Source organism: Mycolicibacter nonchromogenicus, from assembly GCF_002101775.1.
Lineage (GTDB): Bacteria > Actinomycetota > Actinomycetes > Mycobacteriales > Mycobacteriaceae > Mycobacterium > Mycobacterium nonchromogenicum.
The window spans coordinates 1-40930 of the sequence record NZ_LQPI01000001.1 but is presented as its reverse complement, the minus strand read 5'-3'; the positions used below and the strand labels follow the sequence as shown (position 1 = coordinate 40930).

37 protein-coding genes, 1 pseudogene and 3 riboswitches are annotated in these 40930 nt (G+C 69.3%); of the genes and pseudogenes, 24 read left to right on the top strand and 14 right to left on the bottom strand.

From position 1 onward, the window contains the following. Positions 1–153: 153 nt before the first annotated feature. Positions 154–762 (top strand): annotated as a pseudogene (locus tag AWC18_RS00190) (carboxymuconolactone decarboxylase family protein); the annotation flags it as partial. Here the strand turns inward: AWC18_RS00190 and AWC18_RS00185 are convergent. The 3 genes from AWC18_RS00185 to AWC18_RS00175 are packed head-to-tail and all read right to left on the bottom strand — an operon-like array spanning position 737 to position 2757. Continuing rightward, positions 737–1192, bottom strand: a complete 456-nt coding sequence (locus AWC18_RS00185; protein ID WP_085136929.1) for a PPOX class F420-dependent oxidoreductase — start codon at positions 1190–1192, stop codon at positions 737–739. The pseudogene AWC18_RS00190 and the gene AWC18_RS00185 overlap by 26 nt on opposite strands. 25 nt (positions 1193–1217) lie before the next feature. Then, positions 1218–2141, bottom strand: coding sequence for a sigma-70 family RNA polymerase sigma factor (sigJ, locus tag AWC18_RS00180; protein ID WP_085136927.1), 924 nt, complete (start codon positions 2139–2141; stop codon positions 1218–1220). Positions 2142–2151: 10 nt separating this feature from the next. Then, complete coding sequence (locus AWC18_RS00175; protein ID WP_085136913.1) at positions 2152–2757, bottom strand: TetR/AcrR family transcriptional regulator; 606 nt, start codon at positions 2755–2757, stop codon at positions 2152–2154. Between the two features lie 96 nt (positions 2758–2853). Between AWC18_RS00175 and AWC18_RS00170 the strand changes: the two genes are divergently transcribed. The 7 genes from AWC18_RS00170 to AWC18_RS00140 all read left to right on the top strand — a co-directional run bounded on the left by AWC18_RS00170 (position 2854) and on the right by AWC18_RS00140 (position 9928). Next, complete coding sequence (locus AWC18_RS00170) at positions 2854–4233, top strand: ABC1 kinase family protein (protein ID WP_109559951.1); 1380 nt, start codon at positions 2854–2856, stop codon at positions 4231–4233. 109 nt (positions 4234–4342) lie between these two features. Next, positions 4343–5335: an SMP-30/gluconolactonase/LRE family protein gene (locus AWC18_RS00165; RefSeq protein WP_085136911.1), complete on the top strand. Its 993-nt coding sequence runs from the start codon at positions 4343–4345 to the stop codon at positions 5333–5335. Between the two features lie 81 nt (positions 5336–5416). Next, positions 5417–6640, top strand: a complete 1224-nt coding sequence (locus AWC18_RS00160) for a D-alanyl-D-alanine carboxypeptidase family protein (protein WP_085136909.1) — start codon at positions 5417–5419, stop codon at positions 6638–6640. After that, entirely contained in the window at positions 6634–7068 is a 435-nt protein-coding gene (locus AWC18_RS00155) for a DUF4345 domain-containing protein (RefSeq protein ID WP_085136907.1), read from the top strand. The genes AWC18_RS00160 and AWC18_RS00155 overlap by 7 nt, the downstream gene beginning before the upstream one ends. A 5-nt stretch (positions 7069–7073) precedes the next feature. Continuing rightward, positions 7074–8510 carry a sugar porter family MFS transporter gene (locus AWC18_RS00150; protein WP_085136906.1) on the top strand — a complete coding sequence of 479 codons (1437 nt, stop codon included), beginning with the start codon at positions 7074–7076 and terminating at the stop codon, positions 8508–8510. Then, a complete protein-coding gene (nagA, locus tag AWC18_RS00145; RefSeq protein ID WP_085136904.1) occupies positions 8507–9631 on the top strand; it encodes an N-acetylglucosamine-6-phosphate deacetylase in 1125 nt (374 codons plus the stop codon). Before AWC18_RS00150 ends, nagA begins: the two co-directional genes overlap by 4 nt. A 9-nt stretch (positions 9632–9640) precedes the next feature. Further along, positions 9641–9928 carry a GNAT family N-acetyltransferase gene (locus tag AWC18_RS00140; protein WP_085136902.1) on the top strand — a complete coding sequence of 96 codons (288 nt, stop codon included), beginning with the start codon at positions 9641–9643 and terminating at the stop codon, positions 9926–9928. A gap of 44 nt (positions 9929–9972) precedes the next feature. On the opposite strand, the gene yhjD is transcribed toward AWC18_RS00140, so the two are convergent. After that, positions 9973–10869, bottom strand: coding sequence for an inner membrane protein YhjD (gene yhjD / locus AWC18_RS00135; RefSeq protein WP_234806383.1), 897 nt, complete (start codon positions 10867–10869; stop codon positions 9973–9975). Further along, positions 10866–11885 carry a tryptophan--tRNA ligase gene (gene trpS, locus AWC18_RS00130; protein WP_076049145.1) on the bottom strand — a complete coding sequence of 340 codons (1020 nt, stop codon included), beginning with the start codon at positions 11883–11885 and terminating at the stop codon, positions 10866–10868. Before trpS ends, yhjD begins: the two co-directional genes overlap by 4 nt. Before the next feature lie 83 nt (positions 11886–11968). On the opposite strand from trpS, the gene AWC18_RS00125 reads away from it, so the two are divergent. The 6 genes from AWC18_RS00125 to cobM all read left to right on the top strand — a co-directional run bounded on the left by AWC18_RS00125 (position 11969) and on the right by cobM (position 17128). Further along, complete coding sequence (locus AWC18_RS00125; protein ID WP_076049146.1) at positions 11969–12586, top strand: TetR/AcrR family transcriptional regulator; 618 nt, start codon at positions 11969–11971, stop codon at positions 12584–12586. Then, on the top strand, positions 12583–13248 hold the full coding sequence (locus AWC18_RS00120; RefSeq protein WP_076049147.1) for an enoyl-CoA hydratase-related protein: 666 nt from the start codon (positions 12583–12585) through the stop codon (positions 13246–13248). Before AWC18_RS00125 ends, AWC18_RS00120 begins: the two co-directional genes overlap by 4 nt. Positions 13249–13322: 74 nt before the next feature. Further along, positions 13323–14165 carry a ferredoxin-like domain-containing protein gene (locus AWC18_RS00115; RefSeq protein WP_076049148.1) on the top strand — a complete coding sequence of 281 codons (843 nt, stop codon included), beginning with the start codon at positions 13323–13325 and terminating at the stop codon, positions 14163–14165. Continuing rightward, positions 14162–14827: a precorrin-8X methylmutase gene (locus AWC18_RS00110; protein WP_076049149.1), complete on the top strand. Its 666-nt coding sequence runs from the start codon at positions 14162–14164 to the stop codon at positions 14825–14827. The genes AWC18_RS00115 and AWC18_RS00110 overlap by 4 nt, the downstream gene beginning before the upstream one ends. 10 nt (positions 14828–14837) lie before the next feature. After that, on the top strand, positions 14838–16370 hold the full coding sequence (locus tag AWC18_RS00105; RefSeq protein ID WP_076049150.1) for a precorrin-2 C(20)-methyltransferase: 1533 nt from the start codon (positions 14838–14840) through the stop codon (positions 16368–16370). Next, positions 16358–17128 (top strand): precorrin-4 C(11)-methyltransferase, encoded by a 771-nt coding sequence (gene cobM, locus AWC18_RS00100; RefSeq protein WP_085136920.1) that lies wholly within the window; start codon positions 16358–16360, stop codon positions 17126–17128. Before AWC18_RS00105 ends, cobM begins: the two co-directional genes overlap by 13 nt. On the opposite strand, the gene cbiE is transcribed toward cobM, so the two are convergent. Beyond that, positions 17114–18319, bottom strand: a complete 1206-nt coding sequence (gene cbiE / locus AWC18_RS00095; RefSeq protein WP_076049151.1) for a precorrin-6y C5,15-methyltransferase (decarboxylating) subunit CbiE — start codon at positions 18317–18319, stop codon at positions 17114–17116. The two genes, cobM and cbiE, sit on opposite strands and share 15 nt — an antisense overlap. A 2-nt stretch (positions 18320–18321) precedes the next feature. Further along, complete coding sequence (locus AWC18_RS00090; protein ID WP_076049152.1) at positions 18322–19119, bottom strand: dienelactone hydrolase family protein; 798 nt, start codon at positions 19117–19119, stop codon at positions 18322–18324. Between the two features lie 44 nt (positions 19120–19163). Then, positions 19164–19290: riboswitch (cobalamin riboswitch) on the top strand. A 26-nt stretch (positions 19291–19316) separates the two neighbouring features. On the opposite strand from AWC18_RS00090, the gene AWC18_RS00085 reads away from it, so the two are divergent. The 5 genes from AWC18_RS00085 to AWC18_RS00065 all read left to right on the top strand — a co-directional run bounded on the left by AWC18_RS00085 (position 19317) and on the right by AWC18_RS00065 (position 27550). Next, positions 19317–21311, top strand: a complete 1995-nt coding sequence (locus AWC18_RS00085; protein ID WP_076049153.1) for a VWA domain-containing protein — start codon at positions 19317–19319, stop codon at positions 21309–21311. Next, on the top strand, positions 21311–21925 hold the full coding sequence (gene cobO / locus AWC18_RS00080; protein ID WP_046189901.1) for a cob(I)yrinic acid a,c-diamide adenosyltransferase: 615 nt from the start codon (positions 21311–21313) through the stop codon (positions 21923–21925). Before AWC18_RS00085 ends, cobO begins: the two co-directional genes overlap by 1 nt. Before the next feature lie 5 nt (positions 21926–21930). Then, positions 21931–24285 (top strand): bifunctional hydrogenobyrinic acid a,c-diamide synthase/histidinol phosphate aminotransferase CobBC, encoded by a 2355-nt coding sequence (gene cobBC / locus AWC18_RS00075; RefSeq protein WP_234806382.1) that lies wholly within the window; start codon positions 21931–21933, stop codon positions 24283–24285. Beyond that, positions 24282–25211 carry a cobalamin biosynthesis protein CobD/CbiB gene (locus AWC18_RS00070; RefSeq protein ID WP_085136898.1) on the top strand — a complete coding sequence of 310 codons (930 nt, stop codon included), beginning with the start codon at positions 24282–24284 and terminating at the stop codon, positions 25209–25211. The genes cobBC and AWC18_RS00070 overlap by 4 nt, the downstream gene beginning before the upstream one ends. Positions 25212–25372: 161 nt before the next feature. Beyond that, complete coding sequence (locus AWC18_RS00065; protein WP_064996610.1) at positions 25373–27550, top strand: glutamine synthetase III family protein; 2178 nt, start codon at positions 25373–25375, stop codon at positions 27548–27550. Positions 27551–27618: 68 nt separating this feature from the next. On the opposite strand, the gene AWC18_RS00060 is transcribed toward AWC18_RS00065, so the two are convergent. Next, on the bottom strand, positions 27619–28038 hold the full coding sequence (locus AWC18_RS00060; RefSeq protein WP_064996609.1) for a nitroreductase family deazaflavin-dependent oxidoreductase: 420 nt from the start codon (positions 28036–28038) through the stop codon (positions 27619–27621). Between the two features lie 14 nt (positions 28039–28052). Further along, the gene (locus tag AWC18_RS00055; protein WP_046320826.1) at positions 28053–28343 is read right to left on the bottom strand and encodes an antibiotic biosynthesis monooxygenase family protein; all 291 of its coding nucleotides are present in this window, start codon (positions 28341–28343) and stop codon (positions 28053–28055) included. A 120-nt stretch (positions 28344–28463) separates the two neighbouring features. Here AWC18_RS00055 and AWC18_RS00050 point away from each other — a divergent pair, with 120 nt between their 5' ends. Then, on the top strand, positions 28464–28910 hold the full coding sequence (locus AWC18_RS00050; protein WP_064996608.1) for a hypothetical protein: 447 nt from the start codon (positions 28464–28466) through the stop codon (positions 28908–28910). On the opposite strand, the gene AWC18_RS00045 is transcribed toward AWC18_RS00050, so the two are convergent. From AWC18_RS00045 to cobN, 4 genes are read right to left on the bottom strand one after another with little or no spacing between them, the layout of a single operon-like run. Beyond that, positions 28896–29630, bottom strand: a complete 735-nt coding sequence (locus AWC18_RS00045) for a cobalt-precorrin-6A reductase (protein ID WP_085136896.1) — start codon at positions 29628–29630, stop codon at positions 28896–28898. The two genes, AWC18_RS00050 and AWC18_RS00045, sit on opposite strands and share 15 nt — an antisense overlap. Further along, a complete protein-coding gene (locus tag AWC18_RS00040; protein ID WP_085136894.1) occupies positions 29627–31087 on the bottom strand; it encodes a cobyric acid synthase in 1461 nt (486 codons plus the stop codon). The genes AWC18_RS00045 and AWC18_RS00040 overlap by 4 nt, the downstream gene beginning before the upstream one ends. Continuing rightward, on the bottom strand, positions 31087–31824 hold the full coding sequence (cobF, locus tag AWC18_RS00035; protein WP_085136892.1) for a precorrin-6A synthase (deacetylating): 738 nt from the start codon (positions 31822–31824) through the stop codon (positions 31087–31089). Before cobF ends, AWC18_RS00040 begins: the two co-directional genes overlap by 1 nt. Continuing rightward, on the bottom strand, positions 31821–35402 hold the full coding sequence (gene cobN, locus AWC18_RS00030) for a cobaltochelatase subunit CobN (protein ID WP_085136890.1): 3582 nt from the start codon (positions 35400–35402) through the stop codon (positions 31821–31823). The genes cobF and cobN overlap by 4 nt, the downstream gene beginning before the upstream one ends. An 83-nt stretch (positions 35403–35485) precedes the next feature. Beyond that, a riboswitch (cobalamin riboswitch) is annotated at positions 35486–35618 on the bottom strand. Continuing rightward, positions 35606–35794, top strand: a riboswitch (cobalamin riboswitch). Its footprint overlaps the riboswitch before it by 13 nt. A gap of 37 nt (positions 35795–35831) precedes the next feature. Here cobN and AWC18_RS00025 point away from each other — a divergent pair. From AWC18_RS00025 to AWC18_RS00010, 4 genes are read left to right on the top strand one after another with little or no spacing between them, the layout of a single operon-like run. Next, a complete protein-coding gene (locus tag AWC18_RS00025) occupies positions 35832–37022 on the top strand; it encodes an ABC transporter substrate-binding protein (protein WP_085136888.1) in 1191 nt (396 codons plus the stop codon). Beyond that, positions 37019–38059, top strand: coding sequence for a FecCD family ABC transporter permease (locus AWC18_RS00020; RefSeq protein WP_085136886.1), 1041 nt, complete (start codon positions 37019–37021; stop codon positions 38057–38059). The genes AWC18_RS00025 and AWC18_RS00020 overlap by 4 nt, the downstream gene beginning before the upstream one ends. Next, positions 38056–39813: an ATP-binding cassette domain-containing protein gene (locus AWC18_RS00015; protein ID WP_085136884.1), complete on the top strand. Its 1758-nt coding sequence runs from the start codon at positions 38056–38058 to the stop codon at positions 39811–39813. The genes AWC18_RS00020 and AWC18_RS00015 overlap by 4 nt, the downstream gene beginning before the upstream one ends. 14 nt (positions 39814–39827) lie before the next feature. After that, the gene (locus AWC18_RS00010) at positions 39828–40418 is read left to right on the top strand and encodes a DUF7676 family protein (RefSeq protein WP_085136918.1); all 591 of its coding nucleotides are present in this window, start codon (positions 39828–39830) and stop codon (positions 40416–40418) included. Between the two features lie 75 nt (positions 40419–40493). On the opposite strand, the gene AWC18_RS00005 is transcribed toward AWC18_RS00010, so the two are convergent. Further along, on the bottom strand, positions 40494–40930 hold a 437-nt coding region (locus tag AWC18_RS00005; RefSeq protein ID WP_474627356.1), incomplete at its 5' end, for a PPW family C-terminal domain-containing PPE protein.

The window sequence follows — 40930 nt, the reverse complement described above, 5'->3', positions numbered from 1 at the left end:
CTCCACACCGACGAAGCAGCCCGAACCACCCCACCAACCAACGACCTCCACACCGCCGCTTGACATAGGAGCAATGCACGTTCGCGCGAGAAGGGGCTCGCGGGAGGAAGGGGCTCGCGGGAGGAGGGCCGGTCACAAAGGACCGGGCTGTCTCGTCTAAGGGGTATGACTACAAAACCTCGCATCGACCCATTGCCACCGAAAAAGACCAACATGCTGGTACGCGCGATGTACCGCTACGCCAAGCGGCGCTTCGGCGAAGTGCCGGAACCGTTCGCCGTCGCCGCGCATCATCCGCGGCTACTTGTTGCCAATGCGGTGCACGAGGGCCTGCTGCAGTCCGCGTCGCGCAAGCTGCCCGCCGGCCCGCGGGATCTCGCGGTGTTCTGGACCGCACGCACCGTCGGTTGCTCGTGGTGTGTGGACTTCGGCGCCATGCTGCAGCGCCTGGAGGGCATCGACACCGACCGGCTCAAGCAGATCGACGACTACGCGACCTCCCCGCTGTACAGCGACGACGAGCGGGCCGCGATCGCCTACGCCGACGCGGTGACCACCGATCCGCATTCGGTCACCGACGAACAGGTCGACGATCTGCGGCACCGCTTCGGTGACGCCGGGGTAATCGAGCTGACCTATCAGATCGGTGTGGAGAACATGCGAGCCCGGATGTACTCGGCGCTGGGAATCACCGAGCAGGGCTTCAACTCCGGGGACGCCTGCCGGGTGCCCTGGCTCAACGAGGCCGGCTCGCCGGGGTGATCTCGATGTAGGCGATCGGGATGCCGGCTACCGCACTGCCCTTGTCCAGACCGCGCTCGAAGATCCGCATCGCCGGACTCCAGTTGGCGGCGATCACCCGCTCGGCGAGTGCCTGATCGGACTCGGGCAGAATCCGCGCAATTCCGGCCACCGGTTGCCCCTGAGGCTTCCCGCGCAGACTGCACGGCACCACGACGACGTTGGGGTTGTTGCGAATGCGTTTGACCTTGCCGGTGGATGCGTCGGAGCGAACGTAGAGCTTCCCGTCATCGACACCGTGGTTGATCGGACTCGGCATCGCTTCGCCCGAGCGTTTGAACGTGACCAGCAGGATCTGCCTCGACTTGTCGAAGCCGGTGAAGTCCGTGCCGGTGGCCTCGCCGATGCCGAAGGCGTCGCGGTGGCGCATCTTGTCCATCGCGCGAAACATCAACGCGCCCAACTTCGTCGAGATGTCATTGGCCACGCTCGTCCTCCTGCGCTCTGGGCCGCAGCGGCGACCCGGTGAACTTGTCCGGGTTGGCGATATCCCAGATCGCCACCACTCGTCCGTCGCGCACCGTCATCGCGGTGACGCGCGGCAGCAGTTCGGGGAAGCCGTCGGCGCCGGGCGCACCCGGGGTGTAGGCGCCGAGCTCGCCATTGACCAGCGCCAGTTGATTCGCCGTAAGCAGGGTGGGGCCGTAGCGGCGTGCCAGGCCGAACAGGAATCGGGCCACCTTTTCCGGACCGCGAATGACCCGCGGCGCGGTCGGCGCCCGGCGATTCGCGTCGCCGGTGAACGTCACGTCGGGGTGCAGCAGCGCCACCACGGCCGCCAGGTCGCCGGCCGCCATCGCAGCCATCAGTGCCCCGACCGCCTCATCGTGGCGCGGATCAGGCTGCGGCGCCGGATCAGCCGCGACGGCCTTGCGGGCACGCGATGCCAGTTGGCGGGCCGCGGCCTCGGTGGTGTTCAGCACCCCGGCCACCTCGCCGAACGGCATCGCGAACCCGTCGTGCAGCACAAACGCCACGCGTTGGTCGGGAGTCAGCCGCTCCAGCACCACCATCGCGGCGAACCGGGCGTCTTCACCGGCCACCACCGTCGACAACGGATCGGTGTCGTCGACGCCGGTCACCACCGGCTCGGGCAGCCACTCGCCGACATAGGACTCGCGGCGCCGCGCCGCCGAACGCAGCCGGTCCAGGCCGAGCCGACTCACGACCGTGGTCAACCACGCCCGCGGGTCGACGATGTGGTCGCGCTCGGCGGCGTCGAATCGAAGCCAGGCGTCCTGCACGATGTCCTCGGCGTCGGCGAACATGCCGGTGAGCCGGTAGGCCACCGCCAGCAGGTGAGGCCGCAGCGCCTCGAAGTCCTCCACCGAAGCGGTCATCGCCACCAGCCTAGGCGCGGATGCGTGCCCCCAGAAGCGTCGTCCATTCGGCGAGGTACTCCTCGTCGTCCAGCTGCTCCCCCACGCCCGGCTCCCCCACGCCGCGATAGAGCATCCGCCCGGCCCGGTTGCCCAGCAGCGCATTGACCGCGACCACGGCGATCCGATGGGCGTCGGCGGCGTCCAGGTGCGGCGCCCACCCGGCGATCCAGTCGGCCAGCTCGGCGCAGAGGCCGTCGACGAGTGCGGCGTAGGCCGCCGCCACCCGAGCCGACTGATCGGCCGGCGTGCGGGCAGCGATCTGCAGCAGCTGCGTCTCCTCGTCGAGCACAGCGAACAGGTACCTGCCCAACAGGGTCAACTCGGTGTCGAGGTCTCCCAGCCCGGCAAACAGCCTCCGCACGTCGCGCATCGCCTCGCGGCGGTCCAACTGCCGGTCGATCCCGGCGGCCAGCAGAGATTCCTTCGATTTGAAGTGGTGGTACAGCGCGCCGGAGCCCGGCGCAAGCCCGGCCGCCGCCTCGATCTGGGCGACGCTGGTGGCGCGGTACCCCTGCTCGCTGAACAGCCTCATCGCCGCGGTGACCAGCCGGTCACGTGTCATTGTTGCCGCCATTGACCGCCCCCAAGTGGCCACTTAGTCTTGCAAAGTGTTCACTTTAGCAGCGGTCAGCCGGGAGTGACGGTGGCAGATCCGGTACCACAGGGCCGTATGCGTCGGACGATGCCGCTGGCCGGCTTCACCGCACGCGCCGCCGGAGGCCGCATGGTGGCGACACTTCGGGAGAAGGTCGGCGACACCGGCGCCGTCGAGAAATTCCACGAGCGCACCGCCGAGCGATATGCCGAACTGCTCGGACACTCCAAGGGCGTGCTGATGAAAGTCGGGCAGATGTTCTCGCTGTTCGACGCCGGCGCGGTCGGCGGTGGCGAGCTGTCGCCGTACCAGAAGGCGCTCACCAAGCTGCAGGCCGACGCCCCGCCGATGGCGCCCGAATTGGCCCGGGAGGTGTTCCGGACCGAACTGGGACGATCGGTCGACGAGGTGTTCACCGAGTTCACCGATGAACCCATGGCCGCGGCCTCCATCGGGCAGGTCCACCGGGCGGTACTACCCGACGGCCGCCAGGTCGCAGTCAAGGTGCAATACCCCGGCGTGGCCGAAGCGATCCGCGCCGATTTGGCCAACACCGAGTTGTTGACGACGGTGATCCGTTTCGCCTCGGCCGCCAGCGGGCCGGCACCCGACCTGCGGCAGAACGCACGGGAGGTCGCCGAGCGGATCACCGAGGAGATCGACTACCGCCACGAGGCCGCCAACATCACCACGTTCGCCACCTTGTATCGCGATCATCCGTTCATCCGGGTTCCCGAGCTGATACCCGAGGTGTCCAGCGACCGCGTCCTGACCATGACCTACCTCGATGGATTGGACTGGGCCACGGCACGGCAGGCGGATCAGGATCTGAAGAACACCTGGGCCGAGGTGATCTGCCGCATGGTGACCGGCTCCTATCGGCACGCGAATCTCTTTCACGCCGACCCACACCCCGGCAACTACCGGTTCGGGCCGGACGGCACAGTGGGCTTCGTCGACTTCGGCTGCGTCAAGGTGCTGTCGGAGCCGGTACGCAGGGGCCTGACCGGGACGCTGCGAGCGGCGTTGGACGACGACCGGGCGGCGCTGCTCGATTGGATGCCCGCACTCGGCTTCTCGTCCACCGATTCCACACTCAGCGGCGACGAGGCATATCGATGGTGGACGGCGATTGTCCACGAGCTGCTGCAACCTCAGCCGGTGACCTATTCCCCGGAGACTGTCAGCCGGACGCTCCGCTCGCTCGTCGACATCGTCTCCGCCGATCAACCGACGCGCCGCGTCACGCTGCCCCCGGACCTGGTGCTCTTCTCCCGCCTCACCCTCTCGATGAATGCAGTCTTCGCCGCCCTGGGTTCCACCTTCGACGTGCGATCGACCATCGATGACATGGACGGGGCAGCCGAGCCGACCACGGCACTGGGAAAGCAGCACCGCGCGTGGGTCACCGGCCGCGGCCTGCCGTCCGGTCTGGACGATCATGACGCTTCCTGAGGTGTGGCCGCGCCGCACCCGGCCGTTCGGGGACCGCTGAGGGTGCCGGTGGTCTTCGGAAAGTAGCGGTTGCCCGGCGGTCCCGGCGGCGCCGCGACACAATTGCGCAGTGCCCAAGCCGCGTATCGACCCCGTCCGCTGGCAGCCCCCGGGATCAAGGCCACTGCCTCCGCCGGATGCCACGCCGGAGCTGCGGCTGGTCGAGATTCCCGGTACCGCGCCGGAGGACGTGGTGGCCGCGGCCGACGGAAGCATCTGGACCGGGGTCGAAGACGGCCGCATCATCGCCGTCGACCCGGCCGGCGGCGCGGCCCGGGTGGTGACCAACACCGGCGGGCGTCCGCTGGGCCTGGCCTTCACCCGCGATCACCGGCTGCTGATCTGTGACAGCCACCGCGGCCTGCTGCGCTATGACCCGCAGACCGAGCAGCTGGAGACCCTGGTCGGCGAGGTCAACGGGCGGCCCCTGACGTTCTGCTCCAATGCGGTTGAATCTTCCGATGGCACAATCTATTTCACCGAATCCACCAGCCGTTTCCACTACGAGCACTACAAGGGCTCGGTGATCGAGGCCCGCGGCAGCGGGTCGCTGATGCAACGCAGTCCCGACGGCACGGTGAGCGTGCTGGCGACGGGACTGCACTTCGCCAACGGGGTGACGCTGACCGCCGACGAATCGGCCGTGGTGTTCGCCGAGAGCACCGGCCGGCGACTGTCCAAGTATTGGTTGACCGGTTCCCGCCACGGCTCGATCACCGCGCTGGTCGAGGAACTTCCCGGCCATCCCGACAACATCTCCACCGGGGCCGACGGACGGATCTGGGTCGCCATGGTCTCGGACCGCAACGCGTTGTCGGACTGGCTGAGTCCGCGCGCGCCGATACTGCGCCGCATGATGTGGCGACTGCTGCCGTATCGCTGGTTGCCCGACCCGACCCCGGTGGTGTGGGTGGTCGGCTTCGACGCCGACGATGGGCGGGTGCTGGCCCAGTACCGCACCGAACACCCCGACTTCGGCCTGGCCACCGGCGTGGTGGAGGCCGACGGCCGGTTGTGGATGGGCCGGATCGCCGGACCGGGCCTGGCGTATTTCCGGCTGTAGCCTCCCGCTGTAACTTCCGTCCCACCAGCCACAGCGTGCCTCCCCGGTTTTGCCCCGCCCCTGCCCTACCCTGCACACACGATGACTTCTCTGCGCTCGGTGTCAGCCCTGGTGGCGGCGGGTTTCCTCGCCACCGCCGCACCCCTGGCGACTGCGGATCCCACCCCCGGCCTGAATGCCGGCACCGCCAGTTGCCCGTATCAGGTCAACACGCCCCCGGCGGTGGACTCCTCCGAGGTGCCCGAAGCCGGCGACCCCCCGCTGCCGCTGCCCGTGCCGGCCACTCCGGTCGGCGGCGAGGCCCTGGGTAGCTGCGGGATCGTGACGGCACCCGGCACACCGCCGGTGCCCACCGAGGTCTCCGCGGAATCGTGGCTGGTGGCAGACCTGGACACCGGGGCGGTGATCGCCGCCCGGGATCCCCACGGCCGGCACCGGCCCGCCAGCGTGATCAAGGTGCTGACCGCCATGGCGTCGCTCAACGAGCTGGACCCGAACATGGTGGTGATCGGCACCCAGGACGACGCCAACGCCGAAGGCACCCGGGTGGGCGTCGGCCCCGGCGGCCGCTTCACCGTCGACCAGTTGCTGCACGGCCTGTTGATGGGATCCGGCAACGACGCGGCGCACGCCCTGGCCATGCAACTCGGCGGCTGGGACGTCGCACTGCACAAGATCAACACCCTGGCCGCCCGGCTCGGCGGTCGCGACACTCGCGCCGCCACCCCGTCCGGGCTGGACGGTCCGGGCATGAGCACCTCGGCCTATGACATCGGACTGTTCTACCGCTACGCCTGGAACAACCCGGCCTTCGCCAACATCGTCGCGACCCGCACCTTCGACTTCCCGGGCTACGGCGATACGCCCGGCTACGAGCTGGAGAACGACAACCAGCTGCTCTACAACTACCCGGGCGCGTTGGGCGGCAAGACCGGCTACACCGATGACGCCGGACAGACCTTCGTCGGCGCCGCAGCCCGGGACGGCCGCCGGTTGGTGGCGGTGCTGTTGCGCGGCACCCGGCAGCCGATCCCGCCCTGGCAACAGGCCGCCCAGCTACTCGACTACGGCTTCTCCGTTCCCCCAGGAACTCGAGTGGGGACATTGATCGAGCCCGACCCGTCACTGGTTGCGACCCGCGAGCCGGACAACGTCCCGAACCCGCAGGCCATGCTGCTGCCGCCCTCCGACAACACGGTGCCGGTGCGCGTCGGGGTGGGCATCTTCGGGACGATTGTGGTGTTCGCGCTGATCATGGGTGCCAAGGCGGTGAATCGCCGCCCCGGCAGGGGCTCGGCATGGTGATCCGATCCCTACGGGTCTTCGGCTGGCTCACCGGCTTGTTGTTGATCGGGATCGGGATCAGCCGGATGGCCTTCTCGCTGGACTCCATACCCGGCGGCCAGGCCGTCAACCCGACCGTGGACAGTGAGACCCGCGCGGCCGGTGCCCTGCTGATCGGTTTCGGAGTCGGCTACCTCGAAACCTTTCGGCGCTTCCCGATCCCGGCCACAGCGGTACGTCTGCTGGCCGCCGTTATGGCACTGCTCGGGTTGTCCCGGCTGATGTCCATGGCCGACGTCGGCATGCCGCATCCGGTGTTCACCGCGGCGTGCGCCGTCGAATTCGTCGCGGCCGGTCTGACGTACTGGTACGCGAGCCTGGCCAAGCACATCGAGCCTCGCGGAACAGTCACAGTGGGGACACCGCCGGGCACCCATCCCCTACCGTGAGCCACATGGGCCGATTCGAGGAACTTCGCCGCTCCTCGCCCTTGGCGCTGCTGGTGGGAGTGGCCGCCGCCAGCGTCGGCGTCATCTACGGCTATGACCTGTCCAACATCGCCGGCGCCCTGTTGTTCATCGAGCGGGATTTCGGGCTGACCGAGGCCCAGCAGGAGATGATCACAACCGCGACGGTGATCGGCGAGATCGTCGGCGCCATGGCCGGCGGGTGGCTGGCCAACGCGGTCGGACGCAAACGCGCGATGGTCTCGGTAGCGCTGGGCTACGCGGTGTTCGCCGCGCTGGCTACGGCGGCGACATCGGTGTCGACGCTGACCGTGGCACGGCTGCTGCTGGGCGTCACCATCGGGGTATCGGTGGTAGTGGTTCCGGTGTTCGTGGCCGAGTCGGCGCCGGCCCACGCCCGCGGCGCCCTGCTGGTGGCCTACGGGGTGGCGACGGTGATCGGGATCATCGCCGGTTATCTGTGCGCTTATCTGTTGGCAGGCACCGGCAACTGGCGGGCCATGCTGGGCCTGGGAGCGATCCCGGCGGTGTTCGTCGCCCTGCTGTTGGCACGGATCCCCGACACCGCCCGCTGGTATCTGCTCAAGGGCCGCACCGACGAGGCGGAGCGGACCCTGCGACGCATCGAGCCGGGTGCCGACGCACAGCGCGAACTGGTCGAGATCGGCCGCACCATGGCCGAGGAACAGGCCGGCGGGCTGGGCGTGCTGCGGGAGATGCTGCGGCCGCCCTACCTGCGGGCGACGCTGTTCGTGGTGACGCTGGGCTTCTTCATCCAGATCACCGGCATCAATGCGATCGTCTACTACAGCCCACGACTGTTCGAGAAGATGGGCTTCGAGGGCGATTTCGCGTTGCTGGTGCTGCCGGCGCTGGTACAGGTCGCCGCACTGGCCGCGATGATCGTCTCGCTGGCGATCATCGACCGGGTCGGCCGGCGGCCGATCCTGCTGTCCGGAATCGCCGCGATGGTGGTGGCCAACCTGCTGCTGGTCGCGGTGTTCGCCGCGGGCGAGACGTTCGGCGAGGCGCTGGCGGCGGTCAAGTTCTGCGGAGTGCTGCTGTTCACCGTCGGCTACACCTTCGGGTTCGGCTCCCTGGTCTGGGTGTACGCCGGTGAGAGCCTGCCGGCCCGGATGCGAGCCATGGGTTCCTCGGCGATGCTGACCTCCGACTTGGTGGCCAATGCACTGGTCGCGGCGGTGTTCTTGACCATGCTCACCTCGCTCGGTGGCGCCGGAACGTTCGCGGTCTTCGGCGTGCTGGCGGTGCTGAGCTTGGGCTTCGTGTACCGCTACGCCCCCGAGACCAAGGGCCGCCAATTGGAAGACATCCGGCACTTCTGGGAGAACGAGGGACGCTGGCCATCCGAGGACGCTCGGGACACCGGTGCCCTGCTTCCCGACAGCGAGACGTCGGCATGACCGTCATCGCCGCGGGCACCGTCGTGCTCGACGGCGCAGTGCACCGGCCCGGCTGGGTGTCGGTGACCGGCGAGCGGATCGCCGATTGCGGGACCGGGCCACCGGCGGTTCGGCCGGACGTCGAATTCGGTGACGGTGTACTGGTTCCCGGCTTCATCGACATGCACTCCCACGGCGGCGCCGGCGTCTCCTATGCCGACGATCCGGACCGCGCGGCGGCGTTGCACGCAACGCACGGCACCACCGGAGGCCTGGCCAGTTTGGTGACCGCCTCGCCGGAAACCCTGCTGGCCCAGGTGCACACGCTGGCTGCCGCGACCCGGCGCGGTGTGGTCGACGGCATCCACCTGGAGGGGCCCTGGCTGAGCCGGCTGCACTGCGGTGCACACGACAGCGGTCAACTGCGTGCCCCCTCCGACGCCGAGCTCGACGCATTGCTGAATGCCGGCGCGGGCACGATCCGCATGGTCACGCTGGCCCCCGAACTGCCCGGGGCCATCGCAACCATTCGGCGCCTGGTGGATGCGGGAATCGTTGTGGCCGTTGGGCATACCGACGCAAGCTACGAGCTGACACAGGAGGCCCTCGAGGCCGGAGCCAGCGTCGGCACCCACCTGTTCAACGCGATGCGGGCGCTGCACCACCGCGAGCCGGGACCGATTCCCGCGCTGTTGTCCGATCCTCGGGTGATCGTGGAGTTGATCGCCGACGGTGTGCATTTGCACCCGGGAACAGTCCGGCACGTGGTGGCCGCCGCCGGCCCGGACCGGGTCGCGCTGGTCACCGATGCGATGGCTGCCGCCGGAGTCGGGGACGGCGCGTTCACCCTGGGCGGGCTCGACGTCGATGTCGCCGACGGGGTGGCCCGGCTGCGCGACACCGCGACGATCGCCGGCAGCACCGCCACCATGGACCGGCTGTTCGCGACCGCGGTGCGACTTCTCGGGACGGACGACGCCGCCCTGATCGGCGCGGTACGCATGACCTCGTCCACCCCGGCGCACATCCTCGGGCTGCAGCGGACGGGCGTCCTGGCGCCCGGACGTGATGCCGACCTGGTTGTGTTGGATCGGGATTGGCGGGTCTGGCGAGTAATGCGGCGCGGCGCCTGGCTCGGCTAGGCTGCGAAGATGAGCGAACCGACGGTCACCCACGACAACCGGCAGTACCAGATCAGCGTCGACGGCGAGAAGGCCGGGTTCGCCGATTACGTCGAGAAGGGCGATCAGCGGATCTTCCACCACACCGTGATCGACAAGGCGTTCGGTGGGCGCGGACTGGCCAGCACGCTGATCGGCGCGGCCCTGGCCGATACCCGCGCCGCCGGCAAACGCGTGGTGCCGACCTGCTCCTTCGTCGAGGCCTACATCACCAAACACCCGGAGTTCGCCGACCTGGTCGACCCGGTCGACCACTGATCTCACCCGGGTGCCGGTTCCGGCGCAGAGGTGCGACGGCGGCGTCAGCCGGTGCGCAGATTGTCCGCCGACGTCGCCGCCCATGCGGTGGCAAAGAGGATGAGCCGAGTGGTGACATAGGCGAACACCAGCAGGCCTAGGACCGGCCCGAACACCGCCCCGGCCGGGCCGTTGACCACCGACTGCAGATACACCGAGCCGGCCTGCTTGAACAGTTCGTAGCCCACCGCAGCGATAGCTCCGGCCTGCATCGCGCTGCGGAAGCTCACCGATTCCCGCGGCAGCCGGGCGATCATCCAGGTGAACAACAGCCACGACACCGCGGCCGCCATCGTCAGCGACGCGACGCGCAGCAGCCCACCCAGCAGGGTGAAGTCGGGAACGCCTAACCAGCGCAGCATGTTTCGCATCAGCTTTGGGTCGGACATGGCGGTCAACGCGACGGTGACCAGCATGGCGCCGAACGCCCACACCATGGCGAGCAGGTCCGACAGCTTGGATTTGACGAAACTCTTTCGGTCCGAGCGTGTTTCCCACATCTCCGAGAGCGCCTCGCGCAGGTTGGCCATCCAGGTCAGCCCCACCCAGGCGGCGGCCGCCAGACCGATCAGCCCGACGGAGGCACGCGAGGCGATCGCGCTGTCCATCAGTGCGACGAGCTCGCTGCCGAATTCGCCGGGGATGGAATGCTTGATCCGGCGCTCGATCTCGTCGAGCACCTCGGGCCGCCGCGACAGCAGGAAGCCGCCGACGGAGAAGCCGACCATCGCCAGCGGGAACAGCGCGAAGATGGTGTAGTAGCTCATCCCGGCCGCGAAGAAATTCCCCTGGCGGGAGTCGTAGCGTTCCTGGGCGCGCACCGCGTGGTCGAACCAGCCGTACCGGGCCCGCAGCCGGTCGATGACGCCCGGCTTGGACTTGTCGGTCACGGCTTTGCTCATGCCTGTGCCGGAAGGAATCCCACCCGGTCGTACACCCGTGCCAGCGTGGCGGTGGCCACCTCGCGTGCCCGGCTCGCACCGGCGGTCAGCACCGCCTCCAGCTCGGCCGGGTCGGCGAGCAGCTCATCGACCCGGGCCTTGATCGGGGTGACGAACTCGGCGACGGCCTCGGCGGTCTCCTTCTTCAGGTCACCGTAGCCGCGCCCGGCATAGCCGTTCACCAACGACTCGATATCGGTACCGGTTACCGCGGCCTGGATTGTCAACAGGTTGGAGATTCCGGGTTTGGCCTCCGGGTCGTAGCGGATCTCCCGCTCGGAGTCGGTGACCGCCGAACGAATCTTCTTGGCGCTTTTCGCGGGGTCGTCAAGCAGGCTGATCAGACCGGCGTCGGTGGCTGCCGATTTGCTCATCTTGGCGGTCGGGTCCTGCAAGTCGTAGATCTTGGCGGTGGCCTTGGGGATCATCGGCTCGGGGACGACGAAAGTCTCCGGGAACCGCGCGTTGACGCGCTGGGCGACGTCACGCGCCAGCTCCAGGTGCTGGCGCTGGTCTTCCCCGACCGGTACCACCTCGGTGTCGTAGAGCAGGACGTCGGCGGCCATCAGCACCGGATAGGTGAACAGCCCCACGGTGGTGGAGTCGGCGCCCTGCTTCTGCGACTTGTCTTTGAACTGCGTCATCCGGGAGGCCTGCCCGAAGCCGGTGAAACACCCCAGCACCCACGCCAGTTCAGCATGGGCCGGCACGTGGCTCTGCACGAAGACGGTGCTGCGGGCCGGGTCGATACCCAGCGCCAGATATTGGGCGGCCGTCACCAGGGTGCGGCGGCGCAGCGTCGCGGGGTCCTGGGTGACGGTGATGGCGTGCAGGTCGACGACGCAGAAGAACGCCTCGTGATCGTCCTGCAGGCTGGTCCACTGAGCGACCGCACCGAGGGCGTTTCCGAGGTGAAGCGAGTCGGACGTCGGCTGGGCGCCGGAGAATACGACGGGACGGGATCCGGGAGTGCTCATGATGGCTCGATCCTGTCACGCCGCCGCCGGGATGACCGCACCTGGCCTGGTAACAGAGCGCTCGCTCCGTTACGGTGTCGACCATGCCCCGCCCGCGCGTGTATGACCCCGCGCAGGTGCTCGACGCCGTGGAATCGCTCACCGCGCGGTCTGGTCCCGCGGCGGTGACGATTCGCGCGGTCAGCGAGGCCACCGGCGCCTCCAACGGCGCGCTCTACCACGGGTTCGGTTCGCGGGCAGGGTTGATTTCCGCCGCCTGGTTGCGGGCCACCCGCCGCTTCCTGGCGGTACAGGCTGAGCTGGTGAACGCTGTCGCGGACCCCGTCGAAGCGGTGGTTGCCACCGCCGACGCCCCGGTGGTCTTCGCCGAGCGTCATCCCGGTGCCTGCCGGCTGCTCTTGGCGATCCAGCGCGACGACCTGCCCGACGACGCGGTGTCCCCGGAGGTGGCCGCGCAGCTGCGCGGCGCCGACACCGAACTGATCGGTCTGCTGATCCGACTCGCAGACGCCCTGTGGGGGCGCCGCGACACCGCCGCCGTCGACACCATCACCACCTGCGTCGTCGATCTGCCCACCGCTGTCATGCTCAGCCGCAACCGGTTGGGCAGCACGCTCGCCCGCGCCCACCTGCATGCGGCGGTTCGCGCCGTGCTGGCAGTCGGGCCACCCCGCATGAATCAGAAAGGATCCGCCCCATGAACCTGACCTATGACGACACGATCGCCGTGTTGGACCTGGGAGACGACGAAAACCGGTTCTCCCCCGGCTTTCTCGACGAGATCAACCGCGTGCTCGACGACGTGCTGGCCGCCAACGCCGCGGGCAGGGCCCAGGGCCTGGTGACCACCGCCGGCGGCAAGTTCTACACCAACGGCCTGGACCTGGACTGGCTGATGGCCAACGGCGACCGCACGCAGGAGTACGTCGGCCGGGTGCACGCACTGTTGGCGCGGGTGCTGACGTTTCCCATCCCCACCGCGGCGGCGGTGGTCGGCCACGCGTTCGGCGCGGGCGCCATGCTGGCGCTGGCCCACGACTACCGAGTGATGCGCGCAGATCGCGGCTTCTTCTGCCTGCCCGAGGTCGACATCCGGATCCCGTTCACGCCGGGCATGGCCGCCCTCATCCAGGCAAAGTTGACCCCACAGGCTCAGGTGGCGTCGATGACCACCGGTCGCCGGTTCGGCGGGGTGGACGCCGCGACCTTCGGCATTGTGGACAGCACCGCCGGCGAGGGTGCGGTGACACCGGCCGCCACCGAGTATCTGCGACCGCTGGCCGGCAAGGACCCGGGGACGTTGGGCGCGATCAAGAACACCATGTTCGGCCCCGCGGTGGCGGCACTGACCGCAATCGGCTGACTCTGCGCGCACCAGGCAAGAGTGCGAGTAACCCGCCGGGTAGACGCAGAATCAACGGCTTAACCTGGTCCACCATGAGGACCCGGACCGACCGGTGCCCGGGCGTTTTGCGGCCCTGGGTGGCCGACGACGGCCTGCTGGTGCGGCTGCGACTGGTGGGCGGTCGACTGCCGACACCAGCACTAGCCCGGTTGTTGCAGGTCAGCTCCGAGTTCGCCGACGGGTCGATCTACCTGACCAGTCGCGCCAACCTCCAGTTGCGCGGCCTGCATGGCAAAGACGGGCGGCTCGCCCCCAACCTGGTAGCCGCCCTAGAGTCGACCGGGCTGCTGCCGTCGCGCAGTCATGAACTGGTTCGCAACATCCTGGTCTCGCCGCAGAGCGGCTACGTTGGCGGCCGAGCCGACCTGCGCCCCGTGGCGGCCCGGCTGGATGCGCTGCTGTGCAACGACCCACGCCTGGCCCGGCTACCCGGGCGTTTCCTGTTCACCCTCGACGACGGCCGCGGCGACCTGCTCGACCGCTCAGCTGACGCCGGCCTGGTTGCACTCGGCGGCACCTGCGCGCAGCTGCGGATAGGCGATCACTGGGGGCCGGTGATCGAGGTCGACGATGCCGCCCGCCGGCTCACCCAGCTGGCAGTTGCGTTCCAGGATGCCCGCGGTGACGGGCCGGATGCGCCCTGGCACATCCGGGAACTCGAGCGCCCCCTGTACCCGCGAGTTGCCCCCGACACCCGCATCCCAGCCCCGTCGGATCCGTTACCGTTTGGCAGCGTGCCCGGCGGCACGCATGCGCGCGTGCCCGACGGTGTCCTCACGCCGGACCTCGGACGATCCCTGATCGAGCATGCCGAGCTTGTGGTCACGCCGTGGCAGGGCGTCTTCATCCCCCAGTCTCAGGAGGCGAATCGGTGAGCAGGCCTACGCGCCCGTCCAGGCACTACGACTACATCGACGACGGTCCCGCCATCTACGTCGAATCGTTTGCGACCATCCGCCGGGAATCCGACCTGTCGCACATCCCCGCGGGCGCCGAGCGGCTCGCGGTACGGATGATTCACGGCGCCGGCCAGACCGACGTCGCCCAGGACCTGCTGATCCACCCGGAAGCGGTACCGGCCGGGCGCGCCGCACTCGACAACGGCGCACCCATCTTCTGCGATGCCCGCATGGTGGCCGTCGGGGTGACTGCCGGCCGACTGCCGGCCGGCAATGAGGTGCGCTGCCACCTGCGTGACGAGCGTGTGCCCGGGTTGGCGAAGGAATGGGGAACCACCCGCTCGGCCGCAGCCGTCTCCCTGTGGGGACCCGAACTGGCCGGCGCCGTCGTCGCGATCGGCAACGCGCCCACCGCCCTGTTCCACCTGCTGGAGATGATCCTCGACGGCGGGCCGCGCCCGGCGGTGATCGTCGGCTGTCCAGTCGGATTCATCGGCGCCGCCGAGTCCAAGTCAGCGCTGGCCGCGCTGCATCGCGACCACGGTGTCGACATCCCGTTCGTAACCGTCCGCGGCAGGCGCGGCGGTTCGGCGATCACCTCGTCGGCGCTGAACGCACTGGCATCGGACGCCGAATGAGGGGCACCGCATGACCGGCCGTTTTTATGGGGTGGGCCTGGGGCCCGGCGACCCCGAACTGATCACCCTCAAGGCCGCCCGGATCATCGCGGACGCCGACGTGGTCGCCTATCACGCCGGGGTCAACAAAAACTCGTATGCGCGCAGCATCGCCGAAGACCTGATCCGGCCCGGCGTCCTTGAAGAGGAGCTGCGCTACCCCGTCACCACCGGTGTCACCGACCACCCCGGCGGCTACGCCGGCGCGCTCGCCGACTTCTACGAGGCCTCCGCCGCGCGGCTGGCCGCCCACCTGGACGCTGGCCGCACGGTGGCGTTGCTCACCGAGGGCGACCCACTGTTCTACGGCTCGTTCATGTACATGCATGACCGGCTCTCGACCCGGTTCGACACCGAGATCATTCCCGGAGTCCCGGCGTTCAGCGCCGCCACAGCCGCTCTCGGCATGCCGCTGGTACGCCAGACCGACGTGCTGACGGTGCTGCCGGGCACGCTGAGCGAGCACGAGCTGGCGATGCGGCTGGCCGACACCGACGGCGCCATCATCATGAAACTGGGCCGCACATTTCCGGCCGTGCGCCGGGCCCTGGCCGCGGCCGGACGGCTCGAGCACGCCTACTACGTCGAGCGCGCCAGCCATCCGCAACAACGCTGGATGCCGGTGGCCGACATCGACGAAGCGCAGGAGGCCGCCATTCCCTACCTGTCGTTGATCGTGGTCGACGGCGATTCCCGCAACGGGCAACGCTCACGCACCTCAGCCGAGCCGCAACCTACTCAGGCCGCCGCGGCGGCGCAGCCCGCCGAACTGCTGGTGATCGGGCTGGGCCCGGGTCCCGAGGGGTGGCTGACCGCCGAGGCATCCGCGGCGCTGGCCACCGTCGACCACGTGGTGGGCTATGGCCCCTACGTCGCCCGGGTGCCGCAGCGCGAAGGGCTGCAACGCCACACCTCGGGCAACACCGTGGAGCTGGAGCGGGCCCGATTCGCACTGGATCTGGCCGCCCGCGGCGAAAAGGTGGCCGTGGTGTCCGGTGGTGACGCCGGGGTGTTCGGGATGGCTGCCGCGGTGTTCGAGGCTGCCTCCGATCCCGATACGGCCGAGCACTATCGGGACGTGCCGGTGCGGGTGCTGCCGGCGGTCTCGGCGGTGCAGGCGGTGGCCGCGGCGGCGGGCGCCCCGATCGGGGCGGACTTCGCGGTGCTGAGCCTGTCCGACCGGCTCAAGCCATGGGCGGTGATCGAGTCCCGGCTGCGCGCGATCGCCGAGGCCGATCTGGTGCTCGCGATCTACAACCCTGCCTCGCGCGCCCGGCCCGATCAGATCGCGGTCGCGCGCAAGGTGCTGTTGGAGCATCGAGACGCCCAGACCGTGGTGGTGGTGGGCCGCGATGTCGGACGGGAGTCCGAGGAACTCACCGTGACCACCCTGGGCGACCTGGACACCGACACCATCGACATGAAATGCCTTGTTCTGGTGGGCTCCTCGTCGACCCGGGCGACCCCGTCGGGAAGGGTGTGGACACCGAGATGGGTGCGGTAGCGGTCCAGTTCGTCGGCGCCGGCCCGGGCGCCGCGGATCTGCTGACGGTGCGCGCCACCCGACTGCTGGCCGCCGCCGACGTGGTGCTCTACCCAGGCAGCTACCTGGACCCGAAGGTGCTGGCGCACTGTTCACCGGAGGCCGAACTGGTCGACACCGCCGATCTCGATCTGGATGACATCATCGACCGGCTGGTCGCCGCGCATCGAGCCGGGCGCGCCGTGGTGCGGTTGGTGTCCGGGGATCCGTCGCTGTACAGCGCGGTCTTCGAGCAGACCCGCCGCCTCGATGCCGCCGGGGTGGCGTGGGCGGTGACCCCCGGGGTGCCGGCCTACGCGGCGGCGGCCGCGGCCCTCGGCCGGGAGCTCACGGTGCCGCTCGTGGCGCAGTCGGTGGTGCTCACCCGCACTCAGGCTGCCTCCACCGCGATGCCACAGCGCGAAGCACTTCGGGCCTTCGCCGCGACCCAGGCGACACTGGTGTTGCACCTGGCGATCACCCGCATCCGCGAACTGATGGCGGAACTGGCGCCCGAGTACGGCCCGGACTGCCCGGTGGCGGTGGTCTACCGCGCCTCGCAGCCCGCCGAGCTGGTGTTGCGCGACACGATCGCCGGAATCGCCGACGCCGTCGAGGCTGCGGGCCTGCGGTCGGCTGCGGTCATCCTGGTCGGCCGGGCGGTCGCGGATCTGCCGGATCCGTGCGGCGGCGAAAGCCATCTCTACGACCCGGGGCGGGACCGCTCAGGACCGGGCTAAAGCCCACTGGGTGACCGCCCGACCGGGTGTCCAGCCGGTGAAAGAGCCCAGCGGCGCGGCGTGTTCGACCTGGATGCGGGTCAGCTCGCCGCCGTGCTCGCGGTAGGCGGCCAGCAGCAGCGTCTCGCTTTCCAGGGTGACGCCGTGGGCCACCAAGCGGCCGCCGGGCGCGAGGGCCGCCAGGACCGCATCCAGCACACCAGCTCGGCTCAACCCGCCGCCGATGAACACGGCGTCGGGCGCGGGCAGATCCGCCAGCGCCTGTGGGGCCGCGCCGCAGACCACCTGCAGCGCGGGCACCCCGAGGCTACGGGCGTTCTGCGAGACCCGTTGGGCCCGTGATTCATTCGCCTCGACGGCGACGGCACGACAGGTCGGGTGAGCCCGCATCCATTCGATGCTCACCGAGCCGGCACCCGCGCCGACGTCCCACAGCAGCTGCCCAGGGGCAGGGGCGAGTCGGGCCAGCGCGGCCGCCCGCTGGTCGCGTTTGGTGAGCTGACCGTCGTGGTCATAGGCGTCGTCGGGCAGCCCCGCCACCCAGCCGGCGGTGAGCGGGCCGGCCAGATCCAGTGCCACGATGTTCAGCCGCGGGACGGGGCCGGTGTACGTCGCCGCGGTGGTGTCCAGCCGGAATTCGGCCGCACCCCCGAGATCCCCCAGGACCGTCATGCGACTTGCCCCGTAGCCACGGTCGACCAGCAGATCGGCCAACTGTTGCGGCGTGCCCTCATCGGAGGAGAGCACCAGCACCCGCCGCTGGGGCGCCAGCTCACGCAGCACCGCGTGCACGTCGCGACCGACCACGCTGACCACCGCGGCGGCTTCGGCGGGCCAGCCCAGCCGAGCACGGGCCAGAGCCACCGACGAGACCGCCGGCACCACCGTCACCCGTTCGGCACCGAACAACCCGATCAGCGTGGTGCCGATGCCGCTGAGCAGGGGGTCACCCGATGCCAGCGCCACAACCCGCTGGCCCGCCAGATCGTCGAACAGGGCAGGCAGGCCGGCGTGCAGCGGAGTCGGCCATCGGAGCCGTCGCTGACCGTCGGCGTGCGGCAGCAGGTCCAACTGGCGGGGTGCGCCGAGCACGACCTCGGCCGCCAGCACGATCTCGCGTGCCGGCTGGGGCAGACCGGCCCAGCCGTCGGCACCGATCCCGACGACGGCGATACGTTCGTCGACGGGCACCGCTACGTCAGGCGTTCGGTCAGGAACTGCACCACCCGCTTACGCGCCTCGTAGGCCGGGTGACCGTCGACTTCGCGGACCTGGTCGGTGAGCACCGAATGCGCCATCCGCGACAGACCGTGCGGGTTACCCGACGACGAGTCGATCTCGATCACTTCGAAGGCGTCCCCGAGCCGGGCCTTGAGCGTCGCGAAGCGGTCACCGGGTGCCATCTTGTCCTCACTGAACCGCAGACCCAGCGCGCACAGGCCTTCTCCTGCGGCCCGGTCGGCGACGATGCCCAGTTCCACCTCCGAGAGGCCGGGGTCGCGACGCTGCTTCGGCGTGAGCGGGATCGGCACGGACGGCTGGCTGAGCACCGGAGCCAGCACGGCATCGTCGACGGCCGCGGCCAGGGCGAAGCCGCCGGTGAAGCACTGACCGATCACCCCGACTCCCTTTCCGGGGGTCTTCTCGTTGAGGTCACGCGCCAGCGCCCGCAGAAACTGAGTGACCGGCCGCTGCTTGTCGGTGGCGAATGCGGCGAACTCGCGCGTCACGCAGGCACGGGCGATGGTCGCCAATGCGTAGCCGGGGGTGATCGCCTTGCCGGGCTGGCCGAACAGTGAGGGAATGGCGACGGTGAAACCGTTGTCCACCAAGTGATTTCCCAGTGCCAGCACGCCGGGGTGCGCGCCGGGGATCTCTGGAATCAACACCACCCCGGGGCCCTGGCCCTTGCGGTATACGTCGTGGGTGAACTCGCCGCTGGTGAACGGCTCGGCGATCCATCCGGTCAAGTCTGCTTCGGGTGCACTCACTGGTCTGGTGCCCTTTCTCTCGGTCGAGGCCAAAGGCCCCGGGTGTTAGGGTATCGGCGCGAAGTACCAGGGAAGTCGGTGTGAGTCCGACACAGGCCCGCTACGGTGTTCCGCGGCGCATTCCGATGCGCCCCGGTCAGTCCGAATACCGGCTTCGCGTCGCCAACGCAGGTGTTGGCCACACGAGCGGAGCCTCAATGCAACAGCTGTACCCCTTTCCTGCCGTCCTCGGTGCGGACCCGGACGATCCGGCCGGCCTCGACGATATGGCGCTGGCGCTTGTCCTGAGCACGATCTCCCCCGGTATCGGCGGCGTGCTGATCCGTGGCGAGAAGGGCACCGCCAAGTCGACGCTGGTCCGGGCGCTGGCCCAGGTGCTGCCGCCGATCGACGTGGTGGCCGGTGACCGGTTCTCTTCGGATCCCACTGAGCCGAATCCCCTGTCGCCCGACGGCCCGTTTCCCAGCGGCACCCCGGTGCAGACCCGCCCGGTTCGCCTGGTGGAGCTGCCGGTCGGCGCCACCGAGGACCGGGTGGTGGGCTCCATCCACCTGGAGCGAGCGCTCGGCGGTGGCACCGTGGAATTTGAGCCCGGTCTGCTGGCCCGCGCCAACCGCGGAATTCTCTACGTCGACGAGGTCAACCTGCTGGCAGACCATCTGGTGGACCTGCTGCTGGATGCCGCCGCGATGGGGCGCCTGACCGTGGAGCGCGACTCGATCTCGGTGACCCACGCGGCACGTTTCGTGATCGTTGGGACCATGAACCCCGAAGAGGGCGAACTGCGTCCGCAACTGCTCGATCGCTTCGGACTGACCGTCGAGGTCTGTGCTCCGCGCGATCCGGTGCTGCGGGCCGAAGCGGTGCGCCGGCGGCTGGCCTTCGACGCCGATCCGGCCGGTTTCGCCGCGACCTATGCGGCGGCCGAAGAGCGGGTGCGGTCCCGGATCCGGCAGGCCCAACAGCTGCTGCCGCAGGTGGCACTCACCGACGCCGTATTGGTGAAGATCGGTGAGATCTGCGCGGCGCTGGACGTCGACGGTCTGCGCGGCGACATCGTCTGTGCCCGCACCGCGGTCGCGCATGCGGCGTGGCAGGGGCGTGATGCGGTGACGCTGGAGGATCTGCGGGTGGCGGCCAGGCTGGCACTGCCGCATCGGCGCAGGCGCAAGCCCTTCGATGCCCCGGGGCTGGACGAGTCCGAGCTCGACGAGTTGCTGCCGCCGGACAGCGGCCCCGAGCCGGATCCCGATCCAGATCCCGACCCCGATCCGGACGGTCCGCAGCCCGAGGGGCCACCCGAGGGCGGGCACGTCCCGCCCGGTTCGGATCAGTCCGGCACGCCCCAGCCGACACCCGGCTCTACCTCGACGGTGGGCGCCGACTCCCCTTACCGGGCAAGGCTTTTCTCGGTAGCCGGTGTGGGCCAGGGACGCTCCGGACGGCGCAGCAGGGCGCGCACCCGTTCCGGACGCCGGGTGGGTGCCACCGCGGGCGCCGGCACGGGTGGCCTGCACCTGTTCGAGACGCTGCGTGCCGCCGCACCGCATCAGGGCGCCCGGGGCCGCGACCAGGGTCCGATGATTCTGGCGGCCGGCGACCTGCGGCGAGCGGTCCGCGAGGGCCGGGAGGCCAACCTGGTGCTGTTCGTGGTCGACACCTCCGGTTCGATGGCCGCCGCCGAGCGGATGCGCCACGTCAAGACCGCGATCGTGTCTTTGCTGTTGGACGCCTACCGGCGCCGCGACCGGGTGGCCGTGGTGACCTTCCGCGATACCCGGGCGGAGTTGGTGTTGCCCGCCACCGGGTCGGTGGAGGTGGCCGCCGTCCGGCTGGACGAGTTGCCCGCCGGTGGCCGCACTCCCCTGGCCGAGGGGCTGCTGGAGGCCACCGAGCTGATACGCCGGGAACGCCTGCGCGAACCGGCCTGCCGCCCACTGCTGGTGGTGCTCACAGACGGCCGGGCCACTTCCGGCCCCGACCCGGTTAAGCGATCCCTGCTGGCCGCCGACAACATTGCCCGACAAGGCTTTTCGTCGGTGGTGGTGGATTGCGAGAGTGGCCGGATGCGGCTCGGGCTGGCCCGCACCCTGGCCGAGCGCCTGCGGGCCGAATACGTCCCCCTGCCCCAGGTGAGCGCCGAGGCACTGACCGGCGTCGTACGCGACGCCACCGGAAGAGGAGCCGCCTGATGCCGCAGGGACAACCGTTGACGGTGCCCGACGACAACCTGACCACCCGCCAGCGCCGCAACCGGCCGCTGCTGATGGTGCACACCGGTGACGGCAAGGGGAAGTCAACGGCCGCCTTCGGCTTGGCACTGCGCGGCTGGAATCAGGGCTTTGACATCGGCGTCTTCCAGTTCGTCAAGTCGGCGAAATGGCGGGTCGGCGAACAGAGCGTGCTGGAGCGCCTGGGAACACTGCACGCCGAGACCGGTGAGGGCGGCCCGGTGCAGTGGCACAAGATGGGGTCGGGCTGGTCATGGAGCCGCAAGGCCGGCGGCGTGGAGGATCACGCCGGCGACGCGGCCGAGGGTTGGGCGCAGATCAAGGAACGCCTGGCGGCGCAGACCCATGATCTCTACATCCTGGACGAGTTCACCTATCCGATGGGCTGGGGATGGGTGGACGTCGACGACGTCGTGGAGACGTTGGCCAACCGTCCGGGCCATCAGCACGTCGTCATCACCGGCAGACGTGCGGACCCGAGGCTGATCGAGATCGCCGACCTGGTCACCGAGATGGGCAACATCAAGCATCCGATGGACGCCGGCCAGAAGGGCCAGCGCGGCATCGAATGGTGAGCGTGGTGGGCACCTCCCTGCCCCGTCTGGTCGTCGCTGCGCCCGCATCCGGGCACGGCAAGACCACGGTGGCGGTCGGGCTGATGGCCGCGCTGTCCGCCCGCGGCATGCAGGTCAGCGGCCACAAGGTCGGCCCGGACTACATCGACCCCGGCTATCACGCGCTGGCCACCGGACGGCCGGCCCGCAACCTGGATCCCTACCTGGTGGGGCCGCAGCGCATCGTGCCCTTGTTGCTGCACGGCGCGGCGGGCGCGGATGTCGCGGTGATCGAAGGCGTCATGGGGCTCTTCGACGGGCGCCTGGGCACCGGCGGCGAGGCCTCCACCGCCCATGTCGCTGCGCTGACGGCTACGCCGGTGGTGCTGGTGGTCGACATCTCGCACGCCTCGCGGACGCATGCGGCGGTGGTGGCCGGCCTGGCGGGTTTCGATCCGGCGGTCCACGTCGCCGGGGTGGTGCTGAACAAGGCCGGCAGCTCTCGACACGCCGAGGAAGTGGTTGCCGCGTTGCGCCCCAGCGGCATTCCGGTGCTCGGGGTGCTGCCGCGCGACACAGCAGTTCACACGCCGTCGCGGCATCTGGGCCTGGTGCCGGCGGCCGAGCGCGACGAGTCGGCCGCCATGATCACTCGGCTGGCCGAGCTCATGCGGCAGTGTGTGGATCTGGACACGCTGCTGGAACTGGCAGGGCGGGCTCCGGGTTTGGCTGGCAGCGCCTGGGACCCCGCAGCTCAGATCACTGCCGCGTCGGGGCGCCGGCCGGTGGTGGCCGTCGCTGCCGGGCGGGCGTTCACGTTCGGCTACACCGAGACGTTCGAGCTGCTGCGCGCCGCCGGTTGCGAGGTGGTGAGCTTCGACCCACTCACCGACACGCGCCTGCCGACCGGCACCGCGGGCATCTACCTGGGGGGCGGGTTCCCCGAGGTCTACGCGGAGCACCTGGGCGCCAACACCGCGTTGCTGGGTGCGCTGCGGGCCGCGATCGCGGCGGGAGTGCCAACCGTCGCCGAGTGTGGCGGGCTGGCGTACCTGTGCCGGCGAGTTGGTGACGACGACGGGGTCGGGGCCTTGCCGGGCTGTGCCGCGATGACCCCGCGTCTGACGCTGGGCTACCGGGAGGCCACTGCGGCGACCGATAATCTGCTGGCGCGAGCCGGCGATCCGGTCACCGGCCACGAATTCCACCGCACTGAAGTCACTTTCGATCGCGCCGTCGACGCGGCCTGGCAACTTCCCGGCGGGCCGGACGGCTACGCCTCCGCGAGCCTGCATGCCTCCTACCTGCACACGCATTGGGCCGGGCACCCAACGCTGCCGCAGCGTTTCACCGAGGCGGTGCACGGCTTCGGCGGCCCCGATCTGCACCATCACGGCGATGTCGAGGCGGCACCTGGTCTGCTCGATTTCGCAGTCAACGTCTACGCCGGACCACGCCCGGACTGGCTCGAGCGCGCCCTGCACGCCTCAATCGACGATGCAGTGGCGTACCCGCAGGCATCGGCGGCCCGCGCTGCGTTGGCCGCCCGGCATGGTGTCACCGCCGCGCAGGTACTGCCCACTGCGGGCGCGTCGGAGGCCTTCGACCTGGTGGCCCGCATGCGGCCGTGGCGTTGCCCGGTGGTGGTACATCCGCAGTACACCGGACCGCATGCCGCGCTGACCGCCGCGGGTCACAGCGTCACCACCGTGATGTGCCGGGCCGACGACGACTTCGCGCTGCACCCCGATGCGGTGCCCGCCGACGCCGACCTCGTGGTCGTGGGCAACCCGACCAACCCCACCGGCGTGTTGCATCCGGCGCAGACACTGCGCCAACTGCTGCGCCCCGGCCGGGTGGTGCTGGTCGATGAGGCCTTCCTCGATGCGGTCCCCGGTGAGCCGGAGACTCTCTGCGGACATCGGCATCCGGGGCTGCTGGTGAGCCGCAGCCTGACCAAGCACTGGTCGATTCCCGGGATTCGCGCGGGATACCTGCTCGGTGACCCCGCGCTGCTCTCCGAGGCGGCCCGACTGCAGATCCCGTGGTCGGTGTCGGCCCCGGCGCTGGCCGCCATGCGCGCCTGCTCGGATGAGCGGGCGGCGCGCGAAAGTGACCGCCGGGCCCAGCAGTTGGCGTCCTGGCGGGCGCACCTGGCTGCGGGCCTGGCCGCACGCGAGGTGCGATTCGTCGCAGGCCCGGCTCCATTTGTGCTGGCCCAGGCCGGCCCCGGCGCGCACACGGCGTTGCGCGAGAGCGGCATCGCCGTGCGACGTGCGGACACCTTTCCGGGCCTGGACGACAGGTGGGTGCGGATCGCGGTGCGGCAGCCGGACCTGACCGATCAGCTGCTGGCCGCACTCGACCGGGTTCGGCAGTGAATGCGGGCCGGGCGCTGGGCCTGGCGCTTGGATTCGCCGCCGACCGAGTCTGGGGTGATCCACGACGGCTGCATCCGGTCGCCGGATTCGGGGCGTGCGCGCTGACAATGGAGCGGCGGACCTATCGCGACACCAGGGCGAGCGGGATCGCCCATGTTCTGATGCTCGTCGGCGGCGCCGTCGGACTGGCATATGCGGCCGAGCACGCCGCACGAACGCCCTGCGCGCGCACGGTACTGACCGCCGCAGCCACCTGGGCAGTCCTGGGCGGGCGATCACTGGAGCGCGAAGCCGACGCCGTACACGCCTTTTTGGCCGCCGGCGACCTGGACTCGGCCCGTGCCCGCGTGCGCAACCTGGTCGGGCGCGACACCACAGCGCTGGAACCCGATGAGATCGCCCGGGCCGTCGTCGAATCCGTGGCGGAGAACACCTCCGACGCGGTGGTGGCGTCGTTGGTGTGGGGGGCGGTGGCGGGCGTTCCGGGGCTGGTCGCGCACCGCTGCGCCAACACACTGGATGCCATGATCGGCCACCGCAATGCCCACTACGGCCGGTTCGGCTGGGCAGCAGCGCGGCTGGATGATCTGCTGGGCCTGCCGGCTGCCCGGTTCAGCGGTGTCCTGGCGGCTGCCCTGGGCCCTGATCCCGCAGGCGCGCTGCGGGCGTGGCACCGCGACGCCCGGCGTCATCCCAGTCCCAATGCGGGGGTAGTCGAGGCCTCGTTTGCCGGGGCGCTGGGCCTACAGCTCGGTGGGGTGAACACCTACTACGGGAATCGGCGGGAAGATCGGGCACGGCTGGGTTGCGGTCGGGCCCCCGTGCCGTCGGATATCCCGCGGACGACCCGGCTGGCCCGGCGGGTGGGCGTCGGCGCCCTCATGGCTGCGGTGACGTGGTGCCTGGCATCGGGGACCAAGAGGTAACAAACAATTGACGGCCCCTCCGGCCGCGACTGCGGGCGCCCGTCGACGGCCTGGCAAATATGCCCGGACCCGAATTGGGCCTGTCACACGTCTGTAACAGCGCCGCCATCAAATCTTCCTAGGGTGAAGCAACTCACGCACATGTAACGATAGGAACTCCATTGAGTGGAAACAGCACCCGCTCCCAGGCGATTGCACAAGTCGAAGCCCGTGTGCCCCCCGCCTGCAGCTTCGACCCCGAGCAGGCCCCGGGTGAGATCTTCGGCGCCAACGTGTTCACCAAGGCGGAGATGCAACGTCGGCTGCCCAAGGCGATCTACAAATCGGTGATAGCGACCATCGAAAAGGGCGCCAAGCTTGACCCGACGGTGGCCGACGCGGTTGCCGCCGCGATGAAGGACTGGGCGTTGGAGCGGGGCGCGACCCACTACGCGCACGTGTTCTATCCGATGACGGGGCTGACCGCCGAGAAGCATGACAGCTTCCTCGAACCGGTTTCGGACGGGCAGGCGCTGGCTGAATTCGCCGGCAAGACCCTGACCCAGGGCGAGCCGGACGCCTCCAGCTTCCCGTCCGGTGGCCTGCGATCGACGTTTGAGGCCCGCGGCTACACCGGCTGGGATGTGACCAGCCCCGCCTACATCCTGGAGAACCCGAACGGCAACACGCTGTGCATCCCCACGGTGTTCGTCTCGATGACCGGTGAGGCGCTGGACTACAAGACGCCTCTGCTGCGCAGCCAACAGGCCATGGGCGTGCACGCCGAGCGCATCCTGAAACTCTTCGGGCACACCAACCTGGAAAAGGTGGTCTCATTCTGTGGCCCCGAGCAGGAGTACTTCCTGGTCGACCGGCACTTCTTCGTGGCGCGGCCCGACCTGCTCACCGCCGGGCGCACCCTGTTCGGCGCCAAGCCGCCCAAGGGGCAGGAGTTCGACGACCACTACTTCGGCGCGATCCCCGAGCGGGTGCTGGGTTTCATGATGGACACCGAGCGGGAGCTGTTCAAGCTCGGCATTCCGGCCAAGACTCGCCACAATGAGGTCGCCCCGGCTCAGTTCGAGGTGGCCCCGATGTTCGAGCGGGCCAATATCGCCTCGGATCACCAGCAGTTGATGATGACGGTGTTCAAGACCGTCGCCAAGAGGCACGGTATGGAGTGCCTGTTCCACGAGAAGCCCTTTGCCGGGGTGAACGGCTCCGGAAAGCACGTCAACTTCTCGGTGGGTAATGCCGACTTGGGCTCGCTTCTGGTGCCGGGTGACACTCCGCACGAGAACGCTCAGTTCCTGGTGTTCTGCGCGGCGGTCATCCGTGCCGTCCACAAGTTCGCCGGGCTGCTGCGCGTTTCGGTGGCATCGGCCACCAACGACCACCGACTGGGCGCCAATGAGGCGCCGCCGGCGATCATCTCGATCTTCCTCGGCGATCAGCTCGCAGATGTCTTCGAGCAGATCGCCAAGGGCGCTGCGACGTCGTCAAAGGGCAAGGGCAGCATGATCATCGGCGTCGACACGCTGCCGGAGCTGCCCACCGACCCGGGCGACCGCAACCGCACCAGCCCCTTTGCCTTCACCGGCAACCGATTTGAATTCCGGGCACCCGGTGCAAATCAGACCGTGGCCGTGCCGATGATCATCCTGAACACGATCATGGCCGACTCGTTCGACTACATGGCCACCGTCTTGGAGAAGGCCGTGGCCGGTGGCGAAGACTTCGACAGCGCGGTGCAGAAGCTGCTGACGGACATCATCACCGAACACGGCGCGGTGGTCTTCAACGGGGACGGCTACTCGGAGAACTGGCAGGCTGAGGCCGCCGCGCGCGGGCTGCCCAACCTCAAGACCACCCTGGACGCCATCCCGGAACTGATCAAGCCGGAGGCGATCGAGGTCTTCGAGAAGTACGGCGTCTTCAACGAGCGCGAGCTGCAGAGCCGCTACGAAGTGCGTCTGGAGCAGTACGCGCTGACCATCGGTGTCGAGGCCAAGCTGGCACTGGAAATCGGGTCGACCATCATCCTGCCGGCCGCGGTCCGCTATCAGACCGAGCTGGCGCAGAACGTCGCAGCATTGACGGCGGCCGGTGTGACACCGAATCTGACGCTCCTGCAGTCGGTCTCGGAGCCGATCGATGCGCTGACCGAGGCCCTGGGCGCCTTGAAGGCGGCACTGTCCGATCATTCGGCGGAGTCCGCGCTCGAAGAGGCCACGCATGCCCAGAAGGCGCTGTTGCCGGCCATGGAGGCTGTCCGGGCCGCCGCCGACACGTTGGAGAGTGTCGTGGCAGACGACCTGTGGCCGCTGCCGACCTATCAGGAGATGCTCTACATCCTCTAGATCCGCGGGGATTGGTCTGAATTCTTCGCCTGGGGTGGGTCTCTATGAGAGACGCACCCCAGGCGAAGTCATTTCTTGATCAGCTCGACGACCGGGATGACCCGCTGGGTGCGTTCGCGGTAGGTGGCGAAGCCGGGATAGCGCTTGGCTTGGATCCCATAGAGCCGGTCATGCTCGGCGCCGGTGATCTCGACCGCCGTGACCGCAAAGGTGTCGGTGCCGAGTTCGACCGTCGCCGAGGGATTGGCCCGCAGGTTGTGATACCAGCTCGGATGATTGTCCTTGCCCTCGTTGGACGCGAACACGAAGATCCGATCGCCCTCCGGGAGATACATCATCGGGCTGGTGCGCGGCTGTCCCGATTTGGCCCCGGTGGTGGTCAGCAGCAGGACCGGGGCCCCTTCGAATGGACCGCCCAGCTTTCCTCCGCTGCTGCGGAACTCCGCGATGTTACGGGCGTTGAACTCCAGGGTGCGCTGTGCGTCCACGGGCGACCATCTCCTTAGTCGATACCCACGAAGTGCTCGATCACCGGCGGCGATTCGTAGAAGCCGTGCAACAGCGCACGCCACTGCTCGAACTCCGGCGACTTCCGGAACCCCTCGGTGTGCGCCTCAATGTTCTCCCACTGCACCAACAAGAGGTACAGATTCGGCGACTCGACCGACCGGGACATCGAAATCCCGAGGAATCCGGGCGCAGCGGAGATCAACGGTCGTGCCTTGGCGAAGGCTGCTTCGAAGTCGGCTTCGCTGCCGGGCCGGATGGGCAGTACTCCATGTTCCACAATCACGCCTGCCAGTCTGCCCGACGGCGTCGGTGGCCGGGATTACCGCCTAAAGACCCTTGTCTGTTACCGAATGACACAGATACGTTGGCCGCGACAGCCACAGATTTCCCTGGAGGTGATGGGATGAACGCCCTGGCAGCGGCAGTCGTCTTTGTCTGGTTGGGCATGGTGCTGGCGATCTCCTTCCTGGAGGCGCCACTGAAGTTCCGAGCTCCGGGGATCACCCTCGCGCTGGGGCTCGGTATCGGCCGGCTGGTGTTCCGGGCCCTCAACGCGGTGGAGATCGTGTTCGCCGCGGTGGTGGTGTTCGCGGTGGCCACCGCCGCCCCGGGGCCGATCGCGCTGGCCGGAGTCGCCGTAGCGGTGGCGGTGCTGAGCGGGCAGATTCTTCTGGTCCGGCCCCGATTGCGCCGCCGCTCGGATGCGGTGCTGGCCGCGCAGACCGCACCACCAGGCGGAATCATCGAGCGCTCCCGCGCTCACTACGCCTACGCGGGACTGGAGGTGGTCAAGGTCGCCGCACTGTTGACCGCGGGCGTCGCCCTGCAGCTCGCCTCAATCGCCGGCTAGCACCCAGGCCACCACGCGCTCGACGTCGTTCACCGTGGGCACTCCCGCCGGCCGGGCCGGGCGGCGCACGACGACCACCGGCAGGCCGAGTTGTTCAGCGGCCAACATCTTCGGCCAGGTGTATTCGCCCCCCGAGTCTTTGGTGACGATGACGTCCGCGCCGTGATCGCGCAGCAGGGCGAGTTCTCCGGGCAGCGCATAGGGCCCCCGGTCCCTGATCACCGACCAGCTGGGCGGCAGGCCGATCGACGGGGGCGCGACCACGCGCGCTACAACCGCCGCGCCGGCCAGCGCCGGCAGGTATGACGACAGGTGCTGACGCCCAATGGTCAGCACGGGCCGGTTCCCCAGCCGGGCTGCGAGCTGGCCGGCGTGGGCGTGCGAGTCTGCCCAGTGCCACGCCTGGCCGGCCCGCTGAACCCAGCCGGGCCGTTCCAGCCGCAGCAGTGGCCGGTCGGCCGCGGCGCACGCGGCGGCCGCATTGGCTGACATCGTCGTCGCGAACGGATGGGTGGCGTCCACAACGGCGTCGTAGTCGGCCAACGCCGCTCGCAGACCCTGGATGCCGCCGAAGCCACCGATCCGTACCGCCCCGACCGGCAACCGTGGATCGGCGACCCGGCCGGCCAACGACGTTGTGACGTCGACACCCGCGGCAACCAATTGATCGGCCAGTGCCCGTGCCTCGGCGGTACCGCCGAGCAGCAAGAGGCGCGTCACGGTGCCCCCGGCGCCAGGAACGGCAGCCTGGACGGCGCCCCGCCCAAGGCCAGCTGCAGCAGGGCATCGACGTCCAGGTGCTCCTCGATCAGATCCCCGAGCAGATCCAGCCGGCGTTCCCGGGCGGCGGGAAAAGCGACCGGCGACGCCGCCAGCCCCAAAGCCTCGGCCAGGAACGCCGCCCGCCATGCGTCGGCCTCCAGGCACCCGTGCCGCATGGTGCCGAAAACCTGGCCGGTGCGGACACCACCGGGAAACGCCTCGTCGGTCCCGGCTGCTGGGCCACGGGTGATCTGACCGTGGTGGATCTCGTAGCCGCCGTCGGAAAGCCGCAGGATTTTGGCGGCGGAAAAGCGGGTTTCGATGTCGAGCAGGCCCAGCCCTGTCACTTCGGCGGGCGCGCCCTCGATACCGTCAGGGTCACGGATCTTCTTCCCCAGCATCTGGAAACCTCCGCAGATCCCCAACACGGGCTTGCCCGCGGCGACGTGCGCGGCGATCGCGGCATCGATTCCGCGCGAGCGCAGCCATGCCAGATCGTGGATCGTGGCGCGAGTTCCCGGCAACACCACCAGATCAGCGTCGGAGACCCCACGCGGGTCGGCGGCGAACACCACGTCCAGGTCGGGTTCTAGGCCCAGTGCGTCGAGGTCGGTGAAGTTGCTGATCCGGGGCAGCCGGATGACCGCGACCCGTCGCGCCCCAGCCCGCACCGAGCGTCGACCGTCCAGATCGAGTGCGTCCTCGGAGTCCAGCCACAGCTCTGGATGCCACGGCAAGGTGCCGAAGACACGCCGGCCGGTGAGGTGCTCCAGATCCGCCAGGCCGGGCTCCAATAGACGCAGCCGGCCCCGGAACTTGTTCACGATGAACCCCGCCACCAGCGACTGGTCCTCGCTCGACAGCAGCGCGACGGTGCCGAAGAACGCCGCGAACACCCCGCCGCGGTCGACGTCACCGACGACTACCACCGGCAGACCGGCGTGCCGCGCCAAGCCCATGTTCACGTAGTCGCCGGCGCGCAGGTTGATCTCGGTGGGACTGCCCGCCCCTTCGGCGACGATCACGTCGTAGCGCCCGGCGAGATCGTCGTAGGCACGGTGCGCGGCCGCAGCCAGCTCGGCGCGGCCGTGCATCCAGTTCGACGACGACAGGGTGCCCCACGGCCGGCCCATGAGCACCACATGGCTCTGCTGATCACTGCCGGGTTTGAGGAGTACCGGGTTCATCGTGGGATCCGGCGTGGCGCGCGCGGCGAGCGCTTGAATCCACTGCGCCCGGCCGATTTCCGTGGGCAAGCCATCGGCGTCGACACACACCATGGAGTTATTCGACATGTTCTGCGCCTTGTAGGGCGCCACCCGCACCCCGCGGCGGGCCAGCGCCCGACACACCCCGGTGGCCACTACGGTCTTGCCGGCATCGCTGGTGGTTCCGGCGATCAAGATTCCGGCCATCAGATCCGCCGCACCAGGAACACATCCATCACCCAGCCCGCCTCGGCCTTGGCTGAGGCTCGGGCGGCCGCGATCTGGCCCACGACATCGCGGACCCGGCCGCTGACTAACCGTTCCCCCGCCGCCCCGAGGTTGGCGGCCCACCAGATCGTCCAGTCGCCCAGCGCGGACAGGTCGAGCTCATCCGGGTTTAGCATCGCGACGATGTTGTCCTGACCGGCAGCAGCAGCCTGCGGCAGCCGGCGTCCGGTGGTGATGTGCACCGGACGGCCCACCTCATGCAGCACGATCCGATGCCGGGCGGCCAGCAGTTGCGGGGCGCTGATCCCCGGCAGCACGTCGTAATCCAGATCTACCCCAAGGTCTTTCACCCGATCGACGATGCGGATGGTCGAGTCGTACAGGGCGGGGTCGCCCCAGACCAGGAAGGCGGCCACCCCACCGCGGGCCCGCAGCACGTCGGCGTAGCACTGTGCCCGGGCGGCATGCCAGTCGGCCACCGCGCGGGCATAGTCGGGCTCCGTGAGCGCCGGGGAGCGGTCGCGCACCGGGTCGGCGACCGCGACGATGGGAACAGAAGGTACGTAGGTGTCGACGACGGCACGGCGCACTGCCAGAAGACCGTCGTCGGAGGACTTCTCGGAGGCGACGACATAGTCGGCCGACCGCAGCGCGCTGGCGACCTCGGCGGTGACGTGCTGCGGTCCCATACCGATGCCGAGAATCCAGACTTTCACCGATCCTCCAGGTCGCCCTCAACGTCTAAGTAAGCCTGCCGCAACGCCGCCATGGTCTCGGGGTCGGGGTGCTCCCACAGCCCGCGGTCGACGGCCTCGGTCAACCGTTCCACGATGCCCTGCAGCGCCCAGGGGTTGGACTTGTCGAGGAACTCGCGTGTCTGCGGGTCCAGCACATACTCGGCCGCGAGCCTTTCGTACATCCAGTCGTGCACCACACCGGCGGTGGCGTCGAACCCGAACAGGTAGTCGACGGTGGCGGCCAGCTCGAAGGCGCCCTTGTAGCCGTGCCGTCGCATCGCGGAGATCCAGCGCGGGTTGACCACCCGGGCCCGAAACACCCGGGCGGTCTCCTCGGCCAGGGTGCGGGTCCGGATGGCATCCGGCGAGGTCGAGTCCCCCACATAGGCTTTCGGGTCGGCACCGGACAACGCCCGCACGGTGGCGATCATGCCGCCGTGGTAGACGAAGTAGTCGTCGGAGTCGGCGATGTCATGCTCGCGGGTGTCGATGTTCTTGGCGGCCACCTTGATCCGGCGGTAGTTGGTGCGCATGTCCTCGGTTGCGGGCGCGCCGGCCAATCCACGTCCGTAGGCGAAGCCACCCCAGGTGGTGTAGACCTCGGCAAGGTCCTTGTCGTCGCGCCAAGTACCGGCCTCGATCACCTGCAGGATGCCCGCCCCGTAGGAACCGGGCGCCGAGCCGAAGATCCGGATGGTAGCGCGGCGCTGATCGCCGTGTTCGGCCAGGTCGGCCCGAGCATGCGCGGCAACGAAGTTGACGTCCGCGGGCTCATCCAGAGTGGCGACCATCTGCACCGCGTCATCGAGCATCGCCACCACGTGCGGGAAGGCATCCCGGAAGAACCCGGAAATGCGCACCGTCACATCGATTCTGGGACGCCCCAACTCCTCCAGAGACATGACCTCCAGCCCCGACACGCGTCGAGACGCCTCGTCCCACTCGGGTCGCACTCCGAGCAGGGCCAGCACCTCGGCGACGTCGTCGCCCGAAGTACGCATCGCCGAGGTCCCCCAGACCGACAACCCGACAGACTCCGGGTAGCCACCGGTGTCATCGAGGTAGCGACGCACCAGCGAATCCGCCATCGCCTGCCCGGTCTGCCACGCCAGCCGCGACGGCACGGCGCGCGGGTCGACGGTGTAGAAGTTGCGGCCCGTCGGCAACACATTGACCAAGCCCCGCAGCGGCGACCCGGACGGTCCAGGCCGGACAAAGCCGCCGGCCAGCGCATGCAGCACCGACCCCAGCTCTCCCGACGTTCCGGCCAGACGCGGAACCACTTCAGTGGCAGCGAATCTGAGCACTCGGCACACCTGCGGGTCGGGATGCAGTGTGTCGGCCGCCCCGGCCTCCCAGCCGGCGGCCTCCATGGCCTCGACCAGCTGCCGTGCGCGGCCCTCGATCTCGTCGACGGCGGCCGCGGTGGCGTCGTCCTTGAGTCCCAGCGCAGCCCGCAGGCCGGGCACCGCGCGGTCCACCCCACCCCAGACCTGGGCGGCGCGCAAGATCGCCAGCACCAGATTCACCCGCGCCGGGCCCACCGGGGCACCGCCCAACACATGCAGCCCGTCCCGAATCTGGGCGTCTTTGATCTCACAGAGCCAACCGTCGACGTGCAGCAGGAAGTCGTCGAACTCGTCATCGTCGGGCCGCTCGTCCAGGCCCAGGTCGCGGTGCATCTCCGCGGCCCGCATGAGGTTCCAGATCTCGCCCCGGATCGCCGGCAGCTTGGCCGGGTCCATGCTCGCGATGTTGCCGTACTCATCGAGCAGCTGTTCGAGCCGCGCGATGTCGCCGTAAGACTCGGCGCGCGCCATCGGCGGAATCAGGTGATCGACGATGATGGCGTGCGCCCGCCGTTTGGCCTGGGCACCCTCGCCGGGGTCATTGACCAGGAACGGGTAGATCAGGGGCAGGTCGGCGATCATCGCATCGGTGGCGCAGGCCGACGACAGCGCAGCGGTCTTGCCGGGCAGCCACTCCATCGATCCGTGCTTGCCCAGGTGGATCACCGCGTGCGCACCGAAACCTCTTCCCAGCCAACGGTATGCGGCCAGGTAGTGGTGACTCGGGGGCAGCTCCGGGTCGTGGTAGATCGCCACCGGGTTCTCCCCGAAGCCGCGGGGCGGCTGAATCATCAGCACGATGTTGCCGGATTGCAGCGCGGCCACCACGATCTCGCCGGCGTCATTGACGAACAGCTTGCCCGGCGCCGGCCCCCACGCGGTCGCCATCGCGTCGCGCAGCTCATCAGGCAGCTGGGCGGTCCACTGGGCATACTGCTGCGCGGTGACCCGCACCTGAGCATCGGCAAGCTGCGCGGCAGACAACCAGTTCTCGTCCTGGCCCCCAGCATCGATCAGGCTGTGGATCAGCCGATCCCCGGCCGCAGCCTCGTCTGCGATGTCCAACACCCCAAAGCCGTCGCCGACGTCATATCCCTCTTCAGCCAGCCGGCGCAGCAGCCGCACCGCCGAGACGGGCGTGTCCAGACCGACCGCGTTGCCCACCCGGGAATGCTTGGTGGGGTACGCCGACAGCACCAAGGCCAGCTTCTTTTGTCCATTCGGGATACGCCGCAGCGCAGCGTGATTCACCGCGATCGCCGCCACCCGGGCGCAGCGCTCAGTATCGGCGACGTAGTGCGGCAGCCCGTCGTCGTCGATCTCCTTGAAAGAGAACGGAACCGTGATGATCCGGCCGTCGAATTCCGGGATGGCGATCTGGGTGGCCGAGTCCAGCGGACTGACGCCGTCATCGTTGGCCGCCCAATCCGCCCGCGACGATCCCAGGCACAGACCCTGGAACACCGGCATGTCCAGTGCCGCGATGCGTTCGATGTCCCAGGCGCCGTCGTCGTCGCCGGCACTGACACTGGCAGTGGCGTTCATCGCTCCACCGGCGGCCAGCATGCTCACCACCACCGCATCCAGCCCGCCGAGCGCCTCGAAGAGCTCATCGGGGGCATTGCGCAGCGACGCGGCGAAGATCGGCACCCCGACCGCGCGGCCGGTGGCGTCGATCGCGTCGGCCAATGCGTGCGCGAAACCGGCATTGCCGCTGACCTCGTGGGCCCGGTAGTAGAGCACCCCGACCCGCAGCGCGTCCGGGCCGCCCACCGTCGTCCGCTGGCCGTACCCCCAATCCGGGATCACCGCCGGCTCTTCGAAACCCTCCCCGGTCAGCAGCACCGTGTCACACAGGAATGCGTGTAATTGAGCGAGGTTGGCCGGCCCGCCTTCGGCGAGATACGCGTGCGCCTGTGCGGCCAGCCCGATCGGGACGGTGGAGCACTCCATGAGCTCGGCGCTGGGTGACCGCTCCCCTCCCAGCACCACCAGCGGCAGCCCGGTGGCGCGCAGCAGGCCCAGCTCGTCGGTGATCTCGGCGGACGAGCCCAGGATGCGCAGCACCACGACATCGACGCCGTCGAGCAGCGGTTCGATGTCGTGACGCGACGGGTTCCCGAGGCGATACGCCGCGCCGCTGGCCCGCGCGGACAGCAGATCGGTGTCGGACGTGGACAGCAACGCGATGCGCCGTGCCTGAAGCATCGAAGGACCTCCTCGGGGTTCTCGCCCCTCGTCGTCGGATGCCTCGTGACCGTATCTGGCTGGGGGCGCGCTGTGCCCATGGCGTTGACCTGCTGCGCCCGGCTTCGCCGCGCTGGCAGTCAACGCGTGCCCCATCACAGTGGCGGAACCGCCCCGGAATCACACCGGGTTCCTGACGCCACGAGACGGCGGCCAGCCTAACCCAGAACGGCATGCGAGAATGTCGCCGGTAAGGCGATGACGATTGAGGAAGCCGGTGCGAATCCGGCGCGGTCCCGCCACTGTCATCGGGGAGCGACCCTCATCAGCCACGGCCCGCCACACGTGGGGCTGGAAGGCGAGGCGAGCAGTGATCCGAGAGCCAGGAGACTCACGTCATCGCGTCCTGCGTACCGGGGCGGTGTACCCCGAGGAAGCTGACTCACGCCCATGCTCCATGCGCTGCGGGTAGTCCCCGCGCTGTTGACGGCGCTGGCCACCGTGTTGGCCAGCTGCTCCGATGCACCCTCCTCCCAGGTGCACGAGGCGCGTGCCGGCTGCATAACCGACTTCGATCCGGCCGCCGACTACTTCCCGGTCAAATCGACGCTGACCGAGGCCACCAATTTCGCCATCAGCTACCACGGCAGCTATCAGGTGTTGACCGTCGAACGTCCGTACCTGGGCGGCAAACCGGTGACCTACGTGCTGGTGCGCTGCGGGGCTCCAGCGCCGGCCCTGACCGGTGAGCTCGCCCACGCCCCGCGGATCACCGTGCCGGTGCACAGTCTCTACTCGGGCTCGACGACGCACCTGGCGATGATCACCGAGCTCGGCCAGGCCGGTGTGGTCACCGGGGTGGCAAGCCCGGCCGCGGTCGCCGACCCGCAGATCCGCGCGCGGATCGCGGCTGGCCAAATCGTCGGGTATGCCTCCGGTGGGCAGATCAACGTCGAGAGCGTGATCGGCGCCGGCCCCGACGTGGTAGTCACCGAGGGAGTCGACGATCCCGGCCATCCCAAGCTGCGCGACGCCGGAATCCCCGTGGTGGCCGACGCCGAATGGCTGGAATCCACGCCGCTGGGCAGGGCCGAGTGGATCAAGGTGTTCGCCGCGCTGACCGGCACCGAGCAGCAGGCCGGGCAGATCTACGCGTCGATCCGCGGCAGCTACCAGGCCCTGGCGGCCCAAGCCGCCTCCGCCCAGCCCGTCGATGTTCTGGTCGGCACCATGTATTCGGGCACCTGGTCGATGCCCACCGGTGACAGCTATTCGGGCAGGCTGGTCGCCGACGCCGGCGGTAGCTACCCATGGCTGTCTGCTACCGGCTCCGAGAGCAGGCAGTTGAACTTCGAGTCGGTGTACGCCCAGGTCGGCACCGCGCCATTGTGGTTGGTGACCGAAAACTGGCAGAGCCTCGATGACGCGGTGGCACGCGACAGCAGATACGGCGAACTGAGCGCGGTGCGTACCGGCCAGGTGTGGTCGGCGACCAAGGCGGTGACTCCCGACGGCGGCAACCTCTACTGGGAACGCGGCACCGCGCGACCGGATCTGCTGCTCGGCGACCTGGTCGCGATCCTGCACCCCGAGCTGGCCGGGCGCCACGAGTTCGAGTTCTATCGGCGGGTGCAGCGGTGAAGCCGCGTATCGCCGTGGTGCTGACCGCGCTCGCCGCCGCGGTGGCGTTGTTGGCCCTGCTGGGGCTGGTACTGGGCCCGGTGCGGGTGCCGATGGCCGACACCGTCCGGGTGCTGGTGGGCGCCGAGGCGTCCGATCCGCGCTGGCAGGTGATCGTGTGGAACATGCGCCTACCGCGGGTCCTGACCGCGCTGGCGGCCGGCTCGGCACTGGGGGTCGCGGGCCTGCAACTGCAGACCCTGTTCCGCAACACCCTCGCCGACCCCTACATCCTGGGCGTCAGTTCCGGCGCCAGCCTGGGCGTCGCCCTGGTGGTGCTGCTCGGTGGTGCGGCCGGCGGGGGTTTCACCACCGCGGTTGCCGGTGCCAGCCGTGCCGCGGAGGTGCTCGCCGCGGCGCTGGGGGCAGCGGCCATGCTCACGCTGGTCCTGGTGCTCTCGCGGTGGACCCGCTCGGCGGCCACCCTGCTGCTGATCGGTGTGATGATCGGCGCGGCCAGCACGGCACTGGTGAGCCTGGCGATGGTGTACTCCGATCCGCAGCGGGTCCAGCAGTATCTGTTGTGGGGCCTGGGCAGCTTCGCCGGAACAGGATGGGCCGATCTTCGGCTGCTGCTGCCGCTGGTCGCCATCGGCCTGGTGACCGCGACCCTGACCATCCGGCCCCTCAATGCCCTGCTGCTCGGTGAGAGCTACGCGGCGACCATGGGCATCCATGTGCACCGGGCCCGGGTAGCCACGGTGGTGTCCGCATCGCTGCTGGCGGGAGTCACGACCGCGTTCTGCGGGCCGATCGCGTTCCTAGGTCTGGTGGTGCCGCACGTGGCTCGCATCCTGGCCCGCACCTCCGATCACCGCGTGGTGGTGCCGACGGTCATGTTGCTGGGTGCGGTCGCCGCGCTGGGCTGCGGGATCATCAGCCAGGTGCCCGGCAGTGACTTGGTCATCCCGATCAATGCGGTGACCGCGCTGGTCGGAGCCCCAGTGGTGATCACCGTGCTGTTGCGGGGTCGTCGCGGCCCGGGGTTGGCATCATGAACCCGGCGCCGGCGGTGGAGCTTGCCGGGCTGGCGATCGGCTACCGCAACCGCCGTCGGCCGGTGACGGTGGCGGCCGGACTGGCCGCCCAGGCCAGCCGAGGCGAGCTGACCGTGCTGATCGGCCCCAACGGCGCCGGCAAATCCACCCTGATCCGCACCCTGGCCGGGCTGCAGCCCGCGCTGGGCGGACGTGTGCTGCTCGACGGCGCAGACCTGACCGCCCTGCCGCGCGACGAGCTGGCGCGCCGGGTTGCGGTGGTGCTGACCGAGCGCATCGATCCGGGTTTCCTGTCGGCACGGGAGTTGGTCGGACTGGGCCGCATCCCGCACCTGGGCCTGGGTGGACGGTTACGCCCGGCCGACGAGCAGATCATCGACTGGGCGCTGGCGGCGACCGGAGCCCAACATCTGGCCGCACGGCCGGCCGCCGAACTGTCCGACGGCGAATGCCAGCGCGTCCTGACCGCGCGGGCACTGGCCCAGCAGCCCGGTCTGCTGATCCTCGACGAGCCGACCGCATTCCTGGACGTGTCCTCGCGGGCCGCGCTGTTCGGGCTGCTGCGCACGCTGGCCCGCGAGCAGCAGCTGGCGGTGGTGCTCAGCACGCACGATCTGGAGTTGGCACTGCGGGTGGCCGACCGGGTGTGGCTGATGGATCCGGCGGGTGCTCTGTTGGACGCCGTCGGCGAGGAGCTGATGCTGTCCGGCCGGATCGGCGAGATGTTCGGCAACGACACCTTGCGCTTCGATGTGGCCAGCGGCATGTTCGAGCTCAGTTCCCGAGCCGACCGCGACGGTGCAGCGCGCACCGCCCGTGTCGATGCCGACGAGCCGTTGCGTTCGGCGCTGGCCCGGGTGCTGTCCCGGGAGGGCTGGGAAATTGGCGAATCCGCCGAGATCGTGCTCTCTGCATCCGATCCCGGCACCATCACGGTGCACAGCGCGGACACCGAGCAGGTCAGCTCACTGCGCGATCTGCCCCAGCGGTTGCGCGCACTGGCGACATCCCCGCATCGCTGCGCTCCGACGCAGCAGACGATCACGGCCTTAGCCGAATTGACTTCCGTCAGTTCCTATTTCGCGGTCTCGACGGGAGTTGCCGACAAAGCCGACTGGCGACCGGTGGCGCAGCTCTATTCCGACCCGGAGTTATTGGCGGGCACGCTCTCCCACGTGCAGGAACGGATCCGCGCTTCGGACCTCCGGGTGGCGGCGTCCACTTTTTTCCTGGGGTACGCCGCACGCCTGTGGTCGATCGGACTGGGCGGGCTGGCCGAGCACGGGCTGCTGATCGATCTGGACCCCGAGCAGCTCTGCTACGCCGCTTCGGCAGGCACTATCCAGCTGCACCTGACCGATCCCCTTGCCTGGCAGAGCTCTACGGGTTCTGAGGCGCTTGAAGTGTCGCTGGCCGACATGATCGTGACACAGCATCTCAAGCCGCTGGTCGCCGCGGTGCGAGTGATCACTCCGATCTCCGAGCGGCTCCTGCTGGGCAACGCCGCCAGCGCCGCCCTGGGCGCCGCCCGGGCCTTGAGTTGGCACCACGGGGCAGACCTTGCGACCGAACCGAGTTGGGCTCTGGCCCGCCGCATGTGCGAGCACGAATACCTCAACAGCGCGGTATGTTTCAGCGACTCCGGCACCGACTACCGGCGCAACAGTTGCTGCCTGTTCTATCGCACACCCGGTGGCGGACTGTGCGGCGACTGCGCACTGACCCACAAACCGCAGACCCGTATAACCCTGTGAAAGAAGGGATCTCCATGACCGAGAACACCGGCACCGTCGTCGCCGATCCTCCGATCGTCGATACCGAAGACCGCGGCCGCGAACAGCTCTGGCCGTTGCCCACCGACCAGCAGAGCCTGCTGGATCTGCTGCATTTGTGCTTCGACGAATACTGGGACCAGATCTGGTTCGGCATCATCATGGAAGGCGCCGCGTGGGAGGTGGCGGCCCCCAACCCACCGCGCAAGATCGGCATGCTCGACGGCTACGCCACCATCGATTTCGGCCGCTGGCACTTTCACCTGTGCATCGGCAAGCATCGCGCCAGCGGCTCGGAGCTGGGCCGCATCCGCCGCTGCCGCCGGGCCGAGCTGTACCGCCGTATCGGCAAGGATGGCAACCCGCAGTCGTGGGGCGTGCGGCTCTACAACGGGCGCGACGAGCAGATGATGACGGTGATGCTGCCCAACCCGTTCCTCACCAACGACCAGCAGATGCGCGACGAGCCCGAATGGGCGCAGCTGGAGCTGTGGGACAGGCTGCGCGAGAAGTACCTGGGGCTGGGGCCCGACCCGCTGGACCGCGGCGGGAATCGGATTCGCTGCGGCGAGTCCGGGGCAAGGTGATGTTGAGTTTGCGTCCAGGGCTGTGCGCGGAGAGCGGGAACAGCCCTGGACCCAATTTCATCGCCGCCGTCCCGTCTAGTCCGGTTCGGTCGGCCAGGTGTTCGGCATCATCGGGCTGACCGCGCCGCTGCCGAACCCGTCGTCGGCCAGCGCGGTCAGGCCGCCCGGCCGCGCACTGGGCACCTGACGGGCGCCACCGGCGACGCCGTGCGCCCCGACACCGCGACTGGAGGCGACCACGCTCACCGGCTCGGGTTCGAGGTCCATGTACTCGTGGCCGCGGCCCAGCATTCCGACCTTCGCCCGACGCCGCCTCCGATGCTGAGTCGCCTGCTGCGCCGGCTCCTCCGCGGGCGCCGCGGCACTGTCGGGTTTCGGGGCCGCCTTCTTCCGGGAGCTGGTGCCCGAGCCGCGTCGCGCACCCATGTCCAGACCGCCGACCAGGTACATGTAGGCCGGCATGGTGACCGATGGTGGCCCGGCCGGGGTCGGTGGCGGGGCCACCATCGGTC

Bases quoted from the DNA above. Each gene is read 5' to 3' on its own strand.
- cobN (WP_085136890.1), bottom strand. From the start codon at position 35,402: ATGCTTCAGGCACGGCGCATCGCGTTGCTGTCCACGTCCGACACCGAT.
- AWC18_RS00025 (WP_085136888.1), top strand. From the start codon at position 35,832: ATGCTCCATGCGCTGCGGGTAGTCCCCGCGCTGTTGACGGCGCTGGCC.
- AWC18_RS00120 (WP_076049147.1), top strand. From the start codon at position 12,583: ATGAACCTGACCTATGACGACACGATCGCCGTGTTGGACCTGGGAGAC.
- cobM (WP_085136920.1), top strand. From the start codon at position 16,358: ATGGGTGCGGTAGCGGTCCAGTTCGTCGGCGCCGGCCCGGGCGCCGCG.
- AWC18_RS00155 (WP_085136907.1), top strand. From the start codon at position 6,634: ATGGTGATCCGATCCCTACGGGTCTTCGGCTGGCTCACCGGCTTGTTG.
- AWC18_RS00140 (WP_085136902.1), top strand. From the start codon at position 9,641: ATGAGCGAACCGACGGTCACCCACGACAACCGGCAGTACCAGATCAGC.
- AWC18_RS00040 (WP_085136894.1), bottom strand. From the start codon at position 31,087: ATGGCCGGAATCTTGATCGCCGGAACCACCAGCGATGCCGGCAAGACC.
- yhjD (WP_234806383.1), bottom strand. From the start codon at position 10,869: ATGAGCAAAGCCGTGACCGACAAGTCCAAGCCGGGCGTCATCGACCGG.
- AWC18_RS00160 (WP_085136909.1), top strand. From the start codon at position 5,417: ATGACTTCTCTGCGCTCGGTGTCAGCCCTGGTGGCGGCGGGTTTCCTC.
- AWC18_RS00085 (WP_076049153.1), top strand. From the start codon at position 19,317: ATGCAACAGCTGTACCCCTTTCCTGCCGTCCTCGGTGCGGACCCGGAC.
- cobO (WP_046189901.1), top strand. From the start codon at position 21,311: ATGCCGCAGGGACAACCGTTGACGGTGCCCGACGACAACCTGACCACC.
- AWC18_RS00150 (WP_085136906.1), top strand. From the start codon at position 7,074: ATGGGCCGATTCGAGGAACTTCGCCGCTCCTCGCCCTTGGCGCTGCTG.
- sigJ (WP_085136927.1), bottom strand. From the start codon at position 2,141: ATGACCGCTTCGGTGGAGGACTTCGAGGCGCTGCGGCCTCACCTGCTG.
- AWC18_RS00050 (WP_064996608.1), top strand. From the start codon at position 28,464: ATGAACGCCCTGGCAGCGGCAGTCGTCTTTGTCTGGTTGGGCATGGTG.
- AWC18_RS00010 (WP_085136918.1), top strand. From the start codon at position 39,828: ATGACCGAGAACACCGGCACCGTCGTCGCCGATCCTCCGATCGTCGAT.
- AWC18_RS00125 (WP_076049146.1), top strand. From the start codon at position 11,969: ATGCCCCGCCCGCGCGTGTATGACCCCGCGCAGGTGCTCGACGCCGTG.
- AWC18_RS00185 (WP_085136929.1), bottom strand. From the start codon at position 1,192: ATGTTTCGCGCGATGGACAAGATGCGCCACCGCGACGCCTTCGGCATC.
- AWC18_RS00015 (WP_085136884.1), top strand. From the start codon at position 38,056: ATGAACCCGGCGCCGGCGGTGGAGCTTGCCGGGCTGGCGATCGGCTAC.
- AWC18_RS00175 (WP_085136913.1), bottom strand. From the start codon at position 2,757: ATGGCGGCAACAATGACACGTGACCGGCTGGTCACCGCGGCGATGAGG.
- nagA (WP_085136904.1), top strand. From the start codon at position 8,507: ATGACCGTCATCGCCGCGGGCACCGTCGTGCTCGACGGCGCAGTGCAC.
- AWC18_RS00115 (WP_076049148.1), top strand. From the start codon at position 13,323: ATGAGGACCCGGACCGACCGGTGCCCGGGCGTTTTGCGGCCCTGGGTG.
- AWC18_RS00105 (WP_076049150.1), top strand. From the start codon at position 14,838: ATGACCGGCCGTTTTTATGGGGTGGGCCTGGGGCCCGGCGACCCCGAA.
- AWC18_RS00170 (WP_109559951.1), top strand. From the start codon at position 2,854: ATGCGTCGGACGATGCCGCTGGCCGGCTTCACCGCACGCGCCGCCGGA.
- trpS (WP_076049145.1), bottom strand. From the start codon at position 11,885: ATGAGCACTCCCGGATCCCGTCCCGTCGTATTCTCCGGCGCCCAGCCG.